This window comes from Paraburkholderia sp. A1RI-2L (assembly GCF_048957375.1).
Classification (GTDB): Bacteria; Pseudomonadota; Gammaproteobacteria; order Burkholderiales; family Burkholderiaceae; genus Paraburkholderia.
Window position 1 is genome coordinate 113,029 of record NZ_JARBTA010000006.1, and the last position, 57,261, is coordinate 170,289.

At 61.3% G+C, this 57,261-nt stretch carries 50 protein-coding genes, 1 tRNA gene and 8 pseudogenes (2 of these 59 cut by a window edge); 28 read left to right on the forward strand and 31 right to left on the reverse strand.

Features of this window, described 5'->3' with window-relative positions:
• On the reverse strand, positions 1-367 hold the 5' portion of the coding sequence (locus tag PWP93_RS35520) for a hypothetical protein (protein ID WP_421048178.1). It extends 221 nt beyond the left edge of the window; the window shows 367 of its 588 coding nt (coding positions 1-367); its start codon is at positions 365-367; the stop codon falls past the left edge of the window.
• A 651-nt stretch (positions 368-1,018) separates the two neighbouring features.
• Between PWP93_RS35520 and PWP93_RS35525 the strand changes: the two genes are divergently transcribed.
• The 5 genes and pseudogenes from PWP93_RS35525 to PWP93_RS35545 all read left to right on the forward strand — a co-directional run bounded on the left by PWP93_RS35525 (position 1,019) and on the right by PWP93_RS35545 (position 6,730).
• Positions 1,019-1,348: a hypothetical protein gene (locus tag PWP93_RS35525; RefSeq protein WP_421048179.1), complete on the forward strand. Its 330-nt coding sequence runs from the start codon at positions 1,019-1,021 to the stop codon at positions 1,346-1,348.
• 7 nt (positions 1,349-1,355) lie between these two features.
• Complete coding sequence (locus PWP93_RS35530) at positions 1,356-2,723, forward strand: hypothetical protein (protein WP_421048180.1); 1,368 nt, start codon at positions 1,356-1,358, stop codon at positions 2,721-2,723.
• Between the two features lie 1,401 nt (positions 2,724-4,124).
• Positions 4,125-5,290 (forward strand): annotated as a pseudogene (locus PWP93_RS35535) (IS110 family transposase).
• Between the two features lie 490 nt (positions 5,291-5,780).
• Positions 5,781-6,083, forward strand: a complete 303-nt coding sequence (locus PWP93_RS35540; RefSeq protein ID WP_421048181.1) for a hypothetical protein — start codon at positions 5,781-5,783, stop codon at positions 6,081-6,083.
• Positions 6,080-6,730: a recombinase family protein gene (locus PWP93_RS35545; protein ID WP_421048182.1), complete on the forward strand. Its 651-nt coding sequence runs from the start codon at positions 6,080-6,082 to the stop codon at positions 6,728-6,730. Before PWP93_RS35540 ends, PWP93_RS35545 begins: the two co-directional genes overlap by 4 nt.
• A gap of 433 nt (positions 6,731-7,163) precedes the next feature.
• Here the strand turns inward: PWP93_RS35545 and PWP93_RS35550 are convergent.
• A tRNA-Glu gene (locus PWP93_RS35550) sits at positions 7,164-7,239 on the reverse strand.
• Between the two features lie 430 nt (positions 7,240-7,669).
• Between PWP93_RS35550 and PWP93_RS35555 the strand changes: the two genes are divergently transcribed.
• Together PWP93_RS35555 and PWP93_RS35560 are read left to right on the forward strand one after the other, a co-directional pair.
• The gene (locus PWP93_RS35555; RefSeq protein ID WP_421048183.1) at positions 7,670-8,878 is read left to right on the forward strand and encodes a nitrate/nitrite transporter; all 1,209 of its coding nucleotides are present in this window, start codon (positions 7,670-7,672) and stop codon (positions 8,876-8,878) included.
• Positions 8,879-10,382: 1,504 nt separating this feature from the next.
• Positions 10,383-11,867, forward strand: a complete 1,485-nt coding sequence (locus PWP93_RS35560; protein WP_421048293.1) for a methyl-accepting chemotaxis protein — start codon at positions 10,383-10,385, stop codon at positions 11,865-11,867.
• A 47-nt stretch (positions 11,868-11,914) separates the two neighbouring features.
• On the opposite strand, the gene PWP93_RS35565 is transcribed toward PWP93_RS35560, so the two are convergent.
• The 5 genes and pseudogenes from PWP93_RS35565 to PWP93_RS35585 all read right to left on the reverse strand — a co-directional run.
• Positions 11,915-12,241: a hypothetical protein gene (locus PWP93_RS35565; RefSeq protein WP_421048184.1), complete on the reverse strand. Its 327-nt coding sequence runs from the start codon at positions 12,239-12,241 to the stop codon at positions 11,915-11,917.
• 904 nt (positions 12,242-13,145) lie between these two features.
• The gene (locus tag PWP93_RS35570) at positions 13,146-13,484 is read right to left on the reverse strand and encodes a type II toxin-antitoxin system RelE/ParE family toxin (RefSeq protein ID WP_421048185.1); all 339 of its coding nucleotides are present in this window, start codon (positions 13,482-13,484) and stop codon (positions 13,146-13,148) included.
• Complete coding sequence (locus PWP93_RS35575) at positions 13,481-13,717, reverse strand: type II toxin-antitoxin system ParD family antitoxin (RefSeq protein ID WP_421048186.1); 237 nt, start codon at positions 13,715-13,717, stop codon at positions 13,481-13,483. The genes PWP93_RS35570 and PWP93_RS35575 overlap by 4 nt, the downstream gene beginning before the upstream one ends.
• A gap of 520 nt (positions 13,718-14,237) precedes the next feature.
• Positions 14,238-14,648, reverse strand: coding sequence for a hypothetical protein (locus PWP93_RS35580; RefSeq protein WP_421048187.1), 411 nt, complete (start codon positions 14,646-14,648; stop codon positions 14,238-14,240).
• Positions 14,649-14,855: 207 nt separating this feature from the next.
• Positions 14,856-15,021: pseudogene (locus PWP93_RS35585) on the reverse strand (ISNCY family transposase); the annotation flags it as partial.
• Between the two features lie 89 nt (positions 15,022-15,110).
• Between PWP93_RS35585 and PWP93_RS35590 the strand changes: the two are divergent.
• A complete protein-coding gene (locus PWP93_RS35590) occupies positions 15,111-15,362 on the forward strand; it encodes a type II toxin-antitoxin system Phd/YefM family antitoxin (RefSeq protein WP_421048188.1) in 252 nt (83 codons plus the stop codon).
• The gene (locus PWP93_RS35595) at positions 15,359-15,745 is read left to right on the forward strand and encodes a type II toxin-antitoxin system VapC family toxin (RefSeq protein ID WP_421048189.1); all 387 of its coding nucleotides are present in this window, start codon (positions 15,359-15,361) and stop codon (positions 15,743-15,745) included. The genes PWP93_RS35590 and PWP93_RS35595 overlap by 4 nt, the downstream gene beginning before the upstream one ends.
• Positions 15,746-15,802: 57 nt before the next feature.
• On the opposite strand, the pseudogene PWP93_RS35600 reads toward PWP93_RS35595, so the two are convergent.
• From PWP93_RS35600 to PWP93_RS35615, 4 genes and pseudogenes are all read right to left on the reverse strand, one after another.
• Positions 15,803-15,994 (reverse strand): annotated as a pseudogene (locus tag PWP93_RS35600) (IS5/IS1182 family transposase); the annotation flags it as partial.
• 1,130 nt (positions 15,995-17,124) lie between these two features.
• Positions 17,125-18,264: a patatin-like phospholipase family protein gene (locus PWP93_RS35605; RefSeq protein WP_421048190.1), complete on the reverse strand. Its 1,140-nt coding sequence runs from the start codon at positions 18,262-18,264 to the stop codon at positions 17,125-17,127.
• A 469-nt stretch (positions 18,265-18,733) separates the two neighbouring features.
• Entirely contained in the window at positions 18,734-19,531 is a 798-nt protein-coding gene (locus PWP93_RS35610; RefSeq protein ID WP_421048191.1) for a molybdate ABC transporter substrate-binding protein, read from the reverse strand.
• A 341-nt stretch (positions 19,532-19,872) separates the two neighbouring features.
• Entirely contained in the window at positions 19,873-20,157 is a 285-nt protein-coding gene (locus PWP93_RS35615) for a DUF3303 domain-containing protein (RefSeq protein WP_421048192.1), read from the reverse strand.
• 549 nt (positions 20,158-20,706) lie between these two features.
• On the opposite strand from PWP93_RS35615, the pseudogene PWP93_RS35620 reads away from it, so the two are divergent.
• A pseudogene (locus PWP93_RS35620) lies at positions 20,707-21,053 on the forward strand (LysR family transcriptional regulator); the annotation flags it as partial.
• Positions 21,054-21,124: 71 nt separating this feature from the next.
• On the opposite strand, the gene PWP93_RS35625 reads toward PWP93_RS35620, so the two are convergent.
• The 4 genes and pseudogenes from PWP93_RS35625 to PWP93_RS35640 form a co-directional block, all read right to left on the reverse strand.
• Positions 21,125-21,778, reverse strand: a complete 654-nt coding sequence (locus tag PWP93_RS35625) for a peroxiredoxin-like family protein (protein WP_421048193.1) — start codon at positions 21,776-21,778, stop codon at positions 21,125-21,127.
• A 259-nt stretch (positions 21,779-22,037) separates the two neighbouring features.
• Positions 22,038-22,379, reverse strand: coding sequence for a DoxX family protein (locus tag PWP93_RS35630; protein WP_421048294.1), 342 nt, complete (start codon positions 22,377-22,379; stop codon positions 22,038-22,040).
• A gap of 9 nt (positions 22,380-22,388) precedes the next feature.
• A pseudogene (gene arsA, locus PWP93_RS35635) lies at positions 22,389-24,154 on the reverse strand (arsenical pump-driving ATPase).
• Positions 24,155-24,498: 344 nt separating this feature from the next.
• Positions 24,499-25,683, reverse strand: coding sequence for a thiolase family protein (locus PWP93_RS35640; protein ID WP_421048194.1), 1,185 nt, complete (start codon positions 25,681-25,683; stop codon positions 24,499-24,501).
• 447 nt (positions 25,684-26,130) lie between these two features.
• Between PWP93_RS35640 and PWP93_RS35645 the strand changes: the two genes are divergently transcribed.
• The 16 genes and pseudogenes from PWP93_RS35645 to PWP93_RS35720 all read left to right on the forward strand — a co-directional run bounded on the left by PWP93_RS35645 (position 26,131) and on the right by PWP93_RS35720 (position 39,247).
• Positions 26,131-26,409, forward strand: coding sequence for a hypothetical protein (locus PWP93_RS35645; protein ID WP_421048195.1), 279 nt, complete (start codon positions 26,131-26,133; stop codon positions 26,407-26,409).
• Between the two features lie 680 nt (positions 26,410-27,089).
• Positions 27,090-27,602: an arsenate reductase (azurin) small subunit gene (locus tag PWP93_RS35650; protein ID WP_421048196.1), complete on the forward strand. Its 513-nt coding sequence runs from the start codon at positions 27,090-27,092 to the stop codon at positions 27,600-27,602.
• 12 nt (positions 27,603-27,614) lie between these two features.
• Positions 27,615-30,104 (forward strand): arsenate reductase (azurin) large subunit, encoded by a 2,490-nt coding sequence (locus PWP93_RS35655; protein ID WP_421048197.1) that lies wholly within the window; start codon positions 27,615-27,617, stop codon positions 30,102-30,104.
• 38 nt (positions 30,105-30,142) lie between these two features.
• Positions 30,143-30,409, forward strand: coding sequence for a hypothetical protein (locus PWP93_RS35660; RefSeq protein ID WP_421048198.1), 267 nt, complete (start codon positions 30,143-30,145; stop codon positions 30,407-30,409).
• Entirely contained in the window at positions 30,399-30,722 is a 324-nt protein-coding gene (locus PWP93_RS35665) for an ArsR/SmtB family transcription factor (protein ID WP_421048199.1), read from the forward strand. The genes PWP93_RS35660 and PWP93_RS35665 overlap by 11 nt, the downstream gene beginning before the upstream one ends.
• 12 nt (positions 30,723-30,734) lie before the next feature.
• Positions 30,735-31,211, forward strand: a complete 477-nt coding sequence (locus PWP93_RS35670) for an ArsI/CadI family heavy metal resistance metalloenzyme (protein WP_421048200.1) — start codon at positions 30,735-30,737, stop codon at positions 31,209-31,211.
• Positions 31,212-31,220: 9 nt separating this feature from the next.
• A complete protein-coding gene (locus PWP93_RS35675) occupies positions 31,221-31,715 on the forward strand; it encodes an arsenate reductase ArsC (RefSeq protein ID WP_421048201.1) in 495 nt (164 codons plus the stop codon).
• Between the two features lie 13 nt (positions 31,716-31,728).
• Positions 31,729-32,223, forward strand: a complete 495-nt coding sequence (locus PWP93_RS35680; protein ID WP_421048202.1) for an arsenate reductase ArsC — start codon at positions 31,729-31,731, stop codon at positions 32,221-32,223.
• 23 nt (positions 32,224-32,246) lie between these two features.
• Complete coding sequence (arsB, locus tag PWP93_RS35685; RefSeq protein WP_421048203.1) at positions 32,247-33,317, forward strand: ACR3 family arsenite efflux transporter; 1,071 nt, start codon at positions 32,247-32,249, stop codon at positions 33,315-33,317.
• Positions 33,318-33,336: 19 nt separating this feature from the next.
• Positions 33,337-33,771 carry an arsenate reductase (glutaredoxin) gene (arsC, locus tag PWP93_RS35690; protein ID WP_421048204.1) on the forward strand — a complete coding sequence of 145 codons (435 nt, stop codon included), beginning with the start codon at positions 33,337-33,339 and terminating at the stop codon, positions 33,769-33,771.
• A complete protein-coding gene (gene arsH / locus PWP93_RS35695) occupies positions 33,764-34,486 on the forward strand; it encodes an arsenical resistance protein ArsH (RefSeq protein ID WP_421048295.1) in 723 nt (240 codons plus the stop codon). Before arsC ends, arsH begins: the two co-directional genes overlap by 8 nt.
• A gap of 3 nt (positions 34,487-34,489) precedes the next feature.
• A pseudogene (locus tag PWP93_RS35700) lies at positions 34,490-34,810 on the forward strand (MFS transporter); the annotation flags it as partial.
• 86 nt (positions 34,811-34,896) lie between these two features.
• Entirely contained in the window at positions 34,897-35,442 is a 546-nt protein-coding gene (locus PWP93_RS35705; RefSeq protein ID WP_421048205.1) for an aspartate carbamoyltransferase, read from the forward strand.
• Between the two features lie 18 nt (positions 35,443-35,460).
• Positions 35,461-36,306 (forward strand): arsenite efflux transporter metallochaperone ArsD, encoded by an 846-nt coding sequence (arsD, locus tag PWP93_RS35710; RefSeq protein ID WP_421048206.1) that lies wholly within the window; start codon positions 35,461-35,463, stop codon positions 36,304-36,306.
• Positions 36,307-36,316: 10 nt separating this feature from the next.
• On the forward strand, positions 36,317-38,107 hold the full coding sequence (gene arsA, locus PWP93_RS35715; protein ID WP_421048207.1) for an arsenical pump-driving ATPase: 1,791 nt from the start codon (positions 36,317-36,319) through the stop codon (positions 38,105-38,107).
• Positions 38,108-38,162: 55 nt separating this feature from the next.
• Positions 38,163-39,247: pseudogene (locus tag PWP93_RS35720) on the forward strand (ArsO family NAD(P)H-dependent flavin-containing monooxygenase).
• Between the two features lie 253 nt (positions 39,248-39,500).
• Here the strand turns inward: PWP93_RS35720 and PWP93_RS35725 are convergent.
• The 15 genes and pseudogenes from PWP93_RS35725 to PWP93_RS35795 all read right to left on the reverse strand — a co-directional run bounded on the left by PWP93_RS35725 (position 39,501) and on the right by PWP93_RS35795 (position 55,498).
• Positions 39,501-40,127: a tyrosine-type recombinase/integrase gene (locus PWP93_RS35725; protein ID WP_421048208.1), complete on the reverse strand. Its 627-nt coding sequence runs from the start codon at positions 40,125-40,127 to the stop codon at positions 39,501-39,503.
• Positions 40,128-40,287: 160 nt separating this feature from the next.
• Positions 40,288-41,247 carry a DMT family transporter gene (locus PWP93_RS35730; RefSeq protein WP_421048209.1) on the reverse strand — a complete coding sequence of 320 codons (960 nt, stop codon included), beginning with the start codon at positions 41,245-41,247 and terminating at the stop codon, positions 40,288-40,290.
• Positions 41,248-41,584: 337 nt separating this feature from the next.
• Positions 41,585-42,550 (reverse strand): DUF2971 domain-containing protein, encoded by a 966-nt coding sequence (locus PWP93_RS35735; RefSeq protein ID WP_421048210.1) that lies wholly within the window; start codon positions 42,548-42,550, stop codon positions 41,585-41,587.
• Positions 42,551-42,775: 225 nt separating this feature from the next.
• Positions 42,776-43,237, reverse strand: coding sequence for a hypothetical protein (locus tag PWP93_RS35740; RefSeq protein WP_421048211.1), 462 nt, complete (start codon positions 43,235-43,237; stop codon positions 42,776-42,778).
• Between the two features lie 60 nt (positions 43,238-43,297).
• Positions 43,298-44,882 (reverse strand): annotated as a pseudogene (gene tnpC / locus PWP93_RS35745) (IS66 family transposase).
• A gap of 18 nt (positions 44,883-44,900) precedes the next feature.
• Entirely contained in the window at positions 44,901-45,269 is a 369-nt protein-coding gene (gene tnpB, locus PWP93_RS35750; RefSeq protein ID WP_421043126.1) for an IS66 family insertion sequence element accessory protein TnpB, read from the reverse strand.
• 52 nt (positions 45,270-45,321) lie between these two features.
• Entirely contained in the window at positions 45,322-45,627 is a 306-nt protein-coding gene (gene tnpA, locus PWP93_RS35755; protein ID WP_421048212.1) for an IS66 family insertion sequence element accessory protein TnpA, read from the reverse strand.
• A gap of 40 nt (positions 45,628-45,667) precedes the next feature.
• The gene (locus PWP93_RS35760; RefSeq protein WP_421048213.1) at positions 45,668-46,153 is read right to left on the reverse strand and encodes a hypothetical protein; all 486 of its coding nucleotides are present in this window, start codon (positions 46,151-46,153) and stop codon (positions 45,668-45,670) included.
• A gap of 324 nt (positions 46,154-46,477) precedes the next feature.
• Positions 46,478-48,211, reverse strand: a complete 1,734-nt coding sequence (locus PWP93_RS35765; RefSeq protein ID WP_421048214.1) for a mechanosensitive ion channel family protein — start codon at positions 48,209-48,211, stop codon at positions 46,478-46,480.
• Between the two features lie 398 nt (positions 48,212-48,609).
• Positions 48,610-49,110, reverse strand: a complete 501-nt coding sequence (locus tag PWP93_RS35770; RefSeq protein ID WP_421048215.1) for a hypothetical protein — start codon at positions 49,108-49,110, stop codon at positions 48,610-48,612.
• A gap of 297 nt (positions 49,111-49,407) precedes the next feature.
• The gene (locus tag PWP93_RS35775) at positions 49,408-50,154 is read right to left on the reverse strand and encodes a glucose 1-dehydrogenase (RefSeq protein ID WP_421048216.1); all 747 of its coding nucleotides are present in this window, start codon (positions 50,152-50,154) and stop codon (positions 49,408-49,410) included.
• A 419-nt stretch (positions 50,155-50,573) separates the two neighbouring features.
• Entirely contained in the window at positions 50,574-51,965 is a 1,392-nt protein-coding gene (locus PWP93_RS35780) for a hypothetical protein (RefSeq protein ID WP_421048217.1), read from the reverse strand.
• A 13-nt stretch (positions 51,966-51,978) separates the two neighbouring features.
• Complete coding sequence (locus tag PWP93_RS35785) at positions 51,979-52,965, reverse strand: ATP-binding protein (protein ID WP_421048218.1); 987 nt, start codon at positions 52,963-52,965, stop codon at positions 51,979-51,981.
• 15 nt (positions 52,966-52,980) lie between these two features.
• On the reverse strand, positions 52,981-54,867 hold the full coding sequence (locus tag PWP93_RS35790) for an integrase (protein ID WP_421048219.1): 1,887 nt from the start codon (positions 54,865-54,867) through the stop codon (positions 52,981-52,983).
• Positions 54,854-55,498, reverse strand: coding sequence for a hypothetical protein (locus PWP93_RS35795; RefSeq protein WP_421048220.1), 645 nt, complete (start codon positions 55,496-55,498; stop codon positions 54,854-54,856). Before PWP93_RS35795 ends, PWP93_RS35790 begins: the two co-directional genes overlap by 14 nt.
• A gap of 524 nt (positions 55,499-56,022) precedes the next feature.
• Here PWP93_RS35795 and PWP93_RS35800 point away from each other — a divergent pair.
• Together PWP93_RS35800 and vapC are read left to right on the forward strand one after the other, a co-directional pair.
• Positions 56,023-56,217 carry a type II toxin-antitoxin system VapB family antitoxin gene (locus PWP93_RS35800; protein ID WP_028215418.1) on the forward strand — a complete coding sequence of 65 codons (195 nt, stop codon included), beginning with the start codon at positions 56,023-56,025 and terminating at the stop codon, positions 56,215-56,217.
• Complete coding sequence (gene vapC, locus PWP93_RS35805; RefSeq protein ID WP_027820332.1) at positions 56,214-56,618, forward strand: type II toxin-antitoxin system VapC family toxin; 405 nt, start codon at positions 56,214-56,216, stop codon at positions 56,616-56,618. The genes PWP93_RS35800 and vapC overlap by 4 nt, the downstream gene beginning before the upstream one ends.
• A gap of 57 nt (positions 56,619-56,675) precedes the next feature.
• On the opposite strand, the gene PWP93_RS35810 is transcribed toward vapC, so the two are convergent.
• Positions 56,676-57,261, reverse strand: the end of a protein-coding gene (locus PWP93_RS35810) for a TOTE conflict system archaeo-eukaryotic primase domain-containing protein (RefSeq protein WP_421048221.1). 1,871 nt of this gene lie beyond the right edge of the window; 586 of the gene's 2,457 nt are visible here — the last part of the coding sequence; its start codon lies off the right edge, out of view; its stop codon occupies positions 56,676-56,678.

Consider the following 57,261-nt stretch of genomic DNA (forward strand, 5'->3'; position numbering starts at 1 on the left):
CCGCGCCAGTGTCATTGTCGGGCACACCGCGTTCGGCCGCTACCGGGTTAGCCGCCTGCCCTGGCACATCTGCGGGAGCACGGCTGACTGCCGGGCCAGTTTCCGCCTGTGATGCGCGCGTGAGGCGGGACACGATGCCTCGTTCGCGCCGGATTCTTTTGAGTGTCAGAGCGAAGGTCTGATAGGTGAAGACGAGTCCGGTTGCGGCAAGTTCCTGGATGATCGCGGCGTACCGGACGCCCGAGTGAATGGCACGTTCGACGCTCTCGAACACGTCGCGAAGCTGGGCGGTCTTGGACCGGCCATCGGACGAAGCCGCGAGGGCGTCGAGGCGTTGCGCGCGTTGTACGGCAATCAGGGCGTCCATTTTGAGCGCTCACGTCAGGGGGAACGGACACAGTATGCCGCGAATGATCGAAAGGTGCATCCTGTCTGTTAGGTATGCGATCTTTCATGATCCGCAGACTATCCAGACATGATTGAGCGTCGATTCATCATGATCCATGGGTGATTTATCGACCGGTGCTCGGCTGCGGGGCGAGGCACGACGTATATGTAGACGGAAATGCTAACGCATTTCCGTCTACATATACCGTGCTCCAAGGGGATACCCCTTGGAGAACCCGGCCGCCACCGCCACCGAGCGTGCTCGGCGTCGCTTTGCAGACCGGTGGCACGTGCGCCCAGGCGCACCCGCAGTCTTGCACCGAAGGAGTTGCATGCGCATCTTCGCAAAGGCGTCGACGATCTGCTTCGTACATTTGACCTCGTGGCCGTGCGTGGTTCGGGTTCGGGCCGAAGTTCCCAAACGAAGAGCGGATGAAGCACGCCGCGTTCGTTGCACGCGATGTCAGGGCGCCAGTGCCGCAGATCGACGTTGGGCAGTGGTGGCACTCACGGAACGCAGTGCATCGCGCGCAGGTCGAACCTGCAGCGGAGGCCGTCGGCGTGCCCGATGCGACGGTGGGATATTCTCAACATTGTTCCTGGGGCATCCGATAATACTCAGATCTGCAAAATGCTTGAGATCATGGAGTCGAGCCGCGAGTGCCAATCGGGCGAGCTGGCCAGGCGATTCGATACGTCGACGGCGCAGATCAACGGCATGCTGTGCACGCTCCTCGAAGAAGGTCTTGTGCGCATGAGCAACCATTCAGCACGCATCATCCGCCTCGAACGGCTGTCGCTCGCGTTCCAGCCGCCGACACCGCTCGTTTCAGACACGGCTACACGGGCAGCTGTATCCACCCCATCGTTCGCCCCGCAGAGGCATGGCCGGTTGCGGGACTACGAGGCGTCGCTCCTGAGCGTGCAGAGCCTCGCGATGCTCGTCCGACCTTCGAACTGAACGCAACATGGAACTTGTCGAGCGGGACCACCCCGAGACGGTGAGGCGCCATCTGAGTGCTGAAGAAGCTGCAGCTGTGCGGCGGTTCTGCGGGGACGGACAGCGAGTGCGGCCTGAGGACGTCAGACTCGTGGAAGCCGTGCTCGAAGAGATGCACGACGGGCGACATGTGCGTCTGTGGCTCGAGTGCGACTGCGTCAGTGCACCCGGTGGCCGGCCGCGGTTGACCGCTCGGATGCGTGAAGACGGCCCGCGTCATTTCGTGCGCATGCATCAATACGGCGAGCACCATTGCGCCCTCGCGTCGTTCCGGCAGACGCCGGAGCCGGAAGACGTTGAGCCGGACGATGATCGCGCGCGCCCTGACCATCACAATCCACTCAGACCAGTGGGCGACGCGCTTGACTACCTCGATGATCTGCACGAAGGCGCGGCACGGCCGGGGGGCTCGACTGGATCAGAGGGCAGTGCGGGCGAGCGGGGCCGCCGCCTGCCGCGCCTCGGACGCATCCTGCACACACTTCTTGAGGACGCCGGCTTTGCGCGGCTGCACGTCGAAGCGCTGAACGAAAAGTTCAGCTCGTGGGAGCGGCTCGAGGCATATGCAGCCGGCCAGGCGTTGAGCCCGCAGCTATCGCTCTCGCAGATACTCTATTTCAAGCCATGGACTCATCCGAACAGGAAGATGACGGAGATCGACGCCCTGGTATGGCCGGAAAGGAAGGCACGCACCGCGCTCCTGCTGTTCGTCGCCGACGAGATTCGCGCGGGCGTTGCGATCAAGAAAACAAGCATGGGCGAGTGTGTGGTGCGCCCTGAAAAGGGTATTCGCGCCGGTGGCCGCGATCAGCGACTGACGCAGCCGCCCTACTGGGTGCTCAGCGTGATTGACCGCGATCGCGATGGCAACGCGCGCTTCCGGGAGGCGTTTGCGCAGTATGCGTATTCTTTCGCTCGACCCGTACCGGTGGACAGCCGGTATGAGCGCGTCACCCTGAAGTTGCTGTTTGGCGTCATGGAATGGGTAAAAAAGCACGGCGTTGAGGTGACGCTCTGGAAACCGTTGTTTGACCGGGAGGTGAGGCAGCCCGACAAGCCGGGCCTGTGGTGCAGGCCCGACTTTGAACTGACGTTCCGTTCGATGGCCGCCACCGGAGTCGCCCCCCGTTTGCACCGCCTCGTCATCGAGACAATGGGCGCCGATGATCCTGACTACCTTGAGCGCAAGCCGCGTACTCAGGAAATCATGCAACGGCGCGGCATTCTGATCGAGCATCGCGTTGCCGACGATGCTGGCCAGAAGGAGCGGGACGACGTGTTTTTCCGCAGGGTCGCTGCAAAGATCCTGCATCTCGCCGGAGTACCGCAGACATGACCGATCTGAACGTCGAACAGAGCTTCGTTATCACCAACCTTCCTGATTGACGCCCCGCTTTCGGGAATGAGTCTGCCGGCAACTTCCGCACCCTCGCCAGCGCGCCGCTGACCGTGACATCCGGTGTAGCGGTCCAGGGCTCACTGCGTGGCAGCATGCCGGTTGTGGACCTTCCCGCAGCGGACGTGCACAAACGTTCAAGGCTGCGTGGCGCAATTCCGGGCGCGCTCCTTGCCATTATGCAGCCCACTGTCAAACCGCCATCGGCGGTCAGCCGCTGTGACAGCCTCCTCACTAAACGCGACGAGCCTTGTGATAATCCGCAGTTATCTTAAGGCCATCGTGACGCGCCCATTCCGCGAGCAAACTTCAGCGCGTTGGCTGGGTTGAAGATTCCCGACGCAGCTGCCCTGAATTCCTGTCGTGTTTTGCCTCAAGTCGGTAGTGGAAGAGGGCGCATCCTGTTTGTGGAGCCGTCAACGGCAGGTGAGCCCTCGCTCAGGAACAACTGCGCATTACGTTGGATCGCACAGCTGCCTGCGCGCGACATTGGCATGAAGAGGTGCTCGGCAACGCCTCGCCGTGGCGCGATTTTTTGACATTACGCCGCCCACTGTCAACCCGCCATCGGCTGTCAGCCGCTGTGATGGCCTCGTAACTAAACGCGACTAACAGTCTGTCAGACTTGCACCCACCACGGGGCAGGGCGCGCGCAACCGGCCTTCAGGCAACCGGATCTCTCCCAACGCGCGCTGCTGGCGTGCCGACGTCGTGCTGTCCGATATCCTGATGTCGCGCAGGGACCTGCGCGTCTTGAACGAGTGATAGCTCGCACGCTTGCGGCGACTGGTCTCGACAGTCGTTACGAACCCTGCCGTGTGTGAGTGACGCGTCGGGCATGAGGTCTTCGCTGGAGGGCTCGTCGACGAACGCTGCCAGCCTCACTGAACTAACAGGCACATCCTGGGATTTTCAATAGATATTCATGTAATTCGTAATGCTATGCAATTATGCAGAGAGCTTTCTCCTAGTTTCCCAACAGGTGCAGATCCTTCGTGTGCGCCACGCGAGGCAACGCCGCCAGGGCGGTGACCTTCGCCGTGGTGCCCGCGGATCCTGACGCGGGCGACAGGACGCGGGCCCCGCCAAGCGGGCATGCCGTAGACGAGAGTGAACCAAACCGTGGGAGGTCAGTTCACTCTCATTGACACCTTCGATAGTGGTTGACGCGGATAGCCAATTTGACCCGCCCAAAACAGATCGGCCAATTTAAGCCGTTTTTTTAATTTTTGGCTACCCATGGCATAGTGGGCCAACTTAGATCCTATGAGCAAGGGGGGCGTCGACTAACCGATGCGTAAAATCAGCGTGTCGAGTCTCTTGTTCAACCGGAGAGGGATCATGGGCACGGATCAGACGTTCACGACGGATAGTGAAAAACCGGTGCTAGCAGTGTCACTCAAACTCGCTGCCGCGCAGTGGAAGGTCGCGCTGCACGACGGCGGGCGCGAGAAGCCGGCTGTGCACACGGTCGGGCAGCCGCAGGCCGCCGCCCGCCTGCAGGCGGTGCTGGACCTGATCGACCGCAACAAGGACAAGTGGTCGCTGCCCGCGGGCGTGCGCATCGTCGTCAGCTACGAGGCCGGCCAAGACGCGTTCTGGATCTGTCGCGCGCTGCAGGCGCGCGGCATCGAGTGCTACGTCGTCGATCCGGCGAGCATTCCGGTCGAACGCCACCGGCGACGCGCCAAGACCGACCGGCTCGATGCCATCAAGCTGGTGATCAACCTGCGCGCGTGGCTGCGCGGCGAGCGTGACCGCATGCACGTGGTGCACGTGCCGTCGCCGCAGGACGAGGCATCGCGCCAGCTGATGCGCGATCGCGGGGAACTGCAGAAGGAAGTGCTGCAGCATCGCGACCGCATCGCAAGCTGCTGGCCACGCTTGGCTGCTGGGAGGAAGTCAACCACAAGGCTTTCGCCGGCCGGCTCGCCCGCGATGAGGTGCGCTGTCATGACGGCGCGCCGCTACCGCCCGAGTTGCGGGAGCGGCTGCTGCGCGAATGTGAGCGGCTGGCGCTCGCGGAGCAACAACTCGCCGCCCTCGAGAAGACGCGCAAGGCGAACGTGCCGGCTCCCGCGCGCCAGCGAAGCGATGCCCTCGCGCGCCTGAAGGGGATCGGCGAAGTGAGTGCGTCGCGCCTCGCGCTCGAGCTCGAGCTCGAGCTGTTCTGGAGGGAGTTCAGCAACCGGCGCCAGGTGGGCGCGTGCGTCGGGCTGGTGCCGCAGCCCTACGACAGCGGCGAGGGCCACACCGATCAGGGCATCAGCAGGCAGGGTAACCGGAGAGTGCGCGCGTTACTGGTCGAGATAGCGTGGACCTGGCTGCGTTACCAGCCCGGCAGCGCGCTGGCGCAGTGGTTCGACCAGCGCACCGAGGGCACGGGACGGAATCGTCGCGCCCGACGCATTGCGATCGTCGCGGTAGCGCGACGTCTCGCGATTGCGCTGTGGCGCTACCTGAAGGACGGCGTCATCCCTGAGGGCGCACAGCTCAAGTCAGTGTAACCATCGAGGTATCGCAACAGGCAATCAGGCAACCCCCGCGAAACCGATGTATGACGGTTTGAAGTGAACATGCCCGTGGTGTACCTGGGTTACCCGCGTAACCGCTTTTTTAGATGGGGCATGCTCCCCGGAAAATATTCCGGCGCAATGCGCATGCAGGATGAGGCTGGCAAGGTGCCAGCGGATACAAGGTGGTCGGACGTCAGGTCCGACGCGCGCGATGAGCGGCTTCAGACCAGGAACGAAGACCGGCTTGCATGCTGGTAAGCGCAATAACCCGCGCTCACCAGCCTTCGCCAGCCTATCGAACCCTTCGTCGCGTCAAGGGTCCGCTAACGCTCCAGGCTTCGCCTGGCCCTTGACGCGATTACGCGCCCTCCGGCACACGTGAGGAGGCGCAGACATCACCGATGATGAGTCAGTTCGCGAAAGACGTTGACAACTTCCTACTCATAGAAAGGTACACCCAAATTAACCAACGAGGAGCGATATGCCCAAATACGCCTACCGGGTCTCGCCGCGCACTGCTGAACTCGGCGGCGGCTATCACCTTCGCCTTTATGTGGATGGCGAGGAGATGGGCGGTGGTGTCTATCCGGCTGATCCAGACGCCGCGCCTGCGGATGCTGTTGATTGGTGGAACAGGCTCAAAGAGCACGAGCGCGCAGTTTGGCTCGTGAAGGCGAACAGTGCGCTGGCCGTCGATGCCTGGGGCGAGTTTCTGCGCGAGAAGGCGCACGCTGATGCGCTCGCCGAGGGCTGGAAATGGATCACCCGCCGGGGCAGTGTATGAGCGGCGCGATCAAGCTCGCGCGCATCTACCTGCGCGTGAGCACAGAGCAACAGGACATTGAACGGCAAGAGTCCGTCGTGCGCAGCGCGAAGGATGCGGGCTACTATGTGACCGGTACTTACCGCGAGAAGGCGTCCGGCGCATGCCCTGACCGGCCCGAACTGCTGCGCATGATCGCGGACCTTCAGCCGGGCGAAGTCGTGATCGCAGAGAAGATCGACCGCATCAGCCGCCTGCCGCTTCCCGATGCGGAAAAGCTCATCGCTTCGATACGCGAGAAAGGCGCGCGGCTCGCGGTGCCCGGAATCGTAGACCTGAGCGAGTTGGCCGCCGATGCAAAGGGCGTCGCGAAGGTCGTTCTCGAGTCGGTGCAGGACATGCTGCTCAAAGTCGCATTGCAGGCTGCGCGTGACGACTACGAGGACCGGCGCGAGCGTCAGCGACAAGGCATCGACCTTGCGAAGCGCGATGGCCGCTATACCGGGCGAAAGACGGACAAGGCGACGCACGAGCGCATCATTGCGCTGCGCACCGGCGGCCACAGTATCGCCAATACAGCGCGCATGGCAGGGTGCAGTGAGAGTCAGGTGAAGCGCGTATGGGCGCTGGCTGGAACAGGAAAGCGTGCGCGTGCTGCGCTGAAATGAAGACGCGGGTGCAAGGCCCGCGTGCTCAGTGTCAGCGCCGCAGATCACGGCGACTCGCGCTCAGCTTCCCAAAGTTGTCGAGTTGCGACTTGCCCCAGGCAGCGTGCTGGTTGATGTCCTCTTTCAACTTTTGAAGGCTGCTGCGCCGCTCCGAGGGAGCAGCCCGTTGAGAATAGCCTCGACGGCGCTGGCATCGGTTCTGCATGTTCTTAAGGATCGCTTCTGCCTTGAGAACGGGAGATATTCAATGAGGGCGCGGTGCATGTCGATGCCGAACGCATCGTGCTAGGCGCGAATCGAACGTCGATCGTTTGAATGCTCATTAGCAGTTCCCCCTGTTCATTGGCTCGCTGGTATAGAGAAAGAGACGTGAAGCGTCCCGGCGGCTCGACAGACCCGTTGCCGCGCGTCGTGTGGCGCTATCGGCGGGAGTTGGAGCGGGCTACAGGAATCGAACCCGTGTGGACAGCCTGAAAGGCCGTTGCCAAATCACTAGAGACGAAGCCCGCACGGTGCTTTCAAATCAAGGCCCGCTGCGCTCGCATATGGCAGCGTGTCTGAGAGCGTGACGCCCGAAGGCCTGCACGCGCGCTGCGCAGAACGGGTGCGGACCGCGTCGCTGCGCACCGCGGCGGTGCGGCAGGAGTGATTGCCCGTAGTGCATTTCTGCCGAATTCCCTGCCGCTGAACGGTTCCATAAGGAATGGCCCGAATATTGCTTGATGTGTGGGGTGCGCGGCAACGGTGCCGGGTGCAGGAAACACAACGTGCTTGCGTGGCCAACGAACGGCGTGCAGGCGCCTAACCCCGGACAACGGCGTCCCCTCGTGCCCTGGCGCGAGCGGATGCCGTTTTTTTATTGGCTCGAGCAAGGTGGCTCGACAATCGGTCAGGCCGTTCGCGACGCGAACGGCGCGGCCTGACGATGGATTTCCCCGCATGGAAGTGGATCGCAGTTTCTGGCGCAGTGGCCATCTCCCGACGCTCGCCTCGGCCTTTTTCTATTTCGACTTCAGCTTCATGGTCTGGTATCTGCTCGGCCCCCTGCAGATCCAGGTCGCGAGGACGCTCGAGCTCACCACGCAGCAGCGCGCGATGATGGTGGCCGTGCCGATCCTCGCGGGCGCGCTCATCCGCCTGCCGATGGGTATGGTGGCCGATCGCATCGGCGCGCGTCGCACTGGTCTGCTCGGCCAGGCCGCTGTGATCGCCACACTGCTGGTGACCTGGCAGCTCGGCATCCACAGCCTGCATCAGGCGTTCGTGTTCGGTGTGTTCCTCGGCGTCGCGGGGGCCTCGTTTGCGGTTGCGCTGCCGCTGGCCTCGCGATGGTATCCGCCGCGCCACCAGGGCACGGCGATGGGCATCGCTGGTGCCGGCAATTCGGGCACGGTGCTGGCCGCGCTCTTCGCGCCGGTGCTCGCGACCGTGTTCGGCTGGCAGACCGTGTTCGGCATGGCCTGCATCCCGCTCGCGTGTGTCTTCCTGTTCTACGCGGCCTGCGCCAAAGATGCGCCCGGCGCCGTGCAGCACAAGCGCGTGCGCGACTACCTGCGCATGCTCGGAAACCGCGACGCGTGGTGGTTCATGTTCTTCTACGCGCTCACATTCGGCGGCTTCGCGGGCTTCGCCAGCTCGCTGCCGGGCTACTTCCACGACCAGTTCGGCTTCGATCCGAAGGCGGCCGGCTGGGCCACGGCCGCCTGTGTGTTCGCGGGTTCGGCCATGCGCCCGATCGGCGGCGTGCTGGCCGACCGGATTGGCGGCACGCGCTCGCTGCTTGGGGTGTACGGCGCGGTCGCGTTGCTGATTGGCATCGCCGGTTACGGCGTCGGCACGCCTGCGGCCTCGCTCGCGCTGTTTCTGGTTGCCATGCTGTGCCTTGGCGCCGGCAACGGCGCGGTGTTCCAGCTCGTGCCGCAATGCTTCGGCAAGGACATTGGCGTGATGACCGGCCTGATCGGCATGGCAGGCGGCGTGGGCGGCTTCACGCTTGCATCGAGCCTCGGCGCGATCAGGCAGGCGACGGGCTCGTATGCCGGGGGCCTCTGGCTGTTCGCCGGCCTCGCGCTCGCCGGCTGGCTTGGCCTTGCGTATGTCAAGGGGCGCTGGCGCACAGCGTGGACGGGCGCGACCGCGCGGATCTAGCTCGGGACCAGAACCCACTGAATCGCAACACAGATCCTCATCATGAACAAGCCCCGTCCCGCCGTCATCCGAAACGGCATGGCCTGTATTCGGACGACAGAAGCCGCGCACGCGGTCAGCGGTTGCCGCGTCTTCTGCTGCAGCGACCATCGATTGGCCCATCCAGCCGCTATGGAAGGTTGAAAATGAAAAAAGGCAGTTTATCCGGCAACGTCGACGCTTGTGCGGTCGACGAATTGTCGGGCCGTCAGGAGAACGACCCGGTCGCTGAAACGTCCATGGCCGGCGCCCTTGCAGACACAGACACCCGGCGAGACGCAGCGGATTCTCGCCCTGCACGTTTGCGTGACCGAAGGCGACGCGTGCGATCGCCGCATCGTGGACGTATCACTTATGCGACGGCGGGAGGCAGCGAGTATGCATGCCGGCCGGATCAGTGTCTGAAGGCGTGAATCCGGCACGAACTGGATCAGCTTGCCATGGAAGCCAGTCTGGCGCGTTTGGGCGGTATGACTTTCGATGCGGCTCCAGAGCCCATCCATCAGCCTGCACCCCGGCGCGTCACGGCCTTCGAAGCGCTGACGCGCTGATCGCAACCGGAGCCTGGCGACGTCGTGCCGGGCCGCTTTATTCCGCTAGCCGAAGAAACGGGGCCTTTCCTCCGCAAATGATGTTTTAATTTTGGATGACTAAATGAGATATTGCTTCGCATTTTTTCTTGTTTCAGCCGTTTCGGCAGTTTTTGCTTTCAGTCCCTTCGCCAAAGAGGCTGCGTGCTTCGCCAAGCCGGTTTTCATAGTTTCTGTCATGCTTTTCGCACTTGCCCTGGACTTCCGCAGAAGGCAGCGTTGATTTGAAGCAAGCCGCCGTCAAGACGTTGCGATCGATTGGCTGCAGCCGATCGCGCCGACGGCATCCGTGTCTGAAGACGTCAGCCATCCTCACGGCACGAAGAACAACAAAACTGCCCTGCGAGGCAGCTCAAAATGACACGGACCATTTCAGAACCGAATTCGCTGGAACGTATCAATCGCCTGTGCACCCTGCTTTTCGCGAGTTGGCGCGAACGCCGAAGCGCCATACCGCTTGCCTGGCGCATGCACGCATGGCCGATACGGAAGACAGCGCCGCGTGCGATGACACGCTTGCTGAACACCCCGCGGGAACTGCGGCTATTCCGCCCCCGCGCGAGCCCGGTTGCGACGCGATACAAGGGTACCTGATCAGCCGGCCGAGGCGTGCATGCAAAGTGGCGCAATGGTTGTCCCGGACGGAGGCCGCGTGAGCGCAGCAAGCGGCGTTTTGCGTGACTTCGCCGGGGGTGAAAGTTGGACACTGCGGTGTCAGGAGATCCATCGCTCATAGGCGGGACGTGAAACGCGTGTACCGCAGGAACCGCTTAACCAGACAGGATGTGAAAAATAGGATGCTGACGGGGCTTAAGAACGTAAAGATTGGTATGCGCCTGGGTGCGAGCTTCGGCCTCGTACTGATGCTCCTGACCATGTTGATTGTGGTCGGTCTGAACCGGATCGTGAGCATCGGCAAGATCAACGACAACATCATCCACAAGAGGTGGGTGAAAGCGGATGCGGCGCAGACCGTCAATCTGATGACGCGTGCCAATGCGCGCAGGACCATGGAGCTGTTCATCACGAGTGACCCGGACAGGACGGCCATGATCTATCAGCAGATCAAGGCCAACAGGAAGACCATCGACGGCGCACTCGAAACGCTTGACCAGTTGGTCGCCAGTCCCGAAGGGCGAGCGATGCTGGCGCAGATCCGGGAATCCCGGGTCGCGTACGTGGCTTCATTCAGCAGGGTTGCACAGTTGCTGGCCGGCAACCGGCGTGACGAGGCTGCCAGCACCATGAGCGGCGAAACTCTCCCTCTGCTGGATGCGCTTCAGGAACACGTGAGTGCGCTGGTGGATTTACAGAGAACGAGAGTGGAAGAGGGCGGCGCACAAGCCGCCCAGGAAATCCACGCGACGCGCAACCTGATGGTCGGACTGGGTGTCGCGGCGCTCGTGATTGGGGCCGGCCTGGCGTATGCCGTTACGCGCTCGATAACTGGGCCGTTGCGTGACGCGGTGCGCATCGCCCGGGCCGTAGCGGCCGGCGATTTGACGAGTCGCATTCTCGTGGATTCCAGTGACGAGGCCGGTCAGTTGCTGCAATCTCTGAAGGACATGAACGAACGCCTGAAACAGATCGTTGGAGAAGTGCGCTCCGGCACTGACACCATCGCCACGGCATCGATCGAGATTGCGAGCGGCAATCTGGACCTGTCGTCCCGCACCGAAGAGCAGGCCGCGTCGCTTGAGGAGACCGCCGCGAGCCTGGAAGAGCTGACGGGCACGGTTCGTCAGAACGCGGACAACGCCAGGCAGGCGACGGTGCTGGCGAATACGGCATCGGGCATTGCACAACGCGGTGGCGAAGTGGTCGAACGGGTGGTCGAGACGATGCATGGGATCTCCGACAGCTCGTCCAGGGTGGCGGAGATCAGCAGTGTGATCGAAGGGATCGCATTCCAGACCAACATCCTTGCCCTTAACGCCGCGGTCGAGGCGGCTCGCGCCGGTGAGCAGGGCCGAGGGTTTGCCGTCGTGGCCGGCGAGGTTCGGGCACTCGCGCAGCGCAGCGCCACGGCAGCCAGGGAGATCAGCGGGTTGATCAGCGACTCGGTCACGCGGGTCCACAGCGGCTCGAAGCTCGTCGAGGAGGCGGGACAGACGATGGGCGAAGTTGTCCAGTCAGTAAAGCACGTGACGGCCATCATGAATGAAATTGCCGCGGCATCGGAAGCGCAGAGCACCGGTATCGGGCAGGTCAATGCGGCGGTCACCCAGATGGACGAGGTGACCCAGCAGAATGCCGCCCTGGTCGAAGAGGCCTCCGCCGCGGCACAGTCGATGGCTCAACAGGCGCAGGCCCTGCGCGAAGCCGTCTCGATCTTCAAGCTTGGCGCTTGCTCGCGCTGACTGCAGTGAAATGGCCCCGGCTGGTTGGATCGGGGCCACCAGGCAGGTCAGTGCAGTTGCCGCTTCAGGTCAGAAAGCTCAAGGTGCATCGAACTGACCGCATTCATGATTTTCGTATCGACACTGCCGGCCAGTTGGAAAGCGCGCTCTGCGCGATCGCCCATCCGTTCGAGATCATCGATCCATTGCCGGATACGACCCTCGTCTTTGGAGGACATGACCTTCTTTGCCGATTTGCATTCGTTATCGAGCTCGTCCATCCATTTCATCAGATTCTTTGGAATCGTCGCATCGGCGTGGCAGGTCCGTGAAGCCTCGCTGACGGTTTCCTGCAGATGACTGAAGCGCTTTTGCATTTCACCGGATTGCAACATGGTGCCCCCTTATTGAACATCAGTTCCAGATGAACCGGGCAGCAGATGACGGTGTGTTGCCCGTGCCATTTGCATCCATCTGCTGCGATAGGGCGCCGGCGACATTGCATTGCGTCAAGGCGACCCGCAAGCACGCGAATGATGAGTTTCCAGTGTAGGTCATAATCGTTCGCGCGCTCCATCCTCCCTTGGCGGAGCCGGGCAACAGAAGCGAATTCCGGAGGCGGAGCGCGACGCTGCTGCTACGGTGCGTACTATTGCCTCGATCAATGAACCGGTCTACGAACTGCTGCCTGAGCGCTTCTTGTGGCACTTCCGCGGCGCAGTCGATCAGCAGATCTCGCGAGAGCCTGTGTCTATCGGCGCCTCGATAAAGCGTCACGCCCCCCCCCCCGTTGGATCGCGCAGTTGACGACGGTGTTTTTCAACATTACGCAGCCGAATGTCAAACCGCTATCGGCCGCAACCCACGGTGACGGCCTGACGTTTAAACGCGACTAACGGTCTGTCAGAGGTTTGCACCCGACGCGGCACGGTGCACAAGCCAGTCTTTCAGGCGAAGGGGTAACTGCTGAGGCGCGCGGCTGACGCGCCGACGCGGTACTGCTCTGACGTCCTGATGCCGCGCAGCGAACTGAGTATCGGGAGCGTCTGGCACCTCGCACACCCTGCGCCGGCTTGAGTCTCAATATTCATTACGAACCCTGCCATCGGCGAGTGCCGCATCGACGATGAAGCCTTCACTGGAGGGATTGTGGACGAACGATATCAGCCACGCAGAACCAATGAATTCAGCACGGGTTTCGAACTATTCGTAATCCTATGTAACGCAGAGAGGGTCTGAAAATGAGGAGCCCCACGATGCCGGATGGCTACTCGCGGGCTTTACGACGTGCAGATGGTGTCAATGGAACTCGCTGTCATCGCTCAACAGCCACGCTAGAATATCACGCTTGCCGTTGAGCACACGCCAGACCTCGACGTGATCCTTGCGCTCAATGTAAAAGATCAGATGCGGGTAGCGATCGAGGGACCATGAGCGCAGGCCTGGTATGTCCAGTTCGTACGCGTAGCGGGGAGAGCCGATGTTAGGGTGTTTGGCGAGATGCGCGTATGCCTGCTCGATCTCCGCAATGAACCCGAGCGCTGCCTGTTCAGAGCCTTCGTCCACGAGGTAGTGGGTCAACTCGTCTTCTACGTCCTGCCTGGCCAGCCGGGTCGGGATGACGGGCTTGGCCGTCATTTGCGCGAAGTACGCACGCGGGCGCGCAGCGATTCGAAGTAGTCGGCATCGGCCGGATCCGCTAGGCCCGAAGTCGCTCCCTGCAGGATCATTGTGCGCAGGCGCTTACGGTCCTGATCCTTGCGGATAAGGTCGCGGACGTATTCGCTGCTCGTGCCGTAGCCGCACTCGCCGACCTGCTCGTCGACATATTCCTTCAGCGAATCGGGGAGGGAAATGTTCATCGTACTCATGTGAAGCAGTCTATCAGGCTTTGGCAAAATTTGCCAAATTCATCTTTCCGGATGTTCTGATGTGGTCTGACCAGTTAGGATACCTCTATCTGGCGGGGCTTTCCGGGAAATCGTGCGGTCGGCGATGGACTGTCCCCCTGTCCGCATCCTGGCCACTTAATGCTTTGCTGAGTGTTCCGCGTGGGTGGCGGAGCGACCAATCGACAAGGCGACGCACGAACGCATCATTGCACTGTGCACCGGCGGCCATAGCACAGACGATAAGGCGCGCACGGTGGGGTGCGGCGGGAGTCAGGTAAAGCGCGTGTGGTCGCTGGCCCAGGAGGGAGCGCATCGCGCATGAGAGAGGTGGAACGGGCTACGGGAATCGAGCACGGGTGGAAAACGCGGGCACTCAATGTCCCAGCCAGATACAGATGTCGTACTGCCAGCCATTTACAGATGTCGTATCTCTTTCCCGGTTCTGTGTGCCTGCATTGTTGAAGAACGCGGGTTGAAGCAGCAGGGCGCTTACGTTCATTCAGCGGGCCCTGGTAGTCCGATGGCCCGGTTTTGAATCTGGCCTGGGCGCCCGCGCCAACTTCACGATCACCGCTTCCATATCCGCCTGCGCGATCTCGCGTGGTTTCTTCGTGCCCGCCACGCGTTCGGCCTTGCGCACTGCGATGCCCCGATTGGTGCGCGAGGGCGAACCCGATGCACGCCGGTCATCGCGTTGTGCCTGCAGCGCCTGCGCCACCTGCAGCGCGTGCGCGAGCCGCTTGTGCTCGATCACCGCCCCCTGGTCCACCTCGGTGAGCCGGTCATTCTCGCGGTACGGCAGCACACGCCCCTCCGAGCGGATCTCGATGCGTCCGTCCGGATACTCCCAGACCTCGATATAGCGGTGCACCAGTTTCCGGTTCTCCGGCGTATCGTCGAGCAGGTACATCACCCGAATTAGTAAGATTCTATGAGCATCCGGGCCGGCGAGAGACTGATGCCTACAATCAGCTCTCGCCGGCCCGGATGCTCATAGAATCTTATAGGTCATACTGCACCGTGAGCGACTTCGTCACACGCCGCGTTTCGCGCCAGGTGAGCAGGGCGTCCAGATCCTCGTCCTCACGCAGCGGCCGGTGCGCATCAAAGCTGCTCTTCGGTGGCTTCGCAAAGCGCGTGTTGTAGGCACGCATGAAGGCGGGCGCATACGCATTGGCTTCGGTAACCGTGCTGATGCCGCGCAGGCGCAATTCCTTGACCAGGCGGTCCTGCAACGTCAGGTGCGCCCGCTCCACGCGCCCCTTGGCAGAACTCGAGTTCGCAAGTTGAACTTCATGGACGAGAATCCCCTCGACAGTCCGCAGGTGGTCATATAAACTAAGTCCATTAAACTAAGCTAATGAGGCGCGACATGCACACCTACAACATCCATGAGGCGAAGACCCAGCTTTCCCGGCTGGTCGACGAAGCCGTCAAGGGCGGCGAACCATTTATCATCGCGAAGGCCGGCAGGCCGCTGGTGAAGGTTGTGCCCCTCGATGCGCCGGCCGTCACGCAGCAGCGGCGGATCGGTTTCATGGCGGGCCAGATTCAGGTTCCAGCCGACTTCGACACGATGGGCGCCGATGAGATCGCCGGGCTGTTCGAGGGCAAGGAAGCATGAAGCTGCTGCTCGACACGCATCTGCTGCTGTGGGCTGCCGCGGGCGCCGCAGAGCTGTCGGCCGGGGCGCGGGCCCTGATCGGGGACCCGGACCATACCCCGCAGTTCAGCGTCGCCAGCCTGTGGGAAATCGCAATCAAGCGCGCCATGAACCGCGCCGATTTCCAGGTCGAGCCGCGGGTGCTGCGCCGGAATCTGCTCGACAACGGCTACGAGGAATTGCCGGTGCTCAGCACGCACGTGATGGCCCTCGAAGGGCTGCCCCCGATCCACCGCGACCCGTTCGACCGGCTGCTGGTCGCCCAGGCGATCGCCGAAGGCGTCACGCTGCTCACCCATGACGAATCGGTCGCCCGTTACCCGGGCCCGGTGCGGCACGTCTGAAAGAGAGCGATCAGTACGCCATGATGATCCGCCGCGCGAATGAGCCCCAGCCGATGCCCGCAACAGCCAGCGCAAGGTATAGCCGGCGGCACAGGGCAGCGTATGCAGGGCGTCGTCCAATTGACCTTGCAACTGGCAACGATCCATCCGGTGGTCCGACCTGAGGTGGCCCACCACGTGGCTACGTTTGAGCCACCGCCGCTGTCGCCGGGTCAGCGACTTGTACTTGCCGCGATGAATGATCTCGATTCGGGGTGAGCAGGTCCCGTACCGCTCGCAGTTCTTCTCGCACGGCTGCGCCCCACGGGGCATCAGCTACGCGTGGCCGGCCGTGAAAGCGTTCCGGTCAGCGCGTGCCGTTCCCGCGCCGGCCCCCGCGCTTGCCATGGTGATTGGCGCACCCTCACAGAATGGCTGCCGACACGGCAGATAATGATCCGCGAAACGCCGCGGGTGAATTTGCGTGCGTGGCATGCGCCGCCCTGATGAGTGCTCACCAACGACCGGGGCCGGCTGCTTCCGGGATTGGCGTGATCGCTGGGGCCTGGCGCGCGCGACCCGACGAAAAAACGCCCGCACAGGGGCGCGGGCTTTGAGGATGTGCGCGGGCCGGGGTGCCGCACGCACGCCTAAATATTACGCGAAACCTGAGGGGTGACATTAAAAAATTGCGTAACATATTGATTTATATAATATAAATATGGTTACGTGCGGGCGGGCCGCTGTCGATCCGTCCCCAATTCCCGGGAGCATTGATAATGGGGCGTTATGTCAGGTCGGGTGATGCCCGTCGCGGCGAGGCTCTGGATGCAACTAACGGTCCACCGCCTTGCCTCACACAATACCGGTGCATGCAGTCTTCCAAGGCCACAGCGTCGGGCAACCCAGTCAGCCCTCGTCCCGGAAGCCGAAGCCGGACCACCGGCCCGCCGCGCGGGGCGGCCGGTCCCGTCCCGGCGCTGAACCTGCCTTGCGTTGCCACCCGCTTTGAGGAGAGCCGGCAAGCTGTCCGGAAGCCCTTCGCCTCGTCGAGACGCCGGACAGGGAGAGGGATGACGGCCGTGCCAGGGCGGGAGGATCCGATTGTAATAATTAGGTATGCTATTGATAGTTTGGCGATCTCAAGGAACCGGCCCTTCACACAGGTTCTACGCTGAAGCGAGATGAAAATTTGGCGATGGGGCCACGTTTTCCACAACGATCGGCTGCTACACGCGCTCACGGATAACGGTGCTCGCACCTCGGCGACTGGCGCGTCCCGACCCTGAGCGGTCTATCGACATACAGGTCGACAGCTCCTTGCACGGGCAAGCGGTCATTCGACCTGGCTGGCAACGGGTATTTCCCTGAAGAGTCTCGGCAGCCTGCTGAAGTAGGCGTCAAACGCGTCTTTCACCCGTTATGTATTCGTCCGCGTTGTAGACGGTCAGTCCTTCTACTGGGTCCATCGGTGCCTCCCACGGGCGCGCGGCAATGGTCCGCATTGCTGCTTCATAGCCCGCGCGCTGTCGGGAAGCAATGCCGGCTGGAGTGAAATCGATATCCTTCAACTGGTCGTCACCTTCCAGGCGGGGCGCAGCAAGCTTGATCATGCGCATGGTGGTATGGCACCCCCAGGCGGCAAGCGCCTGGACTTCAAATGAAGTGCGCTCGGCTTCCGGCAAGCGATTAACCAGTTCTCGGATCACATGGCGCAGACGGTGTATCTGCTGCTGACGCGCGATGTGACTGTCGGTGCGACTGGCGTACTGGATGTCCTTTTGCCGCTCCGAGATCTGCCATATGCTTTCCGGCTCAGGGCCGATCGGGTTCCACACCTGTACCGAGAAGATGACCGAACTCTTGCGGGGCTTGTCATCCAGCACCACCTCGACCGGGGTGTTGGAATAGACGCCGCCGTCCCAATACGGTTCTCCGTCTATCCGCACGGCCGGGAACGCGGGCGGCAGCGCGCCCGAGCTCATGATGTGCGAGGCATTCAGCCGTTGGTCGCGCGAGTCGAAGTAGCGCATCGCGCCCGTGCAGGCGTGAACTGCTCCCACGGTCAGTCGCGGATTACCGGCGTTCAGCAGATCGAAGTCGACCAGCGAACAAAGCGTATCGCGCAACGGCGCAATCAGGTAATACGATGCTCGATCCACGCCGAGCCTGGCGAGCGGCCCGAGCCAGGATGCCGGATTGGGCTGGAAGAATCCCTCGATGCCACCGCCGATGATCATCCACTTTGAAAAGATTTTGTCCCAGCCAGGCCAGGCGGCAGGCACGTCCAGGCGGGTGCGGTCGGTCACCTGGTTCCAGAATTCCTCCAGCCGTCGACAACGGCGCTCCGGTGGATTCCCAGCGATCAAGGCTGCGTTGATCGCGCCAATGGAGGTGCCGATTACCCAGTCCGGCTGTATGCCCGCTTCGTCCATCGCCTGGTAGACACCAAGCTGATACGCGCCCAACGCGCCACCACCCTGGAAGACGAGTACGACTTGCCCGGGCAGTTCTATGCGCGCTGGCTGGTTCACTCTCATCGATTGCCTCGCTGATCTTTTCGTTAGCGCGACCTGAGTAGGGCGCACCACGCGCAGTTTCACCGTTGGCGGTAGCGGGGCGAGCGCGAATCGAGTGCCAGCAGGCGATCCCGTTTCCCTGGCATTGCGTAACGGTGTACGACGCTGGGACTCGAAGGTCCTTAGCAAGTGTAGGCGATCGCCGTACGCTTACCTACGTTTCATATGGGGACTCTCGAGCGCTGAGAGCGGCCTGAAACTCAGTGACTATTGGAGTTCGAATTGCCACCAATCTTCGCTAAAAGCGGGCGCACGCCGGGCCCTCAACGATCAGTCATTCGGGAAAGCGTTGCGAGAAGTCCATTCCCAGACCAGCGCGAGACGATCGCCGCTAAAGCTTGGTTTTCTGCACGTTGGACGCCGCTACGGATGACCATCTTATGATGGCAGCCCCTTCGGTGCAGGCTTGTCGGCAGCGCTACTGCCTGGCTCAGTTCGCGGGCGCCGCTTTGAGCGGTTCGAGCCCGCTCCTCGCAATCGCCGGCGCTGCCTCCGGCGACGATAGAAAACGGATCAGCGCCTCCGCGCCGACTGGATTTTTCGCAGCGGTGGCGATGCCCCCGGAGAACACCGTGTAGCTTTGTACTTGCGCGGGCAAACTGCCGACCACCTTCACCCCCTTCACCGGCAACAGTGCCACGACCTGCTGAAGCCCGAGTTCGGCTTCGCCGTTCGCGACGGCAGCGGCGACCAGCTCGTCCGGAACCATGCGGCTCTTGCTCTGCAGACGCCCCTCAATGCCGAGACGCGAGAACAGTTCGCTGCCGATATAAACTCCAATCGCGCTGTCCGGATAGACGATCGACTTCGCTGCAAGCAGTGTGCGGCGCAATGCGTCGGCAGAGCTGATATCTGGTATCGGCGCATCCTCGCGAACCGCCACGCCGATGGGTGCGCGTGCGAAGTCCACCTTGCTGCCAGGCACCACCGTGCCAGCTTTTATCTGATCGTCGAGCGCATAGCTGACCACGATCAGGACGTCTGCCCACTCGCCACGCGCGAGCCGCACGGAAATGGCATTAACAGCGGTGCCCACGGCTGGCCCCCAGACGGTAACAAGTGTACGGCCGGTCGCCTCTTCGAATTGCGTGCCCAGTTCGCGATACGCAGGCGTAAACCAGCCCGACATCATGACCTTGACTTCGTCTGCCAATGCCGCGCCGCAGCCCAGTAACACGAGGGCCACGCAGAACGCGAGTGTGCAAACCCTCAGCTTGTGGGTAGTCACGGCTCCGCCCCATCTCAATCGGCTGACTCAACCCATACATGCATCGAGTCCGGATGCCGGTCATGGCTTAAGCCGGCCGCGCGGCACGGGCACGACATCAGTTCGACGTCGTCGAGCCACAGCTGGCGCGATGCCAAAAGTGAGATCAGATGTTGGAAATCTACCGGCCGTAAGCGCCTGACTGCCTTGCAAACATCGCCAGGCATGCCGTCGCTTTATGGGTTTCCATGGATGACCTCCAGGCACCGATACATCCGATCGACGGCAAGGCATGACATGAGCATATCCTGAGCGCGCCCCCCGACGCGCTGCAGGTCCAGCCATCCGACGCTTGCGGATTCTTAGTTTGCCGCCCCCTGTCGAGCACCTATAACAGCGCCGAGTTCATCGTCAGTTAGTGCGGGCGCTATTCTGAAAGAGAAAATATCACTCCACTCCATCACCATCGCCGCGACCGCGCTGGCGTCCGGCGCTTCAACGATTGCAACGCCCCTAAACTCGCCCCCTGCATGCCAGCGCCCCAACATCGTGATGTTGTCAGGTGGCCGACCGCCTGTTTTCATGAAGCGCTCAATCGCAGCTTGCTGCATTGCCGGCTCACCGCTCCATTGAATAATAAATTTCATGGCGAATGTCCCTTCGAGGTTGGCGATGCCGGCTCGTGGCACGCCATCTCTGCGTGGTGGGAGCCCCGACACCGCGGCAGGTCGTCGCCCATTTGCCGGCATGGATTCTTCGCATCGTCAATGCCGTCGGGCTAAGCCACGAGACCCCAATACTGGGTTAACTCAATGGATCACGGCCGAAACTTGCTGGGCACAGTGTGCGACGCCGCACATATGCGAAAGATATAAACCGACCCGGAGCGGACCTTTGAGGCCGGTCCATGCCAACGGCCGGTTTAGAGATTCAATCGGACATACCCTTCCGTGACGCGTACCTCAGTCTCGGTGAGCATTCCGGTACGTCGATGGCTTCACGCACTCGCATGCAACCACCGATGCAGCGGTCCAAGCGCTACCGAAAGGGCCATGCACACCAATAAGACTGCGACGAGCGCGAATATCGCCGTTCTGAACGCACGCACATACTCGACGGCACCAGGGCTCACACTCAGCCTCGAAAAGAACGCGCCGCCCAGCATCGCCGCGCCAACGGCGGCGCCGATCTACATCGCCAGTGCGAGTTGGTTGCTGCGCTGCGAGCCGCTCTTCTGGGTCACGTCGCCCTCCTGGGGGCGCAGTTGCCGCTCGTGCTGCCGCCGGCCGACTGCCAGCTGCATCAAGTCGCCATGTCATTCCTCAAAGTAAACGTCATGCCCTATGAGCTCGTGCACAGTGCGTCCAGCGTGGCCGGCCTGCAATCGATGCTTGCAGCCGGACTGGATGTGGACCGCCTGAGAGCGTCCGCGATCGGGGACGGTCTCGTGCGGCAGGGAGCGAAGTGCCCCTTGCCGGCGTTGCCGGAAACGGTGTTCTCGCTGCCGCCACCGCGTCCCGGCGAGCGGGACATGGTGGCGTAGGCGAGAGAATTGCCGGCGCGGCAGCTCCGGTTGTGAGGCAGGAAGCGGCGACCACGATCAACGATGATCGGCTACTTCGCGATTGGACCGAGCGCAGCGACGACTGTTTCAGGTTCCACGCGTCCCAGCATGTAGTCCACGTCGACATGGGCCAGACGGATTACGCCAGTCTTATCGATAACGTAAGTTGCCGGCACCGGAAGCTCATAGGAATCCTCTCCGTTGCGCTGCGCGATGTCGTTCTTGAAAACGTTCTTCGAGAGCGATCTCAATTCCTGGCCGACCTGGAACACGATCCCGAATTGGCGAGCCACCTCATTGCCAAAGTCGCGTAGAACTGGAAAGGTCAGCTTGTTCTTCTCGGTCATGACAATCCCATGATCCGGCTTCTCTGGAGAGAGCGCGACCAGGGTCGCGCCCAGCGATTCCATTCTCGGCAGTGCCTCCTGCAGGCCACGCAGTTCGATATTGCAAAATGGGCACCATTCGCCGCGATAGAAGCTGATCACCAACGGTCCGTTGGCAATTAAAGCCGCGAGCGAAACTTTATTCCCGAACGCGTCGGGCAAAGTGAACTCCGGCGCCGATTGCCCCACCTTCAACGCGCCGTCAATCGTGCCCGCCGTTCGGACACGCTCCATGTCGTCTGCAATGACGCTGAACTTCTCCCCAAGCGTTTCCTGGGCCTTCGCCTTGATCTCCGCGGCGGCTTGCTTTACCGACATCTCAATCTCCTTGAAGTCGACCATTTGTAGCGATTAAAACCCGCCCAACGGCCGGCGGTAGCCCGGCCGTGAATGGCAGGTCGCAAGCACGAGAATTGGATGACCGCTTCCGAAGTGCTTCGGACGCCCGTTGAACGGATAGTCGCAATGGAAAAATAAATCGTTCAATCCATGCAGAGCTCGCTGCACGATGTAGCGGCGTGCTGACCTAGAATGGGGCTGTCCGACCGCTTTTAAGCTTTTGAGGGTCACGTAAAGTCTAGGCCCGTGCCATGGGACCGACATCAAGCCGCTTGCGCCAGGCGATCCAGCCGACAACAATCGATAGTGTCGCCACGACAAGTGGCGCCACCCCATGCCCGTATTCGCTGTGGACTGTGACGGTTGCCAGCGCAGCCAACATCACGGCGCAGGCAAGCGCCGAGCCCCATAGTCGCGTCCGTGCTCGCGCCAGCAGAATAGCGGTCATGAGTTCCAGCGAACCGGTCACGAAGTGGAACCAGTGCGGATACCCCCACGCACCCAGACAACGATGGTCGGCGGCACCCGACTCTTTGCGGGCATCAAGGAGCGCGCAACTGAACGACTGCCTCCAAGGCAGCCTCGGCCGTCAGTCGCCTTCAAGAAGCTTTTCAAGCGCAGTGATTCCCACCGGTCGATCTGCTCGCCATGGAACCACGTAGACCTGGTGTTCCGATATCCTTGACACCCGCTCCATCTGCTCTCGTTCGCTATTCAAACGCGCCAGCAACACGGGATCTTGTGTGTCCGTGGCCAGCAATGACCGGTTGACCACCCATGCAAAGGGTTCGATATCGGCCCTGCGTAGATCTTCCTGTAATGCCGCTGCCTGTGACACCGGCGTTGTTTCCGGCAATGTGACGAGGATGATCCTGGTGTAACTGGCATCCTGCAATCGCATCAATGGCGTCACGATGCGACCGGCAGCCTTGTCGTCAAACGAGCGCATCATCTGACGATGGTAGGCGCCCGCGGCGTCCATCAGCAATAAAGAGTGACCGGTCGGAGCGGTATCGAGTACCACGAATGAACTGCCAGCCTGAGATACGACATGCGAGAAGGCGTGAAACACGGCGACCTCTTCAGTACAGGGGGACCGTAGGTCCTCGATGAGCAGCGCCTTCTCGTCCTCTGTCATTTGCGGCGCGCGTGCAGCCACGATCTTGTCCACATACTTTTGGGTTTCCACTTTCGGATCGATGCGCCCCAGAGTGAGCCCCGGCACGTTTCCCTGGAGGGTCATCGCCAGATGCGCCGCGGGATCAGTAGTGTTCAGATGCACCGACGTCCGCTGCGAACGAGCCCCAGCGCAATAGCCGACGCGATAGTTGTCTTGCCCACGCCGCCTTTGCCCATGACCATGATCAGCCCCCGCTCGGCGTGGGCCAATTCCTTGACCAATTCCGACATGGTGTGATACGCAAAGTGTGTGGGCACCCCGCGAGGAGTGTCGCTTACGTATGTCGATTCCGGATCCAGGAGGGCGCGGAGCGCAGGCAAGCCCACCGAGTCGACCGCGCGCAGAGGCACATAATCCGTAGGAAGCTGCCGCAGCGGTTCCGGCATGGCTGCGAGAGCATTCTTTCCCAAGGTATCGAATGCGTCGCCAATGCGGTCATTGGAGTGGCCCGCCTGAAAGACGGCGTTCACGACCAGACGCTGATTTACCAGCCCCAGATCTCGTAGCTCGAAGGACGTACGCGCGGCTTCTTCCAATGCGCCGGTTTCAGGGCGAGCGACCAGCACGACGGTTGTCATACTCGCGTCGTTAAGCGCAGCCAACGCCTGATTGAAGAGTTCCTCCTGCATTTTCAAGCCGGAATGCGGTCCCAGACAGGATGCACCCCGGTCATTGCCTTCAAGGAACCCGCTCCACGCTTTGGGCAGGCTCAACAACCGCAGCGTGTGACCAGTGGGGGCTGTGTCGAATACCACATGATCAAAGCCGGAATCACCATGAGAAAGTAAGCTGGAAAACTCGTCAAAAGTGGCGATCTCGGTGGTGCAGGCACCGGATAGCTGTTCTCGCACCGTGGCAATTTCCTCGGCACTTGCATCGGGGCTCATCTGTTCGACGACGCGCGCTCGATAGTTCTCAGCTGCGACGTCCGGGTCGATATTCAGGACGAGCAGGCCGACCACACCCGGAACGGAGACCGGGCTATTGGTCAATTCAACACCGAGCATTTCATCCAGGTTGGACGCTGCATCGGTGCTGACCAATAAGACCTTTTTGCCGGCGTCGGCCAGCGCGATGGACGCGGCGGTGGAAACCGAAGTCTTTCCAACGCCACCCTTTCCGGTGAAGAACAAGTACTTGGTCGGTGCATCCAGCAATGCGAGCCGTGGTGGCATGGGCTTCCCCATTCTGATTGATCTCAAATCATCTTGCATCAAGTTGCCAGCGTCCGGGCGTCACCGCGACAACCCCGCTAATACGGGGCGTTCTTCACTGGCAGTTCGGGATGCGGCCCTATCCGGCAGTACGTCCAGCGCCGCAACTCCGTGGAAAAGCCATCGTCCAATTGTCCGATCATGGTCGTGATGCGATGGCCGGGCGCGTCCCCGGCGTGATGCATCACACCGCCCGTCAGGCGCGTCGACAGTGGAACAGACCGCCCATGCGGCAAGCTGCCGATCGTGGCCGGCCTGATCACGTCTGCGCTGGGGGCGCTTTTCCGGAAGGAACACTACGCGTATCACAAGGTCTCGAGCGCCAGCGCTATGCCCTGTCCGCCGCCGATGCACAACGTCACGATGCCGCGTCGGCCTCCGCCACGCTGCATCTGGTGCAGCAACCGAGTGGTCAGTACCGCACCGCTCGCGCCGATCGGATGACCGTGCGCAATCGCCCCACCTTCCACATTCACAACGTCCTCCGCGAATCCCAACTCTCTTAGACACGCCAGTGCGATCGCCGCGAACGCCTCGTTGATCTCCACGCGGTCTACCTCTGCCACGGACCAACCCGCGCGCGTGAGGGCCTGCCGCACGGCGGGAATCGGTCCGAGGCCGAACAAGCCCGGTTCCACGGCCCCTATGCCATAACTGACCAGCCGCGCCATCGGCGTCAGGCCATTGCGCTCGGCCCAGCCACGTTCGGCGACAAGCGTCGCAGCGGCCCCGCTGTTCAGGCCGGGCGCATTGCCGGCGGTGATGGTGCCGTCCTTGCGGAACGCCGGTTTAAGCTTGGCAAGCGATTCAGCGCTCGTGTCTGGCCGATTGTGTTCGTCGCGGCCAAAGATCGTCGGACCCTTGCGACCGGGCACCTCCAGGGGCGCGATTTCGGCATCGAACAGCCCGGCGGCCTGGGCCTGCGCGAAGCGTTGCTGCGAGCGCAGCGCCCAGCGATCCTGGTCTTCCCGGGAGACGCCGCACTGACTCACCAGATCTTCGGTATGCCAGCCAGAATGCTGACCGCTGAAGGCGTCGTTGAGCCCGTCGAGCAGCATGCTGTCGAAGAACGTCACATCGCCCATCCGGGCGCCCCAGCGCCCCTGTGGCAGCAGGTAGGGGCTACGGTCCATGTTTTCCATGCCGCCTGCAATCGCGCAATCGATCATGCCGGCCCAGATTTCGGTTGCAGCGCTGGCGATCGCCTGCGCGCCCGACCCGCAGACGCGGTTAACCGTGAGCGCGGGAACCGCGACCGGCAAGCCGCCGCTGACACCGGCCTGTCGCGCCGGATTCATCTTCACGCCGGCCTGAATGACGTTTCCCATGACTAGCGACTGCACCTTGTCGGCCGGCAATCCGGCGCGCTTGAGGCTTTCGCGGATGACGGCAGCGCCCAGTGCTGGCGCCGGCATGTCCTTGAGTGTCCCTCCATAGGTGCCTATCGCGGTGCGTACCGGGCTGCACAAGACGACTTCGACGTTGCTCATGACGTTGCTCCTGACAGGAATGATGCGTGAATCACGTGGCACGGCGAATGGTGCCGGACAATGCGGTTCCCGGTGCGAGGGTATTAAACACCGCTCCGTATTTCTTAACGTTCAGATGTAGCGATTTTGTTGCCAATGGTCCTCGTCAGCGTCGACAACCATCTTGTCGTCGATTGATTCGAGACATAGGGGGCTATCGTGGCGGACTTCATGAGATGCGCCTCGACGCCGCGTACATGCCCATTGTCTGCCGAAGCCTCATTACATCGAAAACGATGCGTGGCTGGGCCTCGTCGCGATGACGTGTCTTGCTGCTGCACCAGGCGGCCTTTCATGATGCCTGGGCGAGTTCGATTCATCTTGACCTGTGTCAATGCGCGTACCCTCGCCGGCGGGCAGGCTGATGGGACCGAGCCACAGCACGGGCGACAGGGTAGGGAGGCTGACTTGAAAGATATCGATCGGGAAATCGACGGACTGTGGAAACGGATCAATCTCATGCAGGCTCAGGCGGACGCGATGATGACCGTACTTCAGGCAGCCATGCCGACTGTAGAAAATTCGCCGACGTTCGCGGCATCAGTCCGTGAGATTTTCGATGCGCGGATGGCCAACCGGCTCTGTCGTGGCGTCGATGAAGCATTCGTCGACGAATATGTTTCCAGCCTCAAGGCGATCGTGCCAAAGCACCTTTCAGGCACGTTGACGCTGCGGCCTCATCAGTAGAGCCTCTTTGCCTCGGGCCGGATGTGAGCATGGCGCCTTTCTCGCCGGGTTGCGGATGACCTGGCGCCACGGACCGCGCTGATTCCGTGGCTTGCCGAGTCGCCAGTCGGCGAAGCCGGTCTGAACCCAGGTGATCACGTCGCGGACAGGCATGCAGTGCTTGGAAAGCGTAACGCCATGAAAGTGCTTCCGGTTCTATGGCAACGACTCGTCTCCAGCGGCACGACCTGCCCGCGTTGCGTGGACACTGGCGATGAAGTGAACCGGCAATCCGGCAACTCCGCGAAATCCTGGTGCCGCTCGGTATCGAGCCGGTCCTGGAAACGTCTTCCAGAGGTCGGCTTCGCTCGCCAGCCGGTAGTAACGGGGCCCGGCATACGCCTTCGGGCGATCACACGACCAGCACGGCTGGGGGCGCGTTTCATCTGAGCTTTTGCGGTTTCTCCGAGGAGTTAGAAAAGAAAGGGCGGACTTCCTACCAAGAAACCCGTAATTAGATCATTCGACCCTGATGACGCTTGCATTGTCGAAACGTTTGCTCTACACCAATATCAACATTTCGAAAAATATAAAAATTGGTGCGCCGCGGCTTCCCATCTCAGTCATGTACCCGAGTTCGCCTTCGATCAAATCTGTTCGTCTAACTAATTAACCAAATTAGTTTTTCTGTGGAGGAGACCATGAGTCTTAGTCGCAGACAGTTTCTGAAGCTCACGGGAGGTGCGGCGGCTGGCGCGAGTGTCGCCGTGGCGGGGACCGGCCCTACCCAGGCGGCGCCAGCGGACGTTGGACGTACGACGTTGCCGTACGTGCCAAAGGTTGTCGCACACGCCGGGCAACTCAGGGAGAACACGCCGGTCATGTTCTCCTTTCCGGACGCTGCGTCGCCCTGCGTCGTGGTCAAAACGGGCGCACCTGTGCCAGGCGGTGTCGGCCCCGACCACGACATCGTCGCCTACAGCGTGCTATGCACGCACATGGGCTGCCCGGTGGCATACGATCCATCCGCGCGCGTGTTCCGCTGCCCGTGCCACTTCAGCATCTTCGACGCCGAGAAAACTGGCCAGATGGTTTCGGGGCAGGCAACGGAGAACCTGCCCTCGATCGTGCTCGACTACAACGCAAGTGACGGCTCCGTGCGGGCCGTCGCGGTCAACGGGTTGATTTATGGCCGTCAGGCCAATGTGCTGTAAAAGGGGATCACCATGGCTACCAATCGGGACCGGGTGGCGCTGCCCCCCGTACAAGCCCAACGGACCAATCTCACCTGCCACTTCTGCATTGTCGGGTGCGGTTATCACGTCTTTAAGTGGCCGGAGAACGTCGAGGGCGGACGCGCGCCCGAGCAGAACGCGCTGGGCCTCGACTTCCGCAAGCAATTGCCGCCGCTCTCCGTTGTGATGACGCCGGCAATGCAAAACACGATTACCGACCGTGACGGTCACCGTTACAACATCCTGGTCGTGCCGGACAAGCAATGCAGTGTCAATCAGGGACTGTCGTCGACGCGCGGCGGACAGCTGGCGAAAGTCATGTTCACCCCGGATGGTGGCGTCGCGAAAGAGCGGCTTCACAGCCCGCGGGTGTATCTTGCCGACCAGTGGATGGACACCAGTTGGGATGATGCACTCGCGCTGTATGCAGGGCTTACCCGGAAGATTCTCGACAATGACGGTCCGGCCGGCCTTGCGTTCGATTGCTTTGATCACGGTGGTGCCGGCGGAGGCTTCGAAAACACGTGGGGCACCGGTAAGCTAATGTTTACCGCGCTCAAAACGCCGCTCGTACGCATTCACAACCGCCCCGCCTACAACTCCGAGTGCCATGCCACGCGCGAGATGGGCATCGGCGAATTGAACAACAGCTACGAAGACGCTGAACTGGCTGACGTGATCATGGCAATCGGCTGCAACTCGTACGAGACGCAGACCAATTACTTCCTGGCCCACTGGCTGCCAAATCTGCAAGGGCAGAGGATTGACAAACGCAAGCAGCGCTTTCCCGGTGAAAGCGTCGAAGCCGCAAAGATCATCTTTGTGGATCCGCGTCGCACGACCACGATTACGATCGCCGAGCACGTCGCCGGCAAAGAGAACGTGCTGCACCTGGACATTGAGCCGGGCACGGACATCGCGCTCTTTGACGGCCTGTTGACCTATGTCGTCGACCAAGGCTGGCACGATAAAGATTTCATCGCCACATACACGAACGGCTTTGACGACGCGATGAAAACCAACCGGCTGTCGCTTGAAGACACCAGCCGAACCACCGGTGTGCCGGTCGAACGATTGAAGCAAGCGGCCGAGTGGGCTTACAAGCCCAAGGCGTCGGGGCATCGCCCCCGGACCATGCACGCGTACGAGAAAGGCATCATCTGGGGCAACGACAACTACGTCATCCAGTCCGCGCTGGTCGACGTTGTGCTCGCCACGCACAACGTAGGCCGCCGCGGCACGGGTGTGGTACGCATGGGCGGTCACCAGGAAGGCTACACGCGCCCGCCTTATCCCGGCGACACGAAGATCTACGTCGATCAGGAGATCATCCACGGCAAGGGCATGATGTACACAGCCTGGGGTGCCAACCCCTTCCAGACCACTCTGAACGCCCAGGAACACCGCGGCGTGATTCTGAAGCGAGCCGGCATTGTCAGGGAGGCGATGGCGCGCGAGCGTGGGGCATCGACCGCGCAACTCGTGGATGTGGCCTACGACGCGGTGAAGCACCATGGAGGGTTGTTCGTCACGAGCATCAATCTCTATCCGACCAAGCTCGATGAGGCCGCCGTTCTGCTGCTCCCCGGCGTCCATCCGGGTGAAATGAACCTCACGTCGATGAACGGCGAGAGGCGCATGCGCCTGTCACAGAGATTCATGGACCCGCCGGGATCGGCGCTGCCCGACTGCCTGATCGCGGCCGCTATCGCGAACACGCTAAAGCAGATGTATGCGGCGGACGGCAAGCAGGACATGGCGCAACGTTTCGCCGGCTTCGACTGGAAGACCGAGGAGGACGCCTTCAATGACGGCTTCCGGCAGGTCGGCCAGCCCGGTGTCGGCAAGATCGACAGCCAGGGCGGCAACACCGGCAACCTCGTGACATACGAGCGTCTGCGTGCCGCGGGCAACAACGGTGTGCAGTTGCCAGTCAAGTCTTATGAAGGCGGCAAGCTGATTGGTACCGAAATGCTGTACACGGATGGGAAGTTCGATACGCCCGACGGCAAGGCGCAGTTCAAGCCCGCGAAGTGGGCGGGGTTGCCCAAGCCAGTGGCCGACCTGAAGTCGAAATACCGGTTTTGGATCAACAATGGTCGCGTCAATGAGGTCTGGCAGACGATGTATCACGATAAATTCAACGAGTTCGTGCGCGAGCGCGTGCCAATGGCGTACCTCGAAATCAATCCGCAAGACGCCCAGGAGCTCGGTGTTGCCTCGGGAGATGTCGTCGAGCTCTACAACGACTACGGCTCCACCTTTGCAATGGCGTATCTGGAGCCAGCCATCAAGCGCGGCCAGACCTTCATGCAGTTCGGGCACTTTAACGGGATCATGGGTAACGTCACCACGCCCTGGACCGACCGTAACGTGGTGCCCTACTACAAGGGCACGTGGGCGAACCTGCACCGCATCGGCACTGTGCAGGACTACAAGAACACCGTGAGCTTCAAGAGCCGGCGGCAGCCGACGGCCTGACAGACTTGTCCTGTACACCCCGGGGTGTACAGGACTACATGAGTTGGATGCTCGATCATCCGCGGGTCAATTTCGCGATCTCGCAGCGCGGCGCGATGCTGGGGTTTGATCACCTGGGCATCCAGGTCGAAAACGAGGCACAACTCGCCGAAATACATGCGCACTTGCAAGATGCAGCCCCTACCGTCGGTGCGCAGAGCGGCACGGTCTGCTGCTTCGCGAAGGCTGGACTCGAGATTAAGGACCAGTTGAGACTGTCTTGCACCCGTCATAAATTTCGAATATATTGGAAATATGGAAGATAAAGACGTTATCCGTGCCCTTGCGGCCCTTGCCCATGAACTGCGTCTGCGCGTATTTCGGATGCTGGTTGTCGCCGGCCCTGCCGGACTGACGCCCGGCGCCATCGCAGGGCAACTCGACATTCCCAACGCAACACTTTCTTTTCACCTGAAGGAGTTGATGCACGCGGGGCTCGTCACGCAGGAACGCGATGGGCGCAGCCTGATCTATCGAACCGCCTTCGAGCAGATGAACGCGCTGCTCGGCTTTCTGACCGAAAACTGTTGCCAGGGCGAAGCATGCCTTACCCCGGGCGCCGATTCCTGCAAATGCTGAAGGAGAACGTTCATGAAGCGGTTTCACATCCACGTCCACGTGGACGATCTTGCAGCCAGTGTCGCGTTCTATACGAAGCTGTTTGCCGTCGAGCCCGCGCGGGTCGAAGCGGACTACGCGAAGTGGATGCTGAACGATCCCCGCGTGAACTTTGCCATTTCGACGCGCGGCACGAAGGCCGGTGTGGACCATCTGGGCTTCCAGGTAGATGACGCCGATGAACTCGCCGAACTCGCGGAGCGAGCAAGGGCTGCGGACATGGTATTGCTGGGCCAGGGCGAGACCACGTGCTGCTATGCGCGCAGCGATAAGCACTGGATCATTGATCCGCAGGGTATCGCCTGGGAGCATTTTCATACCCTCGATAGCGCACGCGTCTATGGCGAAAGCACCCAGCAACTCCCGCCGTCACGAACATCTGCATGCTGCGTCCCGCGCGGAAATCCCGTTGACGTTCCCGTGAAATCGGCCGGTTCGGCCTGCTGCTGAGTGCACCTCATGACCGGCAGAATCTACAACGTCCTGTTTATCTGCACCGGCAATTCGGCCCGATCGATCCTCGCCGAAGGCTTGATGAACCACTACGGCGCGAACCGATTCAAGGCATATTCAGCGGGGAGCCACCCAACCGGCCCCGTCAATCCCTATGCGCTGCAAGCTTTGCAGAAATTCGGTGTCGGGGCAGACGGATTCCGCAGCAAGAGCTGGGACGAGTTTTCGCGCGACGGTGCCCCCGAGCTGGATTTCGTGTTTACAGTCTGCGACAAGGCTGCGGGCGAAATGTGTCCTATCTGGCCGGGTCAGCCCGTGACGGCCCCTTGGGGCGTGGCTGATCCCGTATCGGTTGAAGGCAGTGAAGCGCGCAGGCAGCAGGCGATCTGGGATGCCGCCGTCATATTGAAACGCCGCATCGAACTGTTCCTTTCGTTGCCTCTCGACAAACTGGACGCCGTGGCACTGCGCAAGGCCGTGCATGACATCGGCAAGCAATAAGGCAGTATCCACGATGACCACCAACGTACTCATTCTCTGCACCCACAATTCCGCGCGCAGCGTGCTCGCCGAGGGCATGCTGAACCACTGGGCGCAGAAGCTCGGCAAGGACGTCCGCGCATACAGCGCAGGCAGCGCGCCGAGCGGGCGTATCAATCCGTTCGCGCTCGAAGCGCTGACGAATGCGGGCATCGATACGGAGGGCTCTCGCAGCAAAAGCTGGGATGAATTCGCGAAGGACGGCGCGCCCCAGATGCGCATCGTCATCACGGTGTGCGACAGCGCGGCCGCGGAGCAGTGCCCGTACTGGCCCGGGAGTCCGGTGAAGGTGCACTGGGGCTATGCCGATCCGTCGAACGCCCCGGGCGGTGATGAAGGCAAGCGTCAGGCGTTCGAACTCACACGCCAGGCCATCGGCTACCGCATGCTGCAGTTGCTTGAACTTCCCTTGGGCCATCTGGGCAATGCCGAGCTTCAGCAGGCACTCAACGAGATCCAGCAAAGCTGAACCCTTACCCATCAACCTGTCCCATGAACACGCCCAACATCGCCACTTCGCGCAAGACCGCGCCCAAACCGCCCATCAGTTTCTTCGAGCGTTACCTGACCGTCTGGGTCGCCCTGTGCATCGTCGCCGGCATCCTCCTCGGCCAGGTCCTGCCCGGCGTCTTCCAGACAATAGGCCGGATGGAATACGCACAGGTCAATCTCCCGGTCGGCCTGCTGATCTGGGTGATGATCATCCCGATGCTCGTCAAGGTCGATTTCGGTGCGCTGCATGAAGTCCGTCAGCACATCAAGGGCATCGGAGTCACGCTCGTCGTGAACTGGCTGGTCAAGCCATTTACGATGGCGTTTCTCGCCTGGCTGTTCATCAAGCACCTCTTTGCGCCCATGCTGCCCGCTGCGCAGCTCGACAGCTATGTGGCCGGCCTCATCCTGCTGGCCGCGGCACCCTGCACGGCGATGGTGTTCGTCTGGAGCCGCCTGACCGGCGGTGACCCGCTGTTCACACTCTCCCAGGTTGCACTGAACGACAGCATCATGGTGGTCGCCTTTGCGCCGCTCGTCGGCCTGCTGCTCGGCATCTCCGCCATTACGGTGCCGTGGGTGACTTTGCTCACCTCGGTCGTGCTCTACATCGTGATTCCGGTGATCCTCGCGCAGATCCTGCGCAAGGTGCTGCTCGGCAAGGGGCAGGCGGCGTTCGATGTCGCGATGGCGAAGATCGGCCCCTGGTCGATCACGGCGCTGCTGGCGACGCTGGTGCTGTTGTTCGCGTTCCAGGGCGAGGCCATCCTGAAGCAGCCGCTGGTCATCGTCCTGCTGGCTGTACCCATCCTGATCCAGGTGTTCTTCAATTCGGCGCTCGCATACGGTCTGAATCGTGCGGTCGGCGAAAAGCACAACATCGCGTGCCCGTCGGCGCTGATCGGCGCATCGAACTTCTTCGAGCTGGCTGTCGCTACCGCTATCGGCCTGTTCGGTTTCAACTCAGGTGCCGCGCTCGCAACGGTCGTTGGCGTGCTGATCGAGGTGCCGGTCATGCTGCTGGTCGTGCGCATCGTCAACCGCTCGAAAGACTGGTACGAATGTGCCTGAGGTCTACGGAAAGAACCACATGAGCAACGTCGTCATCTATCACAACCCGGATTGCGGAACCTCGCGCAATACACTCGCGATGATCCGCAACGCGGGCATCGAGCCAAGCATCGTCGAGTATCTGAAGCTCCCCCCGTCCCGCGAGAAACTTGTCGAGCTCATCGAGCAGTCGGGACTGGCCGTGCGCGACGTCATGCGTCAGAAGGGAACGCCCTACGCCGAACTGAATCTGGACAACCCGGCACTCACCGATGAGCACTTGCTCGATGCGATGATGGCGCACCCGATCCTCATCAACCGGCCAATCGTGGTGACGTCGCTCGGTGTTCGCCTGTGCCGTCCTTCCGAAGTCGTTCTCGAGATTCTCCCGAATCCGCAACTCGCGGCGTTTTCGAAGGAAGACGGCGAAGCGGTTGTCGATGGGGAGGGCAAGCGTGTCCGATCTGATGACTGAGCTCACGACTGACCTGCCGCAGGTCGACCCGACGTTGTTTCGGGTACCCGATATCGACCAACTGCAACCTGCGAAAGCGTCCCCCCATCCGCCGCGTATCCTGCTGCTTTATGGTTCGCTACGGGAACGCTCGTTCAGCCGCCTGCTGACCGAAGAGGCCGCGCGCCTGCTGACGGCCATGGGCGCCGAAGTCCGCACGTTCAACCCGAGCGGCCTGCCGCTGCCGGACGACGCGCCGGACAGTCACCCCAAGGTCTCAGAACTGCGGGAGCTGGTGTTGTGGTCGGAGGGCATGGTCTGGTGTTCACCGGAGCGGCATGGCGCGATGACCGGCATCATGAAGGCGCAGATCGACTGGATTCCGCTTTCGGTCGGCGCGGTCCGGCCGACCCAGGGCAAGACGCTCGCCGTGATGCAGGTGAGCGGTGGGGCGCAGTCATTCAACGCGGTCAACCAGATGCGCGTGCTCGGCCGCTGGATGCGCATGCTGACCATCCCGAACCAGTCGTCTGTGGCCAAGGCATTTCTGGAGTTCGATGAAGCCGGGCGCATGAAACCGTCCGCCTATTTCGATCGCGTGGTCGACGTGATGGAGGAACTGGTCAAGTTCACGTTGCTGACCCGCGATATCGGTCCTTACCTGGTCGACCGGTACAGCGAACGCAAGGAAAGCGCGGAAGCACTGATGAAGCGGGTGAACCAGGCCAGTATCTGATCTATGCCGGCCTTCGATCCCCGTCGCCACGAGAACGACAACGCCGAAACATGGGCGCTGGCGATTGCCCAGCTTGGCTCGTGGGGGGACGCTCTACTACGCGTTCTCGCTTTTTGTCGTGCCGATGGAGCATGAGCTGGGATGGAACCGGACGCTAACCAACGGAGCACTTTCGCTCGGGCTGCTCGTTTCCGGTCTGGCCGCCTATCCGGTCGGAAACTGGATCGATCACGGGCACGGCCGCCTCTGGCCATCTGGTCTCAGGCGGATAGCGTTGCGACGCTTTTTGTGGCTTGTGTGGGCCTCGGTGTTGCGATGGCGGCGAAGCGTGTGCCCACCGTATGATTTCACTCAACCGTCGAACAGGATGCTGGCGCCAGATTCCAGCACACTTCCAGGTGGAATACTCCATGAAACGCCGTTCAGCCACAGTCGTCGCGGCATCGATCGCCGTCCTGCTTGGCATCGTTGTTGCGCCGCCGCCCACCCTTGCCGATGTCACGGCACGCCAGAAAGAGGTTGCGCGACACGGCGTGGACGTGATGCCGTTCTCGCTCGCGGCGACCACCCACGTCTTCACGAAGACCGCAGACGGTGGCGTCCAGCGGGTCGTCACGAAGCACCCAGACGCGAAGCAGACCGCGCTAATCCGCGGACATCTCGCGGCGATCGCCCGTCGCTTCTCGGCAGGCGATTTCGGAGCGCCGGAGCGGATCCACGGCAACGACATGCCAGGCCTCGCCGTATTGCGTGCCGCACGGCCCGGCGATCTGAAGATCGACTATCGCGACGTTCGCAGCGGCGGCGAAATCGTGTATCGCAGCGAGCAGCCTCGTCTGGTCGCAGCGCTGCACGACTGGTTCGATGCCCAACTGTCCGATCATGGGGACGACGCGATGGCCGGGCACGATCCGGGCGCGATGCATCACCATCCCGCAGAAGCTTCAGCGCCGTGAACGTATAGGAGGGCTGGTATGAGCGTGCCTGATTGCGAGATTCGCCGCGCCGCCGCCACGGACTTCGACAGCATTCGCGCGTTGCTGGACCTCTGCGGGTTGCCCGCCAGCGACCTCGCCGCGCAAAGCCTCGGCGGCTTCCACGTCGCCGTGCGCGACGCCGAGATCATCGGAGTAGCGGGACTGGAACAAGCCGGCGATGCGGCCCTGTTGCGTTCGGTCGCAGTTCACCCGCGGCTCCGCGCATCCGGTCTGGGCAACCGCCTGATCGACGCTTCCCTTGCGCTAGCGCAAACGCGATCGCTGCGCGCGCTTTACCTTATTCCGAACGATGAATCCGCCCACGCTTTCTTCGCGCGGCGCGGATTCACGCGCATCGAGCGAAACCACATTCCCGAGGCGATTCGCGGTCTGCCCGAATTCACGCACCTCTGTCCGCAGACGCATCCGTGCTTGTGGAAATCGCTCGATCCTGATTGCTCTGAGGGGCCTGCCATGAAGAAACTCGAAGTGTTTGATCCCGCGATGTGCTGCTCGACGGGCGTTTGCGGTGTGGATGTGGACCCCGTGCTCGCGCAATTTGCCGCCGACCTGAAGTGGGTCGAGGCGCACGGCGTGACCGTGGCCCGCTATAACCTGGGCCAGGAACCGCAGGCGTTCGCCGCCAACGCCGCAGTGGTCAAGGAAATGGAAGCCGGCATGGAACGGCTGCCGATCCTCGTGGTTGACGGCCATATCGTGTCGACCGGCATGTATCCGTCGCGCCAGCAACTCGCGCAGAAACTCGGCATCGTGCTCACGACTTCGGAGAAGCCGCATATCAAGATCGGTGGCCGCTGTTCGCCGGGCTCGGGCTGCTGCTAGGGAGGCGCTCATGTCCCTTCCCGAAACCCAGACCCGATATCTCTTCTTCACCGGCAAAGGCGGCGTCGGCAAGACATCGCTTTCCTGTGCCACGGGCCTCGCTATGGCCGATTCCGGCAAGCGGGTGCTCATCGTCAGCACGGATCCGGCCTCCAATCTCGACGAGGTGCTCGGCGTCGGCCTGAGTCAGTTGCCGACCGCGGTGCCTGGCGCTGCGGGCCTGTTCGCGTTGAATATCGACCCGGAAGCGGCCGCGCAGGTCTACCGGGAACGCATGGTGGGACCGTATCGCGGCGTCTTGCCTGCTGCGGCGATCCGCAACATGGAAGAGCAGTTTTCCGGTGCCTGCACGGTCGAGATCGCGGCCTTCGACGAATTCTCCAAACTCCTGGGCGACCCGGTTGCGACGGCCGATTTCGATCACGTGATTTTCGATACGGCACCGACCGGGCACACGCTGCGCCTCCTGACGTTGCCCTCGGCGTGGAACAAGTTCATCTCGTCGTCGACGGGAGGCGCATCGTGCCTCGGGCCGCTAGCCGGACTTGAGAAGCAGAAAGCGCTGTACACGGCGACCGTCGAACGTCTGTCGAACGCGGCGGAGACCACCATCGTCCTCGTGAGCCGTCCCGAAGCCGCTGCGCTGCGCGAGGCGAATCGCACGCGGCACGAGCTGGCCGAACTCGGCATTCGCAACCAGGTGTTGGCGCTCAACGGCCTCTTCGCCACCGAGCGCAACGACGACGCGATTGCGACCGCCATGGCGCAGCGCGCGCAACAGGCGCTGGCCGACCTGCCGGCCGAACTGGCCGGCTTGCCGCAGACGCGCATTCCGTTCCTGCCGCGCGGCACGGTCGGGCTGGACGCGCTGCGCGACATGGCGCATCCCGAGCGCGCGCGCATGCCGACCGAGCGCCGGATGCCCGAAACCGCCTTGCCGCCGGGCCTCGCCGGTCTCGTCGACGCGCTGTCGGCCGCGGGCCACGGCGTGATCATGACGATGGGCAAAGGAGGCGTGGGCAAGACCACGGTAGCGGCGGCCATCGCCGTCGCGCTCGCAGGGCGCGGACACGACGTGATCCTCTCGACCACCGATCCGGCCTCGCATGTGGCCCCCACCGTCGATGGCGTCGTACCTCGCCTGAGCGTCACACGCATCGATCCGGCGCGGGAAGTTCAGCAGTACACGGAAGAGGTGCTCGCCAAAGCCGCACCGCATCTCGACGCGGGCGGCCGTACGATGCTCGAAGAAGATCTGCGCTCACCCTGCACCGAAGAAATCGCCGTCTTCAGGGCCTTCGCACGTACGGTCGACCAGGGCAAGTCCGGCTTTGTGGTGCTGGACACGGCGCCGACCGGGCACACCATCCTGCTGCTGGACGCAGCCGAGGCCTATCACCGCGAAGTGATGCGCACGCAGGGCGAGATGCCGGAGTCGGTCCGCCAGTTGCTGCCGCGTCTGCGCGACCCGGATTACAGCCGGATCCTCATCGTCACGCTGCCTGAAGCGACACCGGTTCACGAAGCGGAGCGGCTGAGCGCCGACCTTGCGCGCGCCGGCATCACGCCCTACGCGTGGGTCATCAACCAGTCGCTGCTGGCGAGCGGCACGACAGATCCGATGCTGTGCCAGCGGGGCACTTGCGAAGTGCCGTTCGTGCGCCGCGTGGCGGACAACCTGGCACAGCGCACCGCACTGATTCCATGGCTCGCCGAGGCGCCGGTCGGGCCCGCTGGCCTCAAGCACGTGATTACGTCGCAGGCGGCCCACGTAGTGCAGTGCACCGACCACTGCCTTTAAGCTCAATGGGCCGCGCGACCGCCCGAATTCGAATCAGGAGATGGGACGAAAGCGCATGCCTGCAGACATTGATGTCGTAGTCATCGGAGGCGGCCAGGCCGGCCTTGCCACCGCCTACTTCCTGCGTCGTGCGGGACTCGACTATCTCGTGCTGGATAACCAGAGCGCACCAGGAGGCGCCTGGCGACATACCTGGGACTCGCTACACCTGTTTTCGCCGTCGCAATGGAGTTCACTGCCAGGCTGGCAGATGCCCGTAACACACGACACCTACCCGTCGCGCAACGAGGTTATCGACTATCTGGCGCGATATGAGGAGCGTTATCACATCCCTGTCCGGCGCCCCGTTCATGTCAAATCCGTTTCACGCGTTCAGGGTGGCTTGCTGGTCAGCACCGATCGCGGGGAATGGATTGCCAGGGCAGTCGTGAGCGCGACCGGCACCTGGAGCGCACCCTATGTCCCGGACTACCCCGGACGCGAGATCTTTAGTGGTCGTCAGATGCATTCGGCGCAGTATCTCGCAATCCGGACGATCTGCGCGGACAAAACGTGCTGGTGGTGGGCGGCGGCAACTCAGGCGCGCAGATCCTGGCGGAGGTATCGACGGTCTGCAACGCTACGTGGGTGACGTTGCAGGAACCTGTTTTTCTTCCCGACGACGTAGATGGCCGGGTCTTGTTCGAACGCGCGACCGCCAAATGGCAGGCTCTACGCGACGGAATTGCGATGACGGTGCCAGTAGGTGGTTTGGGCGACATCGTCATGGTGCCTCCTGTACGGGACGCGCGTGCGCGAGACGTGCTGCATGCAGTGCGTCCGTTCAGCCGCTTCGATACAGACGGCGTCGTCTGGAGCGACGGCACGCATTCCCGCATCAATGTCGTGATCTGGTGCACCGGGTTCCGCCCCGCACTCAAACATCTTGACCCGCTACAGATCTGTGACGCCGATGGCTTGCCGAGGACAGATGGGACGCACGCCAGAGACGAGGAACGCTTGTGGCTGGTCGGCTACGGCGAGTGGTGCGGGGCTGCGTCGGCCACGCTCATCGGTGTAATGCGTAGCGCTCGCGACGCGGCGGGGAACATAGCCCAATATCTGCGCCCCATACAGCCGCGCAGCACATCGGCACCCTAGCCGATAAGAGCATCACCAATGAGGCATCGCCCCCCTTTTATGTCACGCCACCTCCTGGTTATGTGCCAGGCGCCGGGGATCGAGGCCGAGCCGTAGTTTCCAGGGTGCCCCGCGCAGGGTACGATGAAGGCAAACCTTAACCAAAAAATGGGTCCGTTCCTTTGCGTTGAACGGACGCTCGCACGGCCATGTGGAGTCGACGGCGAATGACCGATCGTGGCCGGCAAGTGTCCGCTCGCCGGCCATGTTGCCGTCAGACCTCGGTCTGCTCCGCCATCTCGAGGGCATCGTCGACTTCAATGCCGAGGTAGCGCACTTTGCTTTCTAGTTTGGTATGTCCGAGCAGTAGCTGGACCGCCCGAAGGTTCTTCGTCCCCCGGTAGATCAACGAAGCCTTGGTGCGTCGCATGGTGTGGGTGCCGTACGCCGTATCGTCGAGTCCGATCGATGCGATCCACCGATGAACCACTCGGGCGTATTGTCGTGTCGACAGATGGGGCGACGCACGCAATCGGCTTGGGAACAGATAGTCGGTAGACTTCAATCCCCGCACCCGAATCCATGCCTCAAGGCTCTGACGAGTCTGCTCCGTGATCTCGAACTGAACCGGCCGTTGCGTCTTCTGTTGCATTACCATTGCCCGCGATCCGACGTGGGCGCCTTGGCAGACGTCTTGCACCCGCAGCCGCGTCAGATCGCATGCCCGAAGTTTGCTATCAATTGCGAGTTTGAACATAGCCAACTCGCGAATGTTCGAAGACATCTGGAGCCGGGTGCGAATCGCCCAGATTTCTGGAAGCTTCAACGGCGGCTTCTGGCCGGTGAGTTTGCCCTTGTTCCACGGCACACGGTTGCCTGCGCGACCATTCTGCGTTTCCATGATGATCTCCTTCCAGTTGAAGAGAGGACCAGTGTGCCGTCTTGCTGTGGAAGCAGTGGTCGCTACTCGACCCGGAGCAGTCACCCATCGATGTGCCCTTGAGCGGCCGGTTCCGGATCGGAAGCGGCCGCTCAACAATGCTGCGCATCGCCAGCGCGACTTACCTGGAAATCCGGTTCGACTGTACTGCCGGTGAATGCAGGACTTTCAACGCTATAACGACTCCGCAAACGATGGCGCCGATGCCGAATGCCTCGTCGAACGTAGGCCACCGATGACTTGCCACGAGCCCGAACGACGTCGCGAATACCGTCTCGGTCACGATAAGCTGACCTGCAAGCCCGATTGGCAGCTTCTTCGATGCTATCGTCCACGCCCACGAACCACCAATCGACCCTACTGCGGCCAGAACAAGTGAACTCGCCAGAACAAGTCCGAATGACGACCACTGGATGCCAAGTCTGGTGATATTCAGCAGCGACAGTGGTGCAGCGACTGGAATAAAGAGCGCAATCTCGAGAGCGCCACCGATCATCATCATCGCCGTCCACTTCCTCGGGTCCATCCCGGGGCGCTTTCTTAGTGCGTTTCGATTGGATAGGGCGAAGGCGGTCCACAGCGATACTGCGCCAAACGAGATTGCGATGCCAGCGATGACTCGAGTCGACAGGCCATCAAGCGCCTCGATCAGCCCGGACGAGTTGACCATCATCAAGCCCAACGTGATGAAGCCCAGAGGGATACTCAGAACTCTCCACGATGTGGCCTGTGTGCCCTGATTCCCAACGATGGCTAGCACCACGGGTACAGTCGCGACAATCGCTGGCGGGACAATCGGCCCGGCGAAGCGTACGGCTGACATGATCGTCACGAAATAGCCCACATACCCGACGAGGCCTAGCCATGCCGCGACCAGCCAGTCGACTAAGGTCGCGTGCGACCCGCGATCCTTCACGGCGATGAACAGAACAGCGCCCAATATTCCCGAAAGCAGGAATCGCGTAACAGCCAGGTCGTAGATGGAGTACTGACCGATCACGTAAGGCGCAACAAAATTGAGCGACCAGGAGAATGCCGCGAAAACGGCAGCAAACACACCCATCAGAGACCGCACCTGCATTCTCAGCTCCCGGAGTCAACGTAATCAGGTTAGCGGGTGCAGCGCCGCCGACCTTCCGGAAACAGCCCTGTTCTTACCCCGGAACGACAACTTTTGTGACGCCATCCCGGTAGTAAGCGGCCCTCGGTGGGGCCGCTCAGAGGAAAACGCCAGCGACGCTTCTTGGCCGGGTGCCGACTCATGCATTGTGCATACGCAGCTTCAACCTCGCGAGGCTGCGATCGGCAGCAGGCGACCCTGAGCTGCCGTTAAATTTTGCGGGAACGCAACGACGGCTCCCGAGGCACAACCGCCATTCGCCTCATCAAGTCGGCGGTGCTCGGCATTCCGGGCCACCTTAAGCCTGCGAGGCGCCGTCTTGCGTCGCGTACTTTCTGAAAATTTCATGAATTGACAGCGCACGCCGGGGGTAGGTTGCCGAGAGTTCATTCACGTTCAGTTCGCTGCGCGTAAGCTCAAACGTTCCGTGAACTTCGTGCGTTTTGTAAAGCCTCACCGCCTTTTCGCGCCGGTCTAAGGCGCGCGCCACAGTGTGCATAACGGTTGCGTCACATCTCATGCCGAACACGATCTCGGCCATCTCCAGCGGCGAATTTTGGGCTCCCCGTGGTCCAAGCAATCGCCACTCCTGCTCATAATGCCAATCGGGCGCTTTCGTCAGAAGGACCGCTTCGTCCACGGCGACTCTGGCTTGCTCGTCATGATCAAGCACCATCGCAGCGACGGCGCTCGCACGCACAGTCCTGTGACCGCCATATCTGATGGGATAGATCTGTGATTGCGCTTCGGGAGGCATGCTGTATCCAATACAGAGACCGCGATGTTGCTTACCGTAGTGGCTCCACATTAGCGGGCAGTCGTATCGCGTAGCCAGCGATAGGATTCCCTTGTTGTACTGCTGAAGTAGCTCGGCTTCGATCGCGTTTGCGAGCACCAAAGCAATAGATCCCGGCGGCCCGTCGGAAAGCTCAGGGTCAGTGGCTTCGTAACGCAGCCTATCGATCATCTCCTGTGCAGCGGCACGACTATGCTTCTCAATATGGGACATCGTTTTCGGACCGCGATATTTCACGGCACGCGCACCTGCCTGCATCGCATCCTCAACGCGCCGACGGATTAACTCGAAAACTGTGTCTTCCATCCTTCCAACGTCACAGTCCGGTTCGACACACGGCTTCGTGTCTAGCGGATCGTTGAATGTGTTCGGGTCGGCGTAATAGACACGGTCGGCACACAGAAGCTCGATTGTCCGTTCATTGAAATGGCGGTACTTGTACAGAACAGGCGGAACTACGTTCGTCATACTGGATTTCTCCGTGCTTTGGCGCGGGCAAGCGCTGTGCGCCGCCTAAATCGCTAGCCAGACTTTGGAGGATTGTAGTGAGTCCTCTAGTCGCGTCAATTCGCCTGGATCATACCTTCGATGATGTCGTTCTTAAGTTAGCCTCTGACAAATCGGCCGTCCGCGATCGTCCACTAGCCGGCATTGCGGTGGCAGGAAGCCGAAAGTCAAGGGGAGTCAATGGGGTCAATAATCCTGTGTATAGCGCGGGTCGTTTTCGCCAGCGTGATCGGTGATTATTTGCTTGACCTGTCGGCCGATGATAGCCCATGCGCTCGGATATCTATCGCGAATCGATGCGTGCGAGTCATTCCAGAGAGCAATGATTTTATCGTCCGAGAGATACTTCCTGAGAGTCTTTAGAGTGGCCGGGCCAGCCATAACCAGCATGGTGGGGCTCTTGTTGGCCGCCCAATTATTAGTGCTTTCGACGACGCCGTAGAAGTGCCCGGCATCCGACTGTGACGTCCAAACGTCGTGGTTGTGCCACTCATAGCCGCGCGCTTCGAGCGCAGCAGCGGCGCGGTCGCGTTCCGCACATGCTGGGCCATCCGGTGCGCCGTAGCAGGCATTCTGCGCCGCCCACCACTTTTGCACGAGTGCGGCATCGCTGACGGCTGTCACTGCGCCGTTAGCGCTCGCCGACATCGACACAGCCGTGGCGGGTACGCTGGCAGTAATCGGTAATTCACCGACGTTCTTGCGATCTCAGGCGCTCTGATGCAAGGGCGAGCGCGGGGATTGCCGGCGAAGAGTGATTTCCACATCCTCGGCGTGAGTTCATGCACGCGCGATGCCGGATGCTGGCCCACGCGCTGCAACACGTCGACCAGATAGTCGTAGGGATCGATGTCGTGCAGCTTGCACGTCACCAGCAGGCTTTGCGCGATACCGATCTGCCGGCGCCGAGTTCGGTCCAGCAGAACATCCAGTTCTTCTTGCCCATTGGGATGGCGCGCAGCGCCCGCTCCAATGAATTCGTATCGATCTCGACATCCGCATCATCCAGATACAGCAACAGGCCATCGCGGCGCTCACGGACATAGGCCAGCGCCTTCGTGAGCGGACTGCTCGGCAGCAAGCCTTGCGCTTCGAACTGCCTGTCCACCCAGACGAAGAACTGCTGCGCCACCGGCTTCGCATGCTGCTGCCTCCATGCGCGCTTGCCGGAGCCTGTCAGGCCCTTCTGCCGGATGTCTTCCTCGACGCGATACAGCGCGCCGATATGCTCCAGCGCTTCGGCCACGCGTGCCGGCTCGATCTCTTCGGCCTTCACGAAGGCACGCCTGCTGTGCGCCCAGCACTGCGCGTGGGCCAGACCCGTCTTCTTCGCATACCAGGCGTACGCCTTGTAGCCGTCCGTGTGCAGGACGCTGCCAGCCGCCGCGGTTTGCCCGAGCAACTGCTCGACGTGCTCCTGCCGCCGGCTCGGCTGGTAGTGGAAGCAGATCTCCTCGAGCTCGCCCATCACCGGCCAGAAGTACGCCGACTTCATCTTGCCCGGGCCGTCCCGTCCGGCCTTGATCGGCGTCTCGTCCATGCGCTTGACACGCGAGCTCAGGATCGACTGCCACTGCGCGTCGTGGACGGGCTCGATCAGCGCAATGGCCGCTTGCGCGATCTGCGTGAGCCACTGCCGCGACACGCGGATGCCGCACTGGGCAAGCCGCTGATGTTGGCGGTACAGCGGCAGGTGGTACACCAGCTTGTCGATGAGCAGCCCGGCGATGAACGACACATCGGCGCGGCTGCCTTCGATCACACCAACCGGCGCCGCAGGACACGACAGTGCCTGCGTATCGCGCCGCTTGATCACCGGGCGCACGTACTTGAGCACGACATAGCTGCCGGGACGTTGGGCCAGCCGGTGGCTCACACGCTCGCCGATTACTTCGTAATCCTCGGGATCGAGACCTGCGCTCTCGGGGTTCGCGATCTCGATGACTTCGACCGGCACCTTGCCCTCGTCGAAGAACAGCGTTGATTCGTCGACACCCGGGCGACTGGGCGTGGTGCTGCGCTCGTGGCCTGCTATGCGCGTCTTCCTGCCCGGCGCCGGTGCATCGGGCACAGCATCGAAGGCTTCGCCCAGCGTGCCTTGTGCCGCATCGGGCTGTACGATGCGACGCTCGCTCTTGCGGCCGAACAGCTGGCGCTGGAACCACGCGACTTGCGCGCGCAATTGTGCGTTCTCGCTCAGTACCGCTTCGCATCGCGCTGACAACGCCGCCACGTGCGCAGTGAGCGCTACGAGCGTTTCGTCGGTGGCGGCAGTCGATGGCATGGCCACCATCATAGGGCAACGCATGCCTCATGGCGAGGGCCTCACCGGCGACTGTGGCTGCGTGTGCCGGTAACGATGCCGCTGCCGGACGACCTCGATTCCCTCGAGCAACAGCTTCAGTTGGGTGACATCGATCTCACGCGTGTCCGCCCGGTTCCAGTTGGCCAGAAATCGGCCTTGCTCGAGCCGCTTGGCCCAAACGCACCAGCCGCTGCGATCGAAATAAAGCACCTTGATTTGCGTGGCACGACGATTGATGAACGCGAACAGATGGCCCCCAAGTGGATCGACCGGCATGCTGTGGCGTGCGATCGCGTGCAAGCCATCGAACGAGCGCCGCATGTCCACGGGTGCGCCGTACAGGAACACACGTACCTGCTGCTCAGGGAAGAACATCAGCTTCTCGCGATTGTCAGAACGATGCCGCCGGGCAGATCGAGGCGGATCGTCAGATTCGCCTGTCCAGCCTGCGTGCCCGGGTTGATGTGCGTGTCAGTTGCCGCAATGGTCCCCAGATCGACAAGGCCGAGTCCCCGGCGGATGCATCCACGCCACACGGAGATGCCAGGCCCTGCAAGCGCCGCCGCCAATGATAGAAGCGAAACTCCGACACCGACTCCTCACGGCAGAACGCTCTGACCGTCAGTCCGCGCTCTGCGAAGCGTGCCAGCCTCTGGCGCCACGCTAATTCCACTTCCTCTCGCTTCGCTGCTGCCTTCATCGTCTGCTCCTGATCGCATTGAACGAGGAGCATTCTGCAACGACATCTACGCGAACTCTATAACGCTCATGGCTTACCGCTTACCGCTGGCAGCCGTCTCGCGCTCGGACGGTAAGCGGGCGATGGTCCCGATATGAGCGTCGGGCGTGCTTTCTGGCTTTGGGCGCTCGGGGTCGCCGGGCAGGAAGCCCCTCATGTTGAGTCTCACCTCGTCGAGGCAATGCTTGCGCGACTGCATTGTCACGTCAGCGACCCACGGTGGCGTCGTCAGGTTTACGCCCAGACCCGGCATGAGTAGTTGTGCCTGCGGGTCTCGAATCACTGACTGGCGAAACCGGGCGATAGCGGCCGGGTCGCCACTTCGGTCGACTTCAAGCGCTTCCTGCATCACCGCGGCATAGTGGTCGCAGAATGCCTGGTCCGCGCGGGAAGGTTCGCGAGCGTGCGCTGTGCCCACGGACACGGCGGCGAGCGCACACGTCATCAGGCCGCGCGCAGGCTCCAAAACGCCCAATACGGATTTTCCCCGTTTCTGTGTGTTTCGCTCTTTGCTTTTCATCTTGGTGATCCCCGTCGTTGTTTTTTGCCTAGCGGAACAACCTCTGGCGTGCATCTTCTCATTAAACGAACGGAATGCCTTCGGGTGTCGCTTTAGAAAAGATGACCACTGCGATCGGCGCCCTGGATGTCCGTTGCCGAGACGAAACCGGCATTCGAAGGTCTGCACCGGAGCACTTGACAGTGGCCGAAGTTGGCCGGCTAGCGCCCGACGACAGAGCGCGACGATCGCCGCTGGCGCGGCCTTTCATGCAAGGGGCATAAAGCGCCCCGCTGCTGCTGATCAAGTCATGGACATTCAACGGAAGGTATCAAACACGAGGAGTCACTTGGTTCGCCAGACGACGGGCTGCTGGTCGGCCAGAGCCGGTGGAGATGCACCGTTGTCTGCGTTCTCCGCTTCTGCCCGTTGACCGGACGATGCCGGCGCCGCATACCACTGCTCCTGTCGCACAATTTTCGGTTCGGCCGGATCACGCTCGTAGGCGGGCGTCATGATCTGGACTCCATACTCATTGAAGACATCAAGGATATGTCGATGCAGTTCCGCATGAATTTGAGCAATCGCATGCGGGTCATGGATAAATCCGTTCAGTTCGTAAGTGATGGCGAAGTCGCCTAGCGCGATCAGCAGGATGAAAGGCTGTGGATCTCCGACAATTCCCATGGTTCGCTTTGCCGCCATGCGAAGCATGGCCTCCACCTGCCGCCAAGGCGTCTCATATCCTATTCCGACCGTGGTATGGAGGATCAGTCCTGGGGTCGCAGCCAGGGAGCTGAAGTTTGTTACGTCGCCATTCAGTATCTGCGAATTGGGAATCGTGACCTCCTCGTTCTTGATCGTCCGCAGATGGGTCACTTGTAGGCGGATGGCGATCACGTCACCAACGACGTCGCCCACCTTTACGCGGTCGCCGACCTTGAAGACCCTTCGATAAGTCATCAGGTAGCCGGCAATTAGATTGGAAATCGCGGCCGAAGACCCGAGGGAGAATACCAGTCCGATGAAGATCGAAATTCCCTTGAAAGCGGCAGATTCAGAGCCGGGAATATATGGGTAAGCGACGATGAGCGCGAAGGCAAAGATCAGGACCCGGACGAGCCGGTACGTGGGCAGAGCCCATTCCGGCTCGAATTGGGTGAACGTAACGCGCTTCTGTGCCACTGCGTCGAAAAAATGCCGGGTCAAGCGAAGGACGAACCGGCACAGATAGTAGATGATGGCCAGAACGAGAATGTCCGGGATGCTCGCGCCGACGGACTTCCCCAAATGTTCGACCGCGCCAGCGGCGAGGTCGAACAGGTCGTTGGAGATGGAGCGGGTCCAGGGAAAGAGCGCAAGTACGTAATGCAGGTATGCATACGCTGACACAACGATGCTCGCGACGCCAACCAGAAACATCAGACCATGAAACACCTTCCAGATAGTTTCCGAACGGAGGATCTGAAACGACTGGATACCGACTGCGTGGACCCGACTCATCAGAAGTCGGGAGAGCGCTTTGTCCAACCACCGGTTGAGGACGAGCAGAACGGCAATAACCAGCACCAGAAGGATTGTGGCTCCGCCGCCATATAACCCTGCCTTCACCAGAGCGTCACTTGTACGTGACTGCCGGTACTCGTCGATGGCCTCGCGGATTCGCGACAGATGCAATGTGGCGAGATGGTCACGGCTCGTGTGTTCCAACTGTGCATCCGCTTCGCTCACGATCATCAGCGTAGCTTGCCCGGCCATGATCATCGTGACGTTCTCCACGACTTCGGCGCTTAACCGGTCGCTCGGAAATGCGGGGTCCGCCGCGACTCTCTCGATTCTTTCCCTGATGGCGTCGGCGCGCTGCTGGGCGGGAAAGGACGAAACCCCTCGAACCCTGAACAGGAGCTGACCGTCGATCTCGACGGGGGCCGTTTCCAGCACCGACTCAAGGAGCACGGGCGTTTCCGGGCGCACCTCCTCACTCGCGGCCTGAATTGAAGACGCCAGCATCATGAGCAACAGCGTAAGGATGGGAATCCTGAGAGACATTGCGCCCTCTGCGGCCAACAAGGCCGTCATCGTGTCACCGGACAAGGCGTCTACTCGGCACATGTTTGCCAGAAGACTTCTCACGGATATCCTGCCGTGCGCGAGACTGGCGCTTTTGACTTATATCAAGACCAAAGAGGACACCTGGATCGTCGAACGCGACAAAGATGGTCGTCGACCGCCGCAACAACTGGTTCGGTGGGCAGGAGGCGCGCGCCAACTGAGCGAATGGCCGTTTGCATGCTCGAACCGACGCTTGAATGGCGGCTCAAACGAGAATTCCAACGACTGCAGGTGGCCGTACTCTGCCCGCTGGGTCGGTCCCGGCTCGACCCTGAGCTGCCGGTCGATTGCAGAAAATCGGGTGGCCGGTTTCGGAGGTTAACCGGCTGCCCGAGCCCGATCAGAGCTGGTACCCGACTCTCAGGCTACTCTCCAACCCTGTCCAGCCATGTCGTGTACGTTGGACTTGTGTCCGACGGCAAATTCCGCATATGGGCCTGAAACTCGTCCTGCATGCCGAACATTTTCCACACCAGCGGCGCCAACTGGGCAACCAGGCTGTTTGTTTGCCCCGCTTCGCATAGCAGTTGCAGGCTGCGCTCCTTGTATTCCGCGAGTACGTCCGACTGGTAGTCCCGTGCCTTGCCCAAGATGTACATTAGCTTCGGGATCTCTGCCGAAGGCCAGTGCAGGGCCATAGTGAGGGGCCAGTCAAGCATTGCACGTTCACCCCACATCGCGGTTTTTGGCATGCTCTCGTTAGCAAGCAGCGTCAACGTGAAGGCTTGACCCAACTCTCCCAGATACGCAGGCATGACATCTGACCGGTCCGCTCGATCGGTAAAAATCGCGGGGCTAAACACACATTGACGGATGCTGCGCAAATTGCTGCCCGTTGAATCCGCAGCCGAACCTTGCCAATTCAAGGGCGATGCTTTACCAAGAGATCAGTCAACCGCCAGCGGCGTGTATCAACTGCCACGAAGCTGTCGCCCCGGAGCGAAGCGGTTGATTTGGAACGGAGAGTGCGTTGACCGTCATCAAAAATTCCGTTTTCGTCGGCACCGTTGCAGCACATCGCCACATCTGAGGGCGGCATCACGGGACGTAAGCCGCTATGTCCCGATTTAATGCGAATTGGCACGTCCGCGGCAGTCGCGGAGCGTGCCCGCATCTCGAAGCAAGTCGATCGTTGACCCAAGGGCCAGCTCCGCCAACCCGCCTTACCGCATTCCCCCACTGGCGACGATGTGCTCCCCCGTCAACCATCTTGCATCGTCCGATGCAAGAAAAACGACGGCCGACGCAATATCATCCGGCTGTCCCACGCGGCCGAGTGGCGTCTGGCTGACAGCAAGGGTCTCGAAGTCGGAGCCGATGACCCCCGCACTGTGCGTACCCTCAGTCGCTACCACGCCGGGATTGATCGCGTTCACGCGGATCTTCCTCGGTCCCAGCTCGCGTGCGAGCACGCCGGTGATCGCATCCACTGCGCCCTTCGTGCCGCTGTAGACGGCGCTCGCCGGTGGCGTAATGGTCGTTACGACCGAACTGACGTTGATGATGCTCGCGCCTTCGCCAAGATGCTTGACGGCCGCCTGCGTGGTGAGCAGCACGCCGAGCACGTTCGTGTCGAACTGCCTGCGGTAATGCGTCTCCGTGATCTCTTCGATCGGCGCGAACTCGTAGACGCCAGAGTTGTTGACGAGTATGTCGAGGCGACCGTAAGTTTCGATTGCCTTGTCGACAATACCTTGCGCATCGGAGGCCTTCGACACGTCGCCGCCTACGGAAATCGCGCTCCCTCCGGCCGTAGCAATCGCGGACACGACCGCATCCGCCCCCGCCTTGCTGCTCGCATAGTTGACGACCACCGAGGCCCCTTCGGCCGCGAGCGCCTTCGCGATAGCGGCACCGATACCTTTCGACGCGCCCGTGACAACGGCCACCTTTCCTGCAAGTCTGCCCATGATGTTTCCCTCAGCGTAAATCGCACTATCGACTGGAACCGGCATCTTGAACTCCACAAAGCAATCGGCCGGCGATGAGTCTGAATGTAGAGGTCCGCGCCTGTCAAACGAACTAAAGTTGATACGAATTCGCTACTAAAGTTGGGACTTTCTTGATTTCAGAAGGCTCTGGCAATGTTGGGCCTATACGGACAAGGGTTTGCCGACGATTGACGTAAAGTTGAAACCCCATTTCGAACCGAAAGTTCGCCTCTCCGGTTGACAATGCGTGCCAACACCGCCGGCTGATCCCGGGAGATCAGTCAGCGAATGCGTTACGGATTTTCCTCACACGCGTCACGCCATCGTGCCGACGTCACGCGGCAGAAATGTCGAGATGCGGTCATGCTTTTGATCTGCTACAAATGCCTCGGACCGATTTATACATGCCGTCGCAGTGCCGCCAGTTCCGAAGGCCGCACAAGTTGTCCGTGCAGCAGATATTTCCCCCTGACTCGCATGAATAGAACAATGCGCGACCATGCCCACGCGGATCTCGCGAGGTCTTCCGATAGCCAGACGGACATCTTGTCCCGCCATTGGCCAGGTGAGATTTCAACCGGGCGATGTGGGGCATTGGCAAGCCAGCCCGTCAGACCAACGGCTGGCATCGAGAGCGCATTATCCGACGCGCACGTCCGCGAGAAGCCGTACCAACTGATCGACCAACCGAGCGCGGCTGCCTGATTTGCGCTTGTTTCCCGGGCGTGGACGACAAATTCATTTTGTTCATTCACCATGGAGAGACGACGTACAAAGGCAATTCCTTGCGTATCACCGAAGAGTCTGCGCCCGACGCGCTTCAAAAGGTGTTCATATGCCAAAAAATCGTCACCGAAATGTGGCCAGTCGCGTCGGGCATAGGGCATGTCGCCAGTTTGCTGATCTTCGCATGGCAACGGAACAATGCGGCCCGGTCGCGCCGCCTTCGCCATAGTGTTGTGCCGTCCGAGGAGTTTTAACGGTGAAGGCGGAGGAACATCGTAAAGCTGGTTCAGTAGCCGCGTATGCCGGGCCAGACACGTCATCCGGCTTTCAATTTCTGGCGGTGGCTGAAATGCGAATCTGCCGGTTGCCTGATTACGAGGCCGATACGGCGTGGTGGCGACTGGCATCAGCGTTTCGGCGACATGACTCTGCCAGCGTCTGAGGATTCGGGCTGCACGCCCGATCATCGGCGCGCAACGTCCGGCAGGCCGATCCAGCACCGGAACCCAGGGTGTATTGCACCGTGCGCACGACAGCGGGTGCGTTGCCATACTGCGGTCCAGGACATACGGTATGGCCTCGGCACATTTCAGACATCCTTGTTGCAGAGCACATCCATGCACGGGACAGCGTTCGATAAATCGCCACTGAAACCACGCGGCGTGGAAGCCCAGCTCAAGGCATGCGGAACAATAGCGCAATTCCGTAGCTGCCCATGCCAGGGCAGGGTGGCCCGTCAAAAAGCAGAATCCCTCAAGGGCCGAAGCTTCCGGAATCTGAAGAATGCTGGAGAGCCGAGACGGTACAAATCGATCGGCTCGCCGGAGGTCCACGCCCTCAGAAGATGCTTCGTCGGTTCGTACGGCAATGAGAGCTGCCAACGCGTGCAGCGACAGACGGTTGAAGAGCGAGAATTTCGACAGCCGCATCCACATTGACTCTCCGTCGCTGCTCCAGTCAGGGCGGGTGGTGTAGCTCGCCGGGGTAGAGCACGTCTGCAGCACCAGCGACTGCCAGAAGTCGCCTGGCAAATCCGGCGGTACGGCATCGCGACTGGTATTCATGACGGGGCGCGATTCAGCGCCGTGTGATCGCGGACAACATGGGGCGACCTGCCTTTTGCGCCACCACATACCGACTGCGTTCGACCATCTCACTCCAGAACAGGGCGTCAAACTTCAAGGTCTCACTGTCGCGGGCTGAACTGAGCAACAGTGCCCCTTCGACTGCGGCGGTGAAGTATTTCATCGGGATCTCGGTCGGGCCGTCCAGATTGGCCTTGATGTGTGCATCCTCGAATGCATCCCACAGTCGTGCGGCGGATTCCCGGATACGCAGGCCCGCCGCATACGCCTTCGGCACAAAGAATCGCACATAGTTCCAGCCCGAATTTGCGGGATATTCACCATTGTCATAGGCTGAGAGAACGGCAGCGCATTCGCCAGCGGAGACGATTCCGCGAAACGCGAGTTCTTCGACCATGAAACGCGCGACAATCTGTTCCTTGTCCTGCGCCTGGAAGACCGATTTTTGGGCGAGCAGTTGCGGTTGTCCGACCAGGAAAGTGAACAGGCGCAATGCGTTGTTCTCCATTTCATCGTGCAAGTCACGCAGCCATTCATACTCGATTTCGCGCAGGTTTTGCGCTTCGTCGGCGAACAGCACGACCCGATCGTCACCCTTGTTATCAGCCACCTGTCGCAGCTTGTGCAGCAGGCGGCCGCGCAGCGCTGCCTTGGAGCCGCCGCTTTGCGCGGGATGCTTGACTGTGTGCAGCAGCGCCGAAAAGAAATTGTTCTCCGACGCCGTTTGCGAGCGGGCGCAACGCATCGCATACACCGACACCTTCGGGTGCCGGAGCTCGAGATCCCGACGAATAAACTCGATTGCGTAGCTTTTTCCAATGCGTGGGCGACCGTGTATCAGAGCTCCGGTGATATAGAGAAACAGACACTCGTCGATGAGCGTGCGGAAGGCGGCTATGGACGGCGTGGGAACGCGATAGATGCGTCGGCGCAGCGGATGCTCGTCAAGGGCAACGGGCCGGTGAATGTCGTTGGACATGCAAGTTCTCCCCTGTCAGCGGTTTTGCACCTTCAGATCGCCAAGATCAACTGGCACGACCACCACGTCGGCCTGCCGCTGGCGCGTGGAAGGCATCTGGGACGCCGCAGCTGACGCATCGTCTAGTCCGTCGGCAGCAGAAACCTGCGAAAGTTGCATGACCGTAGTGGCCTGTTTGCGACTGGGCTTTCTGATACGCCGCTGGGCTTCGGAAAACACATGCACCGGATCCTGCTCGCCGGCAAACTTGAGTTTGCCTAGCCGGCGCTGTCGCAGAATATGTTTGCGCAACCGCAGTGTGTGCCGGCTATAGCGCCAGCCCTCAAGCACGGCGAGGCGGCCGAGTTCCGCGCCGTTGGGCAGGTACGCCCAGGCCTCGCGCATGTCGGCGGGATTCGGATAGACGCGAATTTTCTCGCCGCCAAGTCCGGAGGTGCGCTGCAGCACTTCGTTGCTGTACCTCGCTCCGTAAAAGCTGACGTACGGTGCGACGCCGCGCGCTACGTTGCCTCGCACGGTACAAAGATGAACGGATTGCAGCTGGTGAAGCCGGGCGCGCAGAAGCTGAGGCAGCGTGCGCACTGGAGCCTGCTGATGCGCAACTGCCAGTTGCAGCGCTTCCAGCGGCGTGCGCCCGTTCAAACCGTCGTGCGGTGTCGCGTGATAGTTCGCGATGGTCACATCCAGCAACTCTTCGAGTTCCGGCAAGGTGATCAACTGCCCGAGTGATGCTCGCCTACCACGCTGGCCGGCCGGGTCGTCGGGGTGGCGGCCAGTGGTGCCGACCACTTGCCTGGACATGCGATCGGTGAGGGTGAGGAAGAAACGTTCGATGAAGGGTCGTGTGGTCGGCTCGCCAACAGGGCCCGCTTCCAGCCGGCAACCAATGAACTGGCAGACCGGCAGGAAGGTTTCTTCGGTCAGATGCGCTGCGGCGTTATCGACCTTGAGGACATCCCAGCAGGCGTAGGCGACTTCGGGGCAGACTTCTGTTGCGAAGCCTGCCGTCGGTCGATACACCAGCCCCGGAATAAGTAACTGGTCGCGCTTGCGGCGCGGGCGCAGTGCGTCCTGCAGTACGGCCAGCACGTCATGGTGGTTGTATTCTGGCGCGGGTACGACCTGCCACCCGAGCACGATGCGGGTGCAGACATCGATCAGCGTGACCACGAACAGGCGCTCCGTCTCGAGATCGACGCTGACACCGGATGGCTCGACAAACCGGACTCGCAAGCGCAGGTCCAGTTTGTGGCCGTCGAGTTCGACCGCAGAAAACGGCCGCGTCGTGGCATCCCACGCGCAATCGCGACTATCAATGCGGCGTATTGGAACCCGTGCTTGGAGCCGTCGTTTCACCCAACGCGCCAGTGATCGATAGCCCATCTCATCCTGGCAGAGGGGGTAGGCCTGCATGCCCAGGCCCGCCTCCCGGCAGGCCGCGATCAGCTTTAACTGAACGTTGCGCAGACCATAGAGTCGCCCATTCTGGGCGATCCCCAGCGTGCCCGCGCCAATTTCCCGTTCCAGGATCTGCGCCAGTTGCGGCAGTCGCTCGAACAACTGCCCCATGGCACCTGTCAGACCTCCGCGCTGCTTGCGGCGGACAGCTGGCGCGATACGTCGGTAGCCTTTCGTCCTTGTATGTGGAATTAGTCCGCGAAAGCCCTGGATTCTGCCATCGGGATGGGAAGCAAGACATCGTTCAAGCAGGCGCGTCAGGGTGCCCCGGTTGATGCCGAAGTCCCGCGTCAGATCGGCAAGCGGGGCACCGCGCAAGTACGCCTGGATTGCCCCCTCGCGTTGCAGGTAAACCGGCAGGCGCTTCGGATCAATAGCAGATGGATCGACACCTGGCCACGACCTGCAGTCCGTCAACGGCTCGGGAATCTCACTGCGCTTCATGTGTTTTCCCACGATGATATTTGCTCACCAGTATGTGCCGGCTGAACGCGAGTGTGGTCAGGTCGGGGCTGATGAGTTGCCCGCCATGTAGTGCGGTGATTATCGCTGTCCGCACAAGTACAGGATCAAGGCGGGCGAAGTGCTGCTCGGCTTCGTCAATGGTCGCTGGGCGATTGAAGAAGTGGATGATGTTCACGAGCAATGTCGGGTCGATCAGATGACTCCCCGTTGCCAGATATGGAAGTAATGACATCCAGTTCTGAACCCAGATGCGGTGGTGTTCGATATCCTTGCTGGAAATGGTCTCGACGCGAGGTGCAGTTCGGGTGGTCTCGTTAGCTATTTGCTGACCATGAGCAGCGGCTTCCTCGACGTTGTCATCAACAATCAGCCACTGTTCTGCTCCGTCACGCATGACCCAGAAGTCAGCTATTGGCTCTGTCGTCGCTTCAACGGACGGCACAGGTCGCTCACAGTAGTTCGTCACGCCGGGATTGGCCTCGAGCATGATCCACAGGCGAACTTGCGTCGCCGAGGCAAACATAACGGGACGCCGTAGTTTCGGCGCCCAGGCGTGATGTAACGTCTGCTTGGGAGGACGTTGAACGGGTGCAGGAACAGGCTCTTTCATGACAGAAAGTCCGAGCGCCGACAATGTTCCAACATTAGTTCAATTTCTTGGAAAGTTGCAAGTTTAAGTCAATCCCGATTGGCACAAAAATGTAACCCGGGCAGCGGTTGCGCCTTAATTGATTGGGTTTCGAGCCCGTGAGCGGGTTCCATGTTTAGTTCGATTGACACATACCCTGCGCAATCAGCGAATCGCGCGCACGCTTGATGTCCACACGGGTCAGGCCAGCGCGAGCCATGGGGCCTCCTTCGAATATCGTACTGTATTACATACTATGTATATACGTACTACTAGGGCTGGTCAAGTGTGACGCGAGATAGCGGTTTCTCATATGCGATAAAGGCGGATTATCCAGTGTGACGGTCCGAATCCGGCTTGTTCCGCCGCACAACCGGTACGAAATATGGAAATTGACGATCTCCGGGGGATTGCTGGTCAAATTGGGATGTCGCAACCCGGAGCGTGGACCACAAGCGTTTGATGTGTATAATTCAATTGTTTTATACACATTTACGAGGCGCGCCATGCGTACCAATATCGAGATCGACGACCGGTTGATGGCCGAAGCGCTTGCCGCAACGGGCATCCGGACCAAACGTGAAGCGGTCGAGCTTGGCCTGAAAACGATCATCCGGCTCAAGCAGCAGGAGCAGATTCGCCAGTTCCGCGGCAAATTACCGTGGGAAGGCGACCTGGATGCCATGAGGCGCGACCAGTGATACTCGTCGATTCAAGCGTGTGGATCGACTACTTCCGGGGGCTGGCTTCACCCCAAGCCAGCCGACTGGATGCCCTGCTGGGCCGGGAGGTGCTGGTCACCGGCGACCTGATCGTCGCCGAGGTGCTACAGGGATTTGCCGCCGAGTCGGCGTTCAATACTGCCCGGCAGCTGATGACGACGCGATTCGATGTCGTCTCGCTGGTGGGGCCGGATAACGCCATTCAGGCGGCCCGGAATTACCGCATCTTGCGAGCGCAGGGCGTAACGATCCGCAAAACCATCGATACGCTGATCGCGACGTGGTGCATTGAAAACGGTGCGCCGCTGCTCTTCAGCGACCGGGATTTCGATCCGTTCGTCGAGCACCTCGGTCTTCAGTCTGCAATGCGCGACGACTAACGTGCCGGTGACATCAAACAGCAAGAAACGATACGGAATACGAATTCACCACCGGTTTCAGGCCAACTGGAGCTGGATATCTTCTCCGGGCGTGCGGACCTGATAGCCCATTGCCCGGTAGCCGCGCTGGCGTTTCTCCCACATGCGCTGCAGCACCGGATGGCCGCCATCCACATAATCGATCACCCGTACGCCGGTCTTGCCCGCATGCTCACGGTGCAGCCGGCCGGCGTACTGCTGCAGCGTGCCCCTCCACGCAACCGGCATGGCCAGCACCAGGGTGTCCAGCGCCGGATGGTCGAAGCCTTCGCCTACGAGCCTGCCAGTCGCCAGCACCACGCGTGGCATGTCACCGGCCAGCGCGTCAAGGGCCGCCAACTGGGTGGCGCGCGCTTTTCGGCCGAGCCGTCCGTGCAGCACGAACAGCGACTGCACCGTGTCTTGCAGCATCTGCTGCAGGCTTTCGAGATGGTCCGTCCGCTCGGTGAGTACCAGCACGTTCCGCCCCTGCCTGTACTGTTCACGTACAGCCGCCGCGATCGTCTGCGTGCGCGGGGTGTCCTGCGCGAGCTGAGCGAACACCGCCTGGATTGGCGCGTCGGCCGCGACGTCCACTGCGGAGGTGAGCCTTTGCGGGAAGACC

What these genes read in the sequence shown, in the direction of transcription:
- PWP93_RS35650 (WP_421048196.1), top strand. Translation starts at nt 27,090, where the DNA reads ATGAGTCTTAGTCGCAGACAGTTTCTGAAGCTCACGGGAGGTGCGGCG.
- PWP93_RS35675 (WP_421048201.1), top strand. Translation starts at nt 31,221, where the DNA reads ATGACCGGCAGAATCTACAACGTCCTGTTTATCTGCACCGGCAATTCG.
- arsA (WP_421048207.1), top strand. Translation starts at nt 36,317, where the DNA reads ATGTCCCTTCCCGAAACCCAGACCCGATATCTCTTCTTCACCGGCAAA.
- PWP93_RS35595 (WP_421048189.1), top strand. Translation starts at nt 15,359, where the DNA reads ATGAAGCTGCTGCTCGACACGCATCTGCTGCTGTGGGCTGCCGCGGGC.
- PWP93_RS35560 (WP_421048293.1), top strand. Translation starts at nt 10,383, where the DNA reads ATGTTGATTGTGGTCGGTCTGAACCGGATCGTGAGCATCGGCAAGATC.
- PWP93_RS35795 (WP_421048220.1), bottom strand. Translation starts at nt 55,498, where the DNA reads ATGAAAGAGCCTGTTCCTGCACCCGTTCAACGTCCTCCCAAGCAGACG.
- PWP93_RS35625 (WP_421048193.1), bottom strand. Translation starts at nt 21,778, where the DNA reads ATGTCGGTAAAGCAAGCCGCCGCGGAGATCAAGGCGAAGGCCCAGGAA.
- PWP93_RS35775 (WP_421048216.1), bottom strand. Translation starts at nt 50,154, where the DNA reads ATGGGCAGACTTGCAGGAAAGGTGGCCGTTGTCACGGGCGCGTCGAAA.
- PWP93_RS35790 (WP_421048219.1), bottom strand. Translation starts at nt 54,867, where the DNA reads ATGAAGCGCAGTGAGATTCCCGAGCCGTTGACGGACTGCAGGTCGTGG.
- PWP93_RS35660 (WP_421048198.1), top strand. Translation starts at nt 30,143, where the DNA reads ATGAGTTGGATGCTCGATCATCCGCGGGTCAATTTCGCGATCTCGCAG.
- PWP93_RS35800 (WP_028215418.1), top strand. Translation starts at nt 56,023, where the DNA reads ATGCGTACCAATATCGAGATCGACGACCGGTTGATGGCCGAAGCGCTT.
- PWP93_RS35740 (WP_421048211.1), bottom strand. Translation starts at nt 43,237, where the DNA reads ATGTCGGCGAGCGCTAACGGCGCAGTGACAGCCGTCAGCGATGCCGCA.
- tnpA (WP_421048212.1), bottom strand. Translation starts at nt 45,627, where the DNA reads ATGCTCCTCGTTCAATGCGATCAGGAGCAGACGATGAAGGCAGCAGCG.
- PWP93_RS35525 (WP_421048179.1), top strand. Translation starts at nt 1,019, where the DNA reads ATGCTTGAGATCATGGAGTCGAGCCGCGAGTGCCAATCGGGCGAGCTG.
- PWP93_RS35730 (WP_421048209.1), bottom strand. Translation starts at nt 41,247, where the DNA reads ATGCAGGTGCGGTCTCTGATGGGTGTGTTTGCTGCCGTTTTCGCGGCA.
- PWP93_RS35680 (WP_421048202.1), top strand. Translation starts at nt 31,729, where the DNA reads ATGACCACCAACGTACTCATTCTCTGCACCCACAATTCCGCGCGCAGC.
- PWP93_RS35540 (WP_421048181.1), top strand. Translation starts at nt 5,781, where the DNA reads ATGCCCAAATACGCCTACCGGGTCTCGCCGCGCACTGCTGAACTCGGC.
- PWP93_RS35760 (WP_421048213.1), bottom strand. Translation starts at nt 46,153, where the DNA reads ATGAAAAGCAAAGAGCGAAACACACAGAAACGGGGAAAATCCGTATTG.
- PWP93_RS35780 (WP_421048217.1), bottom strand. Translation starts at nt 51,965, where the DNA reads ATGAATACCAGTCGCGATGCCGTACCGCCGGATTTGCCAGGCGACTTC.
- PWP93_RS35665 (WP_421048199.1), top strand. Translation starts at nt 30,399, where the DNA reads ATGGAAGATAAAGACGTTATCCGTGCCCTTGCGGCCCTTGCCCATGAA.
- PWP93_RS35670 (WP_421048200.1), top strand. Translation starts at nt 30,735, where the DNA reads ATGAAGCGGTTTCACATCCACGTCCACGTGGACGATCTTGCAGCCAGT.
- PWP93_RS35555 (WP_421048183.1), top strand. Translation starts at nt 7,670, where the DNA reads ATGGAAGTGGATCGCAGTTTCTGGCGCAGTGGCCATCTCCCGACGCTC.
- PWP93_RS35570 (WP_421048185.1), bottom strand. Translation starts at nt 13,484, where the DNA reads ATGACGGCCAAGCCCGTCATCCCGACCCGGCTGGCCAGGCAGGACGTA.
- arsD (WP_421048206.1), top strand. Translation starts at nt 35,461, where the DNA reads ATGAGCGTGCCTGATTGCGAGATTCGCCGCGCCGCCGCCACGGACTTC.
- arsH (WP_421048295.1), top strand. Translation starts at nt 33,764, where the DNA reads ATGACTGAGCTCACGACTGACCTGCCGCAGGTCGACCCGACGTTGTTT.
- PWP93_RS35655 (WP_421048197.1), top strand. Translation starts at nt 27,615, where the DNA reads ATGGCTACCAATCGGGACCGGGTGGCGCTGCCCCCCGTACAAGCCCAA.
- PWP93_RS35640 (WP_421048194.1), bottom strand. Translation starts at nt 25,683, where the DNA reads ATGAGCAACGTCGAAGTCGTCTTGTGCAGCCCGGTACGCACCGCGATA.
- PWP93_RS35545 (WP_421048182.1), top strand. Translation starts at nt 6,080, where the DNA reads ATGAGCGGCGCGATCAAGCTCGCGCGCATCTACCTGCGCGTGAGCACA.
- PWP93_RS35615 (WP_421048192.1), bottom strand. Translation starts at nt 20,157, where the DNA reads ATGAAATTTATTATTCAATGGAGCGGTGAGCCGGCAATGCAGCAAGCT.
- PWP93_RS35735 (WP_421048210.1), bottom strand. Translation starts at nt 42,550, where the DNA reads ATGACGAACGTAGTTCCGCCTGTTCTGTACAAGTACCGCCATTTCAAT.
- PWP93_RS35705 (WP_421048205.1), top strand. Translation starts at nt 34,897, where the DNA reads ATGAAACGCCGTTCAGCCACAGTCGTCGCGGCATCGATCGCCGTCCTG.
- PWP93_RS35605 (WP_421048190.1), bottom strand. Translation starts at nt 18,264, where the DNA reads ATGAGAGTGAACCAGCCAGCGCGCATAGAACTGCCCGGGCAAGTCGTA.
- PWP93_RS35575 (WP_421048186.1), bottom strand. Translation starts at nt 13,717, where the DNA reads ATGAGTACGATGAACATTTCCCTCCCCGATTCGCTGAAGGAATATGTC.
- PWP93_RS35590 (WP_421048188.1), top strand. Translation starts at nt 15,111, where the DNA reads ATGCACACCTACAACATCCATGAGGCGAAGACCCAGCTTTCCCGGCTG.
- PWP93_RS35725 (WP_421048208.1), bottom strand. Translation starts at nt 40,127, where the DNA reads ATGGAAACGCAGAATGGTCGCGCAGGCAACCGTGTGCCGTGGAACAAG.
- PWP93_RS35580 (WP_421048187.1), bottom strand. Translation starts at nt 14,648, where the DNA reads ATGTACCTGCTCGACGATACGCCGGAGAACCGGAAACTGGTGCACCGC.
- PWP93_RS35530 (WP_421048180.1), top strand. Translation starts at nt 1,356, where the DNA reads ATGGAACTTGTCGAGCGGGACCACCCCGAGACGGTGAGGCGCCATCTG.
- PWP93_RS35785 (WP_421048218.1), bottom strand. Translation starts at nt 52,965, where the DNA reads ATGTCCAACGACATTCACCGGCCCGTTGCCCTTGACGAGCATCCGCTG.
- PWP93_RS35765 (WP_421048214.1), bottom strand. Translation starts at nt 48,211, where the DNA reads ATGACGGCCTTGTTGGCCGCAGAGGGCGCAATGTCTCTCAGGATTCCC.
- arsC (WP_421048204.1), top strand. Translation starts at nt 33,337, where the DNA reads ATGAGCAACGTCGTCATCTATCACAACCCGGATTGCGGAACCTCGCGC.
- arsB (WP_421048203.1), top strand. Translation starts at nt 32,247, where the DNA reads ATGAACACGCCCAACATCGCCACTTCGCGCAAGACCGCGCCCAAACCG.
- PWP93_RS35565 (WP_421048184.1), bottom strand. Translation starts at nt 12,241, where the DNA reads ATGTTGCAATCCGGTGAAATGCAAAAGCGCTTCAGTCATCTGCAGGAA.
- tnpB (WP_421043126.1), bottom strand. Translation starts at nt 45,269, where the DNA reads ATGTTCTTCCCTGAGCAGCAGGTACGTGTGTTCCTGTACGGCGCACCC.